The organism is Streptomyces sp. NPDC001056, from assembly GCF_053598955.1.
The window spans coordinates 84306-139973 of the sequence record NZ_JBSFLI010000016.1 but is presented as its reverse complement, the minus strand read 5'-3'; the positions used below and the strand labels follow the sequence as shown (position 1 = coordinate 139973).

General features: G+C 71.6%; 53 protein-coding genes and 2 tRNA genes (1 of these 55 cut by a window edge). 21 read left to right on the top strand and 34 right to left on the bottom strand.

Features of this window, described 5'->3' with window-relative positions; all coding sequences use genetic code 11:
* The 5 genes from ACWDD7_RS20445 to ACWDD7_RS20425 form a co-directional block, all read right to left on the bottom strand.
* Nucleotides 1-733, bottom strand: partial view of a Z1 domain-containing protein gene (locus ACWDD7_RS20445; protein ID WP_450458349.1) — the start only. 2237 nt of this gene lie to the left of the window's left edge; the window shows 733 of its 2970 coding nt (coding positions 1-733); the start codon lies at nt 731-733; its stop codon lies beyond the left edge, outside the window.
* A 48-nt stretch (nt 734-781) separates the two neighbouring features.
* Complete coding sequence (locus ACWDD7_RS20440) at nt 782-1561, bottom strand: PD-(D/E)XK motif protein (RefSeq protein WP_450458348.1); 780 nt, start codon at nt 1559-1561, stop codon at nt 782-784.
* Nucleotides 1562-1809: 248 nt separating this feature from the next.
* Nucleotides 1810-3336, bottom strand: a complete 1527-nt coding sequence (locus ACWDD7_RS20435) for an ATP-binding protein (RefSeq protein WP_450458347.1) — start codon at nt 3334-3336, stop codon at nt 1810-1812.
* 200 nt (nt 3337-3536) lie between these two features.
* Entirely contained in the window at nt 3537-3992 is a 456-nt protein-coding gene (locus ACWDD7_RS20430; RefSeq protein ID WP_450458346.1) for a DUF2267 domain-containing protein, read from the bottom strand.
* A gap of 165 nt (nt 3993-4157) precedes the next feature.
* A complete protein-coding gene (locus ACWDD7_RS20425) occupies nt 4158-4583 on the bottom strand; it encodes an Hsp20/alpha crystallin family protein (protein ID WP_351871343.1) in 426 nt (141 codons plus the stop codon).
* A 154-nt stretch (nt 4584-4737) separates the two neighbouring features.
* Here ACWDD7_RS20425 and ACWDD7_RS20420 point away from each other — a divergent pair, with 154 nt between their 5' ends.
* Complete coding sequence (locus tag ACWDD7_RS20420; protein WP_450458345.1) at nt 4738-5040, top strand: hypothetical protein; 303 nt, start codon at nt 4738-4740, stop codon at nt 5038-5040.
* Between the two features lie 25 nt (nt 5041-5065).
* On the opposite strand, the gene ACWDD7_RS20415 is transcribed toward ACWDD7_RS20420, so the two are convergent.
* Complete coding sequence (locus ACWDD7_RS20415; protein ID WP_450458344.1) at nt 5066-6640, bottom strand: MFS transporter; 1575 nt, start codon at nt 6638-6640, stop codon at nt 5066-5068.
* A gap of 96 nt (nt 6641-6736) precedes the next feature.
* Complete coding sequence (locus ACWDD7_RS20410) at nt 6737-8041, bottom strand: DUF445 domain-containing protein (protein ID WP_450458386.1); 1305 nt, start codon at nt 8039-8041, stop codon at nt 6737-6739.
* Between the two features lie 213 nt (nt 8042-8254).
* Between ACWDD7_RS20410 and ACWDD7_RS20405 the strand changes: the two genes are divergently transcribed.
* Nucleotides 8255-9631, top strand: coding sequence for an SGNH/GDSL hydrolase family protein (locus tag ACWDD7_RS20405; protein WP_450458342.1), 1377 nt, complete (start codon nt 8255-8257; stop codon nt 9629-9631).
* A 26-nt stretch (nt 9632-9657) separates the two neighbouring features.
* On the top strand, nt 9658-10260 hold the full coding sequence (locus ACWDD7_RS20400; RefSeq protein ID WP_450458341.1) for an XTP/dITP diphosphatase: 603 nt from the start codon (nt 9658-9660) through the stop codon (nt 10258-10260).
* A gap of 20 nt (nt 10261-10280) precedes the next feature.
* On the opposite strand, the gene ACWDD7_RS20395 is transcribed toward ACWDD7_RS20400, so the two are convergent.
* Both ACWDD7_RS20395 and bcp read right to left on the bottom strand, forming a co-directional pair.
* Nucleotides 10281-10367, bottom strand: a tRNA-Leu gene (locus ACWDD7_RS20395).
* 38 nt (nt 10368-10405) lie between these two features.
* Nucleotides 10406-10873 (bottom strand): thioredoxin-dependent thiol peroxidase, encoded by a 468-nt coding sequence (gene bcp / locus ACWDD7_RS20390; RefSeq protein ID WP_351871326.1) that lies wholly within the window; start codon nt 10871-10873, stop codon nt 10406-10408.
* A 104-nt stretch (nt 10874-10977) separates the two neighbouring features.
* Here bcp and ACWDD7_RS20385 point away from each other — a divergent pair, with 104 nt between their 5' ends.
* Together ACWDD7_RS20385 and ACWDD7_RS20380 are read left to right on the top strand one after the other, a co-directional pair.
* Nucleotides 10978-11304 carry a DUF3618 domain-containing protein gene (locus ACWDD7_RS20385; RefSeq protein WP_392217740.1) on the top strand — a complete coding sequence of 109 codons (327 nt, stop codon included), beginning with the start codon at nt 10978-10980 and terminating at the stop codon, nt 11302-11304.
* Between the two features lie 171 nt (nt 11305-11475).
* The gene (locus tag ACWDD7_RS20380; protein WP_143638545.1) at nt 11476-11778 is read left to right on the top strand and encodes a GroES family chaperonin; all 303 of its coding nucleotides are present in this window, start codon (nt 11476-11478) and stop codon (nt 11776-11778) included.
* A gap of 85 nt (nt 11779-11863) precedes the next feature.
* Here ACWDD7_RS20380 and ACWDD7_RS20375 read toward each other — a convergent pair whose 3' ends face one another.
* Nucleotides 11864-14779: a transglycosylase domain-containing protein gene (locus ACWDD7_RS20375; protein WP_450458385.1), complete on the bottom strand. Its 2916-nt coding sequence runs from the start codon at nt 14777-14779 to the stop codon at nt 11864-11866.
* Between the two features lie 814 nt (nt 14780-15593).
* On the opposite strand from ACWDD7_RS20375, the gene ACWDD7_RS20370 reads away from it, so the two are divergent.
* Genes ACWDD7_RS20370 through ACWDD7_RS20355 form a run of 4 tightly spaced genes read left to right on the top strand, consistent with a single transcriptional unit; the run spans nt 15594 to nt 18846 of the window.
* On the top strand, nt 15594-16394 hold the full coding sequence (locus ACWDD7_RS20370) for an ABC transporter permease (protein WP_450458340.1): 801 nt from the start codon (nt 15594-15596) through the stop codon (nt 16392-16394).
* 49 nt (nt 16395-16443) lie between these two features.
* Entirely contained in the window at nt 16444-17208 is a 765-nt protein-coding gene (locus ACWDD7_RS20365) for an ABC transporter permease (RefSeq protein ID WP_351868242.1), read from the top strand.
* A gap of 6 nt (nt 17209-17214) precedes the next feature.
* Nucleotides 17215-18177: an ABC transporter ATP-binding protein gene (locus tag ACWDD7_RS20360; protein WP_351868228.1), complete on the top strand. Its 963-nt coding sequence runs from the start codon at nt 17215-17217 to the stop codon at nt 18175-18177.
* Between the two features lie 9 nt (nt 18178-18186).
* The gene (locus ACWDD7_RS20355) at nt 18187-18846 is read left to right on the top strand and encodes a DUF1707 SHOCT-like domain-containing protein (RefSeq protein WP_450458338.1); all 660 of its coding nucleotides are present in this window, start codon (nt 18187-18189) and stop codon (nt 18844-18846) included.
* 22 nt (nt 18847-18868) lie between these two features.
* Here ACWDD7_RS20355 and ACWDD7_RS20350 read toward each other — a convergent pair whose 3' ends face one another.
* From ACWDD7_RS20350 to ACWDD7_RS20340, 3 genes are all read right to left on the bottom strand, one after another.
* A complete protein-coding gene (locus ACWDD7_RS20350; RefSeq protein WP_351868224.1) occupies nt 18869-19255 on the bottom strand; it encodes a hypothetical protein in 387 nt (128 codons plus the stop codon).
* Nucleotides 19256-19343: 88 nt separating this feature from the next.
* A complete protein-coding gene (rph, locus tag ACWDD7_RS20345; RefSeq protein WP_351868221.1) occupies nt 19344-20081 on the bottom strand; it encodes a ribonuclease PH in 738 nt (245 codons plus the stop codon).
* Between the two features lie 79 nt (nt 20082-20160).
* Nucleotides 20161-20394, bottom strand: coding sequence for a PTS glucose/sucrose transporter subunit IIB (locus ACWDD7_RS20340; protein ID WP_351868219.1), 234 nt, complete (start codon nt 20392-20394; stop codon nt 20161-20163).
* Nucleotides 20395-20580: 186 nt separating this feature from the next.
* Between ACWDD7_RS20340 and ACWDD7_RS20335 the strand changes: the two genes are divergently transcribed.
* Nucleotides 20581-21861 (top strand): PTS transporter subunit EIIC, encoded by a 1281-nt coding sequence (locus ACWDD7_RS20335; protein ID WP_450458337.1) that lies wholly within the window; start codon nt 20581-20583, stop codon nt 21859-21861.
* Nucleotides 21862-22085: 224 nt separating this feature from the next.
* The gene (locus ACWDD7_RS20330) at nt 22086-23351 is read left to right on the top strand and encodes a PTS transporter subunit EIIC (protein WP_351868213.1); all 1266 of its coding nucleotides are present in this window, start codon (nt 22086-22088) and stop codon (nt 23349-23351) included.
* 76 nt (nt 23352-23427) lie between these two features.
* Here ACWDD7_RS20330 and ACWDD7_RS20325 read toward each other — a convergent pair whose 3' ends face one another.
* Nucleotides 23428-24180, bottom strand: coding sequence for an MBL fold metallo-hydrolase (locus ACWDD7_RS20325; protein ID WP_450458336.1), 753 nt, complete (start codon nt 24178-24180; stop codon nt 23428-23430).
* 249 nt (nt 24181-24429) lie between these two features.
* On the opposite strand from ACWDD7_RS20325, the gene ACWDD7_RS20320 reads away from it, so the two are divergent.
* The gene (locus ACWDD7_RS20320; protein ID WP_450458335.1) at nt 24430-24894 is read left to right on the top strand and encodes a type II toxin-antitoxin system PemK/MazF family toxin; all 465 of its coding nucleotides are present in this window, start codon (nt 24430-24432) and stop codon (nt 24892-24894) included.
* Between the two features lie 131 nt (nt 24895-25025).
* Here ACWDD7_RS20320 and ACWDD7_RS20315 read toward each other — a convergent pair whose 3' ends face one another.
* The 7 genes from ACWDD7_RS20315 to clpS all read right to left on the bottom strand — a co-directional run bounded on the left by ACWDD7_RS20315 (nt 25026) and on the right by clpS (nt 30515).
* Nucleotides 25026-25463, bottom strand: coding sequence for a hypothetical protein (locus ACWDD7_RS20315; protein ID WP_450458334.1), 438 nt, complete (start codon nt 25461-25463; stop codon nt 25026-25028).
* Nucleotides 25464-25811: 348 nt separating this feature from the next.
* A complete protein-coding gene (locus ACWDD7_RS20310; RefSeq protein ID WP_450458332.1) occupies nt 25812-26762 on the bottom strand; it encodes a PLP-dependent cysteine synthase family protein in 951 nt (316 codons plus the stop codon).
* Between the two features lie 16 nt (nt 26763-26778).
* On the bottom strand, nt 26779-27057 hold the full coding sequence (locus ACWDD7_RS20305; RefSeq protein WP_285562329.1) for a MoaD/ThiS family protein: 279 nt from the start codon (nt 27055-27057) through the stop codon (nt 26779-26781).
* Nucleotides 27058-27244: 187 nt separating this feature from the next.
* On the bottom strand, nt 27245-27667 hold the full coding sequence (locus ACWDD7_RS20300) for a M67 family metallopeptidase (RefSeq protein WP_351868196.1): 423 nt from the start codon (nt 27665-27667) through the stop codon (nt 27245-27247).
* Nucleotides 27668-27816: 149 nt separating this feature from the next.
* Nucleotides 27817-29250, bottom strand: coding sequence for an amino acid permease (locus tag ACWDD7_RS20295; RefSeq protein WP_450458331.1), 1434 nt, complete (start codon nt 29248-29250; stop codon nt 27817-27819).
* A gap of 328 nt (nt 29251-29578) precedes the next feature.
* A complete protein-coding gene (locus ACWDD7_RS20290) occupies nt 29579-30184 on the bottom strand; it encodes a DUF2017 domain-containing protein (protein ID WP_450458330.1) in 606 nt (201 codons plus the stop codon).
* Between the two features lie 13 nt (nt 30185-30197).
* Nucleotides 30198-30515 (bottom strand): ATP-dependent Clp protease adapter ClpS, encoded by a 318-nt coding sequence (gene clpS / locus ACWDD7_RS20285; protein ID WP_351868189.1) that lies wholly within the window; start codon nt 30513-30515, stop codon nt 30198-30200.
* A gap of 56 nt (nt 30516-30571) precedes the next feature.
* Here clpS and ACWDD7_RS20280 point away from each other — a divergent pair, with 56 nt between their 5' ends.
* Together ACWDD7_RS20280 and ACWDD7_RS20275 are read left to right on the top strand one after the other, a co-directional pair.
* On the top strand, nt 30572-31924 hold the full coding sequence (locus ACWDD7_RS20280) for a nicotinate phosphoribosyltransferase (RefSeq protein WP_351868187.1): 1353 nt from the start codon (nt 30572-30574) through the stop codon (nt 31922-31924).
* An 82-nt stretch (nt 31925-32006) separates the two neighbouring features.
* Nucleotides 32007-32600, top strand: coding sequence for an isochorismatase family protein (locus ACWDD7_RS20275; RefSeq protein ID WP_351868185.1), 594 nt, complete (start codon nt 32007-32009; stop codon nt 32598-32600).
* Nucleotides 32601-32604: 4 nt separating this feature from the next.
* On the opposite strand, the gene ACWDD7_RS20270 is transcribed toward ACWDD7_RS20275, so the two are convergent.
* Both ACWDD7_RS20270 and ACWDD7_RS20265 read right to left on the bottom strand, forming a co-directional pair.
* The gene (locus ACWDD7_RS20270) at nt 32605-32925 is read right to left on the bottom strand and encodes a hypothetical protein (protein WP_351868183.1); all 321 of its coding nucleotides are present in this window, start codon (nt 32923-32925) and stop codon (nt 32605-32607) included.
* A gap of 121 nt (nt 32926-33046) precedes the next feature.
* On the bottom strand, nt 33047-35404 hold the full coding sequence (locus ACWDD7_RS20265) for an immune inhibitor A domain-containing protein (protein ID WP_351868180.1): 2358 nt from the start codon (nt 35402-35404) through the stop codon (nt 33047-33049).
* Nucleotides 35405-35722: 318 nt separating this feature from the next.
* Between ACWDD7_RS20265 and ACWDD7_RS20260 the strand changes: the two genes are divergently transcribed.
* Complete coding sequence (locus tag ACWDD7_RS20260; protein WP_351868177.1) at nt 35723-35962, top strand: hypothetical protein; 240 nt, start codon at nt 35723-35725, stop codon at nt 35960-35962.
* A gap of 28 nt (nt 35963-35990) precedes the next feature.
* On the opposite strand, the gene ACWDD7_RS20255 is transcribed toward ACWDD7_RS20260, so the two are convergent.
* Both ACWDD7_RS20255 and ACWDD7_RS20250 read right to left on the bottom strand, forming a co-directional pair.
* The gene (locus tag ACWDD7_RS20255; RefSeq protein WP_450458329.1) at nt 35991-36773 is read right to left on the bottom strand and encodes an RDD family protein; all 783 of its coding nucleotides are present in this window, start codon (nt 36771-36773) and stop codon (nt 35991-35993) included.
* A gap of 90 nt (nt 36774-36863) precedes the next feature.
* On the bottom strand, nt 36864-38411 hold the full coding sequence (locus tag ACWDD7_RS20250) for an RDD family protein (protein WP_450458327.1): 1548 nt from the start codon (nt 38409-38411) through the stop codon (nt 36864-36866).
* Between the two features lie 233 nt (nt 38412-38644).
* On the opposite strand from ACWDD7_RS20250, the gene ACWDD7_RS20245 reads away from it, so the two are divergent.
* Complete coding sequence (locus tag ACWDD7_RS20245; protein WP_450458326.1) at nt 38645-39058, top strand: SsgA family sporulation/cell division regulator; 414 nt, start codon at nt 38645-38647, stop codon at nt 39056-39058.
* A 38-nt stretch (nt 39059-39096) separates the two neighbouring features.
* On the opposite strand, the gene ACWDD7_RS20240 is transcribed toward ACWDD7_RS20245, so the two are convergent.
* A complete protein-coding gene (locus ACWDD7_RS20240) occupies nt 39097-40512 on the bottom strand; it encodes an FAD-binding oxidoreductase (RefSeq protein ID WP_450458325.1) in 1416 nt (471 codons plus the stop codon).
* A gap of 92 nt (nt 40513-40604) precedes the next feature.
* Between ACWDD7_RS20240 and ACWDD7_RS20235 the strand changes: the two genes are divergently transcribed.
* Nucleotides 40605-42095 (top strand): tetratricopeptide repeat protein, encoded by a 1491-nt coding sequence (locus ACWDD7_RS20235; protein ID WP_450458323.1) that lies wholly within the window; start codon nt 40605-40607, stop codon nt 42093-42095.
* Between the two features lie 138 nt (nt 42096-42233).
* Here the strand turns inward: ACWDD7_RS20235 and hppD are convergent, their stop codons facing one another.
* The gene (gene hppD, locus ACWDD7_RS20230; RefSeq protein WP_450458322.1) at nt 42234-43382 is read right to left on the bottom strand and encodes a 4-hydroxyphenylpyruvate dioxygenase; all 1149 of its coding nucleotides are present in this window, start codon (nt 43380-43382) and stop codon (nt 42234-42236) included.
* 122 nt (nt 43383-43504) lie between these two features.
* On the opposite strand from hppD, the gene ACWDD7_RS20225 reads away from it, so the two are divergent.
* The 3 genes from ACWDD7_RS20225 (at nt 43505) to ACWDD7_RS20215 (ending at nt 44938) form a co-directional block, all read left to right on the top strand.
* Complete coding sequence (locus ACWDD7_RS20225; RefSeq protein WP_351868239.1) at nt 43505-43972, top strand: Lrp/AsnC family transcriptional regulator; 468 nt, start codon at nt 43505-43507, stop codon at nt 43970-43972.
* A 115-nt stretch (nt 43973-44087) separates the two neighbouring features.
* Entirely contained in the window at nt 44088-44672 is a 585-nt protein-coding gene (locus ACWDD7_RS20220) for an ArsR/SmtB family transcription factor (protein WP_450458320.1), read from the top strand.
* 80 nt (nt 44673-44752) lie between these two features.
* Nucleotides 44753-44938: a hypothetical protein gene (locus ACWDD7_RS20215; RefSeq protein WP_450458319.1), complete on the top strand. Its 186-nt coding sequence runs from the start codon at nt 44753-44755 to the stop codon at nt 44936-44938.
* Here ACWDD7_RS20215 and ACWDD7_RS20210 read toward each other — a convergent pair.
* The 4 genes from ACWDD7_RS20210 to ACWDD7_RS20195 form a co-directional block, all read right to left on the bottom strand.
* Nucleotides 44935-45726, bottom strand: a complete 792-nt coding sequence (locus ACWDD7_RS20210) for a S16 family serine protease (RefSeq protein WP_450458317.1) — start codon at nt 45724-45726, stop codon at nt 44935-44937. The two genes, ACWDD7_RS20215 and ACWDD7_RS20210, sit on opposite strands and share 4 nt — an antisense overlap.
* A gap of 449 nt (nt 45727-46175) precedes the next feature.
* Complete coding sequence (locus ACWDD7_RS20205; protein WP_351868154.1) at nt 46176-46817, bottom strand: IclR family transcriptional regulator; 642 nt, start codon at nt 46815-46817, stop codon at nt 46176-46178.
* Between the two features lie 386 nt (nt 46818-47203).
* On the bottom strand, nt 47204-48991 hold the full coding sequence (locus ACWDD7_RS20200; RefSeq protein WP_450458384.1) for a DEAD/DEAH box helicase: 1788 nt from the start codon (nt 48989-48991) through the stop codon (nt 47204-47206).
* Between the two features lie 332 nt (nt 48992-49323).
* Nucleotides 49324-50784, bottom strand: a complete 1461-nt coding sequence (locus tag ACWDD7_RS20195; protein WP_450458316.1) for an MFS transporter — start codon at nt 50782-50784, stop codon at nt 49324-49326.
* Nucleotides 50785-50960: 176 nt separating this feature from the next.
* Here ACWDD7_RS20195 and ACWDD7_RS20190 point away from each other — a divergent pair.
* Nucleotides 50961-51035, top strand: a tRNA-Cys gene (locus ACWDD7_RS20190).
* A gap of 124 nt (nt 51036-51159) precedes the next feature.
* Here the strand turns inward: ACWDD7_RS20190 and ACWDD7_RS20185 are convergent.
* From ACWDD7_RS20185 to ACWDD7_RS20175, 3 genes are all read right to left on the bottom strand, one after another.
* Nucleotides 51160-52320, bottom strand: coding sequence for an SUKH-4 family immunity protein (locus ACWDD7_RS20185; protein ID WP_450458314.1), 1161 nt, complete (start codon nt 52318-52320; stop codon nt 51160-51162).
* A gap of 146 nt (nt 52321-52466) precedes the next feature.
* Nucleotides 52467-54776, bottom strand: a complete 2310-nt coding sequence (locus ACWDD7_RS20180) for a xanthine dehydrogenase family protein molybdopterin-binding subunit (protein WP_351868147.1) — start codon at nt 54774-54776, stop codon at nt 52467-52469.
* A partial coding sequence (locus tag ACWDD7_RS20175; protein WP_450458313.1) for a (2Fe-2S)-binding protein occupies nt 54773-55668 on the bottom strand: 896 nt, incomplete at its 5' end. The genes ACWDD7_RS20175 and ACWDD7_RS20180, both read right to left, overlap by 4 nt.

The following is a 55668-nucleotide window of genomic DNA, read 5'->3' as shown; positions in this document are numbered from 1 at the left end:
CGACGAGTTCCATGTCGAGGCGTCGCTGGGTCTGCGCGCGGAGCATGTTGATGGTGCCGCCGAGGACGATCACCAACCGGTAGCCGGCGTCGACGGCCTTGGCGATCACACCGGCGAAATTCGCGGTTTTGCCCGACTGCACGTAACCGACCACCATCCCCTTCGACTGGTAGGCCGCCGACTGCGTCGGGTCGGCGAGACGCTCGACCACCACGTCGGTGGCGACGTCCAGGCCTGCCACAGCCTCCGCGTCCCAGCCCTTGTTCTCCAGATACGACCGATACGCCGGCCAGTACCAGGAACGACCCTGCCGTGATTGAGGCGTGTACCAAGGGACGAACTCGTCGCTGATGATCACCGGGACCGCAGCCTGGGAGACCGGGACGAGACTGTCCAGTAGCTTGCGCGTCTCCTCCGAAAGAGCCAGCAGACCGTAGACATCGTCGCGTCGGGCCTGCGTGCGTTCCGGACTGGCCGACCAGGCGGGCTCCGAGAGGAAGTCCCAGTCGGTCAGCTTTCTGCGCCACACCTCGACCAGCGGGTCGGTCGGATGTGAGCGACCGAGCGCCTCTCGCAGCACCTCTTCGCTCGCCAGTTCCTCCGCCTCCGGGGACAGGCTCTCGGCCTGGTAGGCGAGCGCGCGCACCAGCGTCTTGGGACGGCTGGTATGCATGTCGGCAAGAGCCGCACTGAGCAACTGCAGGATGAGGTCGTCGGCCGGGCTGCTGGTCATGCTCTTCCTTCTGGTACCAGGGTACGAATGCCCTTGGGGAGGAGTTCGTCAGGGAAGACGGAGGTCGGATAGATCGACAGGCGGTGGGGCTGCCGCAGGCGGAAGTCCGGTGACGTCCACGATGTAGGTGACCCCGTCGATCCGGCCGTTCGCGGCGTTCGGCAGGTCGCCAGGCGTCAGGCGTGGCATGCCAGCCGCTCGTAGCACCAGGGGGTTGTCACGGGGTGTCCATCGTTCATCGTCCGGTTGGTCGGGGTCCCAACCCGTGGTGGACAGAAGTCGATCCAGGCGCGTCCTCGACGCGATGCTCTCGGCGGCCGCCGCGTCGCGAGCGGCCTTGACCGATTCCCCGAGTGTGCGGCCTCCGGTGCCTCCTCGTGTGACACGCAGAGACGCGAACCAAAGCGAGCGACCAGGGCTTTCCGCGAGTTGACCGAGACCGTGAACGGCGTGCCGCCGACGTTCCGAGGCCGTCGTCTTGATCTCCAGATCTGCGGATTCGAGGGCGAAGTCGTGTTCTTCCCCGGTCGGACCCACCCAGGCATCGAGCGCCGCTCGCCACCCCGCGGTTTCCGCCAGTCTGACCAAAACGGCGAGTTCGCCGTGAAGGCCGAGACGCCGTTCGAGTGAGAGACCGCGGGCTCTGCCGAGCAGCGCACTCCAACCATGCACCGTCTCCTCGAAGGCCCGCGCCAGGTCACGACCCCCGATGACGATACGGTCCGCCACCGACAGTGCCAGGTCGTGGAAGTCGCGGAGGAGTTCGGGTTCAGGGGTCCTGAGCCGCACCATCCTTCGTCCGGCGTGGAGAATAGTGTCGATGCGCACGACGGACAGCGGTGACCGGGGTACCTCGTAGCGGCCCGTCAGCTCGACGTGGAGTGCGATCCCTCGGCCGTCCCCCGCTATTTCGTACGAGACCAGGGGATCGTCGACCCTGGAAAGTCTGTAGCTCGCCCCTAGCCCTCGCCCCAGATAGTGCTCCACCGTAGTCCAGGACAACTCGATCGATTGTGCCTGAAAGCGGCGGCTCCGAATCGCAGCAGCACCCTCCGCCCCGCCTTCCTCCGCACCCATCAGTCGGCCATCCGATCGAGCTCGGCGCGAGCCGCGGCGACGAGAACCGCTTGCCACAGCTCGATGTTGTCCTTGAGGCGGCTTCCCATCCGCTCTCGTTGGAATGCGTCCTGCAGGAGCAGATACATGAGCGACTTGACCACGGGGGCATCGTTGAGCGTGCCACTGCGACCGCCGAGCAGGGCGGCCCGGTACCGCTGGTTGAGCAGGAGAACCCGGGCCTCCTGATCGACCTCAAAGAACTTGTCGTTGGGCAGTTTCTGCCAACGACACTGCAAGGGATCGTCGTACGTCAGCGGCAATTCTTCCTCGATCACCTGACGTACCTGCGGGTCCATACCCCGCCCCGGAGGAACCGCGGGCTTGCGTGCCACGCCGGCGCGCTTGCGTGCCTCACGGTACACACGCTCGGCATCCGCGAGGTATGCGGCGAAGGTACGCCCACGGCCGTCCTCGGCCTCCTCGAGCACTCCTGTGAACTCGGGAGACGCCTGAACGCCTTCCTTCTTCACCGTCAACCGGAAGACCTTGCCGTCCGGATCGTCCGGAAGCTCCACGGCAACGCGCGCGAGAGCGAGATGCTGCTCCGGCTGCCGGAAGTTATTCCAGCCACCGGCCTGGACAAGGCGCTCATGGCGATAGAAGTAGAAACCCGCCTTTTCGGATACCGCGCCGAAGGCCTTGTACTCGTCGAGAGAGGAACGCGGGGGCCATATATGGGCACGAAGCTCAAGCGGCCCCAGGGTGGGTACGTCGACGGTGAAGGTGCTCGGGTAGCCCGCGTCACCGGGCACGAGATAGCCGAACGGATCCAACGGCTCCACACCGTAGTTCGCGTACTCGACGCCGGTGCGAACGTCCTGCACCGAGATGGTGATGTGGAACCCCGTCTTCGCAAGGAAGCGATGCAGGTGCAGCCCCAGATGCAGTCCCAGTTTGTTGACCGTCCGATGCAGATAGCGGTCGGTCTGGCCACCACCGCCGTGCTGGGGAAAGTCCTTCACACCGTCCCAGCGGACGATCGTGCCCTGAAAGCCGATGGGGCGCCCCTGATAGAAGTCGATGAACTCCTGGGCGAAGTCCGGGTCGATGATGTCGCACTCGAAGCCCTGCTTGGCCTGCTTCATGAGCCAGCGGCGACCCGCGGGACGAGTCCGCTTCGTACGGCTGACCACGGTCACCGAATCGGCGTGACTGAGCGACGCGGCCTTCAGCCCGGTGCCGAACATGCCCAGCGACCTCTCGCCGTAGCCGCGACGTCCACCGACCGTCATGGCCACGTCGAGTTCGTCCTCGTCCATGCCCTTGCCGTCGTCGACGACCACCAGGCTGACGAGCTGATCCCCATCGCGCAGGAAGTGGACGATGACGTTTCCGGCTTCGGCGTCGATGGAGTTGTCGACCAAGTCGGCGATGGCGGCCTCGAAACCGTAACCCTGGCTGCTGAGCGCCTCCATGTAGCGTCCATCCGGGGGCAGTCGCTTACTGCCTGCCGTGGGGACTTCGAACTGCCACTGGCTGACCATGACCCGCCTTCTCCGCCGAACGCCCACTCGCTGAACACCAAACGTCCACATCATGCGCCGCCGGAGCGGCCCCAGTCGACTGTAGTGACAACGACGGTTGGCGGGGCGGTCGGCCATCGGAACAGGACAAGGACCGGACCGCCACCGGCCCGCCCGGGGACCCACGCGGCACAGGGGGCTGCGCACGGGTCCCGTACGAGTCAGGCCCTGGCCGACAGGTCCGCCCTCCCGAACAGCAGCGCATACCCCGGCGGCAGTTGGGCCAGGACGCGGGTCGTGAGGGGGGTGCCCAGCTGGGTCGCGAGGGCGCTGAGGACCGAGCTGACGTCCCAGCGGGCCGTGGCGGGGGTGGAGCCCTCGATGCGGGCGGAGACCGATTCGACGAATTCACGGGCCGTCAGGGGGTGGGTCGCGGGTATCTGGGAAGCGATGACGTGGCCGGCCTCGGGGGGCAGGGCCTGGGCGAGGGCCACTCGTTCGTCGCCGGTCACATGGCCGCCCAGGGCGGAGAGGACGATGCGGGTGATGCGTTCCGCCTCCGCGCTCGTCGGGTACTGACCCGCCTCGCGGACGGCCTCCGTCAGGTCCCTCCAGCGGGGCGACGGGGTGGAAGTCGGGGTGGTCGTCGGCTGCGGCTTGGTCACCGTCGTGGTCATCGTGGTGGCTCCTTCTCCAGGCGCTGGGCACCCATGGGGTACCCCGCCACGCGGAGGGCAGTTCGAGACATGTGGGCACTCGTTGGGGCCGAACGGCCTTGGCGGGGGCGGGACTTCGGGAGTGCCGGTCCCGCCCTCGCCTCTCGGTCCGGTGGGCCGGATCCGTCAGCTGCTCAGCTGCTTACGGGGCGCGGATCCGCCCGCGATCCGGATGCGGCGGGGCTTGGCCTGTTCGGCGACCGGGATGCGCAGGGTCAGGACGCCGGCCTCGTAGGAGGCGTCGATGCGGTCCGTGTCCAGGGTGTCGCCGAGGAAGAGCTGGCGGGTGAAGGTGCCCGTCGGCCGCTCGGCGACCAGCGTCTGCGCGTCCTCGGGGGCGGGGCTCCGGCGCTCGGCGCGGACGTTGAGGACGTTGCGCTCGACGTCCAGCTCGATCGTCTCCGGATCGATGCCGGGGAGGTCGAAGTGGACCAGGAAATCGTCACCGGCGCGGTAGGCGTCCATCGGCATGGCGGACGGACGAGCGGTGTTGCCGAGGACCTGCTGCGCGAGTCGGTCGAATTCGCGGAACGGGTCGGTACGCATGAGCATCACGGGTCACTCCCTTCTTCTGGCACTGGGTGCGATGCCCTACGGCTACTTATATAGCTCGAAGCCGGAAAGTTGACAACCTACGACTCAGGTTACGTAAGCCGACGCGCCTGCGCGTTAGCCTCGGCATCCTCTACGACATTCGGAGGCACTTATGGCCAAGGTTCCCAGCGCTGTCGTCGCCGCGAGCGGACTCGTCGGCGGGTACGGAGTCGCCCGGTGGACGAAGAAGCGGCCGCTCGGCGGGGTCGTGCTCGCCGTCGCCGGTGCCGCCGCGGCGCAGCAGTGGCGCAGGCAGGCCGGCGGTACGGCCGCGGGTGTGCTCGGCGCCGCCTACGTCGCCGCCTTCGCCGGGTCCCACCCGCTCGCCAAGAAGGTCGGCGCCTGGCCCTCCGTCCTCGGTGTCGCCGGCGCCGTCGCCCTCGCCTCGTGGGCCGTCGCCGACCGCAAGGCCTGAGCAAGCGGGGAATCCGGTAAGGGGTCTACGGCCTGCTCGCCGCCGGCGGGGGTGCCGAGGGCCCCTGGGTGCCGGGGGGCGCCCCCGAAGCACCCGTCCCCGGCCTGCCGGGCTCCGGGGCACCCGACGCCGCCCCCTCCCCCACCGCCGTGAGCGGCCGCGCCACATCCTCCAGCGACCGCCGTTCCGCCCGTACCGCCAGCGCCGCCGCCACCAGCCCCGCCGCGCACATCAGCGCCGCGCCGACGGAGAACGCCAGGACCGTGTCGCCGACCCGGCCCGTGCCGGTCAGATCGGCGAAGAGGAGGGGGCCGCTGACGCCGCCGGCGGCCGTGCCGAGGGCGTAGAAGAACGCGATGGACATCGCGCGCGTCTCCATCGGGAAGATCTCCGACACCGTCAGATACGCGCTGGACGCGCCCGCCGAGGCGAAGAAGAGGACCGCGCACCAGCACGCCGTCAGCGTCGCCGCACTCAGCACACCCCGGTCGAACAACCACGCCGTGCCGAACAGCAGCAGACCCGAGAGCAGGTACGTCGAGGAGATCATCACCCGCCGCCCGACCGTGTCGAAGAGCTTGCCGAGCAGCAGCGGGCCGCAGAAGTTCCCGACGGCGATGACCGCGAAGTAGTAGCCCGTACGGTCCGTCGGCACCGCGAAGAAACGCGTCAGGATCGCGCCGAAGCCGAAGGTGATCGCGTTGTACAGGAACGCCTGCCCGATGAACAGGGAGAACCCGAGCACCGCCCGCCTGCGGTAGTGGCCGAAGACCGTACGGGCGATCTCCCGGAAGGTGATGCTCCTGCGCTGGTGGATGGCGAGCCGGGCATCCGTCGCCGGCAGCCGGACGCCCTTCTCCGCCTCCACCCGCCGTTCGATGCCGGCGACGATCTCCTCCGCCTCCTCGTCCCGCCCGTGGATCAGCAGCCACCTCGGACTCTCCGGGACGTGCCGTCGTACGAGCAGAATGACCAGGGCGAGTACGGCACCCAGCGCGAAGGTCAGCCGCCAGCCCACGTTCATCGGCAGCAGGCCGGTGTTCAGGGCCACGATCGACAGCAGCGAGCCGCCCACCGCCCCCAGCCAGAAGCTGCCGTTGATGACCAGGTCCACCCGGCCGCGGTAGTGGGCCGGGATCAGCTCGTCGATCGCCGAGTTGATCGCCGCGTACTCGCCGCCGATGCCGAAGCCGGTCAGGAAGCGGAAGAGGAAGAACCACCAGGCCTCCCAGGAGACCGCGGTCAGCGCCGTCGCCACCAGATACACCGCCAGGGTGATCATGAACAGCTTCTTGCGGCCGTAACGGTCGGTCAGCCGGCCCCAGAACAGCGCGCCCGCACAGGCGCCCGCCACATACAGCGCGGCGGCCACGCCCGTGATCTGGCCGGACGTGATCGACAGGCCGCTGCCCGGCTCGGCCAGACGGCTGGCGATGTTGCCGACGACCGTGACCTCCAGGCCGTCCAGGATCCACACCGTGCCCAGACCGATCACGATCGTCCAGTGCCAGCGGGACCAGGGGAGGCGGTCGAGGCGGGCGGGGACGGCGGTGCTGATGGTCCTTCCGGCTTCCGGCGACGCCTTCTCGGCTCCTGTCATGGGCTCCCTCCTCGTCGAGAACGCCCCTCGGCGCGGAGGGACGGCAGGACGACGGGTGCCCTCGTCACCCCGTTCCAGGCGTCCGGTGACCCCGCGTCAGCCACCCACCGCCCGCGACACCGTGAAGATCAGCAGTCCCGCCAGTGATCCCACCACCGTGCCATTGATCCGGATGAACTGCAGATCGCGACCGATGTGCGCCTCGATCTTCCGGGTGGTGTGCTCGGCGTCCCAGCCCGCCACCGTGTCCGTGATCAGCGAGGTGATCTCGGCCCGGTACGTGGTCACCACGTGCACAGCCGCACCCTCCAGCCAGCTGTCCACCTTCTCCTGCATCTTCGGCTCGCCCGCCATCCGCGTGCCCAGGGACAGCAGCGCCGACCGCAGCCGCATCCGCAGCTCGCTGCGCTCGTCCTCCGCCGCCGCGACGATCATCGACCGTACGGCCGTCCAGGCGGACGCGATCAGGTCCTGCACCTCACCGCGGCCCAGCACCTCACCCTTCAGCCGCTCCACCCGCGCCCGGGTCTCGGTGTCGGACTGGAGGTCCGAGGCGAAGTCGGTGAGGAACCGGTCGATCGCGCCGCGCGCCGGATGGGACGGCATGTCCCGCATCTCCGCACAGAACCGCAGCAGCTCCCTGTACACACGCTCGCCGATCTTGCGGTCCACGAACCGCGGCGTCCAGCCGGGCGCGCCGCCCTGCACCGCGCCCATCACGTTGTCGCCGTGCAGCACCAGCCAGTCATGGGCTCGGGAGACCACCAGGTCCACGGCCCGTTTGTGACCGCCGTCGGCGACGACCTTCTCCAGCATCTTGCCGAGTCCGGGCGCGATCTCCCGCGCCCCCGCCCGACGGGTGATCGCCTCCCCCACCACCGCCTGCACATCGGAGTCCCGCAACACCGTCAGCGCCCCGCGCAACGCGGTCGCCAGCTCCGCCGTCACCCGGTCCGCGTGCTCCGGCCCCGCCAGCCAGGCACCCAGCCGCGCGCCGATGCCGACCGCGCGCAGCCGCTGCCGCACGACGTCCTGGGACAGGAAGTTCTCCCCCACGAACTCGCCCAGCGAGACGCCCAGCTGGTCCTTCTTGGTCGGGATGATCGCGGTGTGCGGGATGGGCAGACCCAGCGGGTGCCGGAAGAGCGCGGTGACCGCGAACCAGTCCGCCAGCGCACCCACCATGCCCGCCTCCGCCGCCGCGGCGACGTAGTCCGCCCACGCCCCCGCACCCGCGCTCCCGGCCAGCTTGGCCAGCACGTACACCACGGCCACGAACAGCAGCAGGCCCGTCGCGGTGAGTTTCATCCGCCGCACCCCGCGCCGGCGCTCCTCGTCGGCCGGCGTGAAGGCCGTCATGGTCCGGTACGACGCCGCCGCACCCGTCTCGGTAGGTTCCATCAGCTCCACCCGTTCGGTGATCCCGCGCACAATTGTCCCCTCCTGACCTACTCCCGGAACGGAACAGGAGTTCCCGGCGTCTGTTCCGGCGGGGGAATGGGCCTCCGGGCCCTCGGCCCAGGGCCCCACCGGTTCGTCCCGGCCCATGAAGGCATCATGGACTCATCAAGATCGGAGCCCGGGGCTCCCTCGCCCGAGGAGAACGGCACAAGCGTGGACAGGCGGCAGGACGGGGCCCCGGAGGCGCCCCGCGCACGGCACCGCGCGAAGTACCTCGCCCTGATCGGCGCGCTCGTCGCGCTGGTGCTGGCCGTGAGCGCGGGGATCTACGTCACCGCCGGGGGCGGCGACCACGCCACGGGCGGCGCCCTCGCCGACGGCCGCCCGCACCGCGACTCCTCCGCCGCACCCGTCTCCACCGGCACCTGGGTCGGCTCCTGGGCGAGCGCCCCCGTCGGCGGCGAGCCCGGCACCGAGGCGGCCGGCCTCGCGGACCGCTCGGTGCGCAACGTCGTCCACGCGGACGCCGGGGGTACGAGTGCCCGCGTCACGCTGTCCAACCTCTACGGCCAGACACCGCTGGACATCACCCACGCCACGATCGCGCTGTCCGCCGGCGACGCCACCGCCGCGGCCGACGCGGACACGATGCGGCGGCTCACCTTCGACGGCGCCACCGGCGTCGTCATACCCGCCGGCGAACAGGTCGTCAGCGACGCGGTGCACCTCCTCGTACCCCACGACACCGATGTCCTCGTCACCACCTACTCCCCCACCCCGTCCGGGCCGGTCACCTACCACCCGCACGCGCGGCAGATCTCCTACGTCGCCACCGGGGACCGCACCGCGGACGCCACCGGTGCCCCCTACACCCGGCAAACGCCCTACTGGCGCTACCTGACCGCACTGGACGTGCTGAGCAACGAGGCCGACGGCACCGTCGTCGTCTTCGGCGACTCCCTCACCGACGGCATCACCTCCACCGTCAACGCCAACCGCCGCTGGCCGGACGTCCTCGGCGACCGGCTGCGCTCCGCCCTTCGAAGCGGACAGCGACTGCCCCGCTACAGCGTCGTGAACGAGGGCGTCAGCGGCAACCAGGTCCTCACCGACGGGCTCGGCCGCCCCGCGGAGAACCAGAGCGGACTCGGCCGCTTCGGACGCGACGCGCTCGCCCGCACCGGCGTCAGGGTCGTCGTCGTCGACCTCGGCGTCAACGACATCCTGCGCGACCCGCACCTCGACGGCCCCGACCGCGTCCTCGCCGGACTGCGCACCCTCGTCCGCGAGGCACACGCGCGCGGGCTGAAGGTCGTGGGGGCGACCCTCATGCCGTTCCGGGGACACCGGGGCTGGACCCCCGCCCGGGAGGCGGTACGGCAGCAGATCAACGCGCAGATCCGCGCGGGCCGGGTGTACGACGCGGTGACCGACTTCGACACGGCCCTGCGCGACCCGTACGACCCCCGCCGCCTGCGCCCCGACTACGACTCCGGCGACCATCTGCACCCCAGCGACCTGGGCTTCGCCAGGATGGCCGGGGTGTTCGACCTGCACTCGCTGAGGGGTGCGGGGCAGGCGCAGCTGTGAATCCGGGGCGAGGAATACTGGGCGGCATGACCCGCTTGATCCTCGCCACCCGTAACGCCGGAAAGATCACCGAGCTGAGGGCCATCCTGGCCGACGCCGGGCTCCCCCACGAGCTGGTCGGCACCGACGCCTACCCCGAGATCCCCGACGTCAAGGAGACCGGCGTCACCTTCGCCGAGAACGCCCTGCTCAAGGCGCACGCCCTGGCCCAGGCCACCGGACTGCCCGCGATCGCCGACGACTCGGGCCTGTGCGTGGACGTCCTGAACGGCGCCCCCGGCATCTTCTCCGCCCGCTGGGCCGGCCGCCACGGCGACGACAAGGCCAACCTCGACCTGCTCCTCGCCCAGCTCTCCGACATCGCCGAGGAGCACCGCGCCGCGCACTTCGCCTGCGCCGCCGCCCTCGCCCTGCCGGACGGCACGGAACGCGTGGTCGAGGGCCGGCTCCAGGGCACCCTCCGCCACGCCCCCGCCGGCACGAACGGCTTCGGCTACGACCCGATCCTCCAGCCCGACGGCGACAGCCGGACGTGCGCCGAGCTGAGCCCCGAGGAGAAGAACGCGATCAGCCACCGGGGGAAGGCGTTCCGGGCGCTGGTGCCGGTGATGCGGGAGCTGCTCGGCTGAGCACGCGTGCGGCTGGACTCTGGTGCGGCCGGAGGGACTCGAACCCTCACGGGAGTTACCCCACTGGGACCTAAACCCAGCGTGACTGCCAATTCCACCACGGCCGCCTGGTGCTGCCCGGCCATGCTAGCGGCCGGGCAGCGGGTCAGATGCCCAGATCCTTGATGATCTTGGCTACATGGCCGGTGGCGCGGACGTTGTAGAAGGCGTGGGAGATCGTGCCGTCCTCGTCGACGACGAACGTGGAGCGGATGATGCCCATGTAGGTCTTGCCGTAGTTCTTCTTCTCGCCGTAGGCGGCGTAGGACTCGGCGACCTTCTTGTCGGGGTCGGCGACGAGGGTCACCTTGAGGGATTCCTTCTCGCGGAACCTGGCCAGTTTCTCCGGGGTGTCCGGGGAGATCCCGATGACGTCGTAGCCGGCGCCGGCCAGCAGGTCGAGGTTGTCGGTGAAGTCGCAGGCCTGCTTGGTGCAGCCGGGCGTGAGGGCCGCGGGGTAGAAGTAGACGATGACCTTGCGGCCCTTGTGGTCCGCGAGGGAGACCTCGTGGCCGTCGGCGTCCGGGAGGGTGAAGGCGGGGGCCACGTCCCCCGGCTGGAGTCGCTCGCTCATCGGACCAGCGTAACCGGGGGCCCTTGCGGTGCGGCGCGGACAGGAGCTGACAGACTGTCCGGAACAGCAGCAGCAGGATTTCGGCAGACTTCGGAGGCCGTACGGTGGCGGACACGGCGGACACCAGAACCCCGGCGCAGATCGAGGCGGACATCAGGCGCCGCCGCGAAGTGCTGGCCGAGACGCTCGACGAGATCGGGGTGCGGGTGCATCCGAAGACGATCGTCGGGGATGTGAAGGCCAAGGCCGTGGCCAATATCGACCACACCGTGGGACGTGCGTATGTGCAGGTCAACCGGGTGGTGAGTGACGTCAGGGCGCAGTTCACGGACGAGTACGGCCGACTGCGGATGGAGCGGGTCGTGCCGGCGGCGCTCGTCGTGGCCGGGGTCGTGGGCCTGGTCGCCCTGTCCCGGCGGCGCGGGCGCTGACACGGCGGCCCCCGGGCGGCTACGGACGTACGCCCCCGCGCCCCGGCGGGCACGGGGCGACGTGACGGCCACCCGGGGGACCACGGGCGCGGCGAAGGCAGGTAGGTTCGAGGCGTGAGCGCCAACAGAGACACGCAGAGCACCCCGCAGCACGACAAGCTGCCCATCCGGATGCTGCACGACCGGGTGCTGGTCAAGCAGGAGACCGGTGAGGGCGAGCGGCGGTCGGGGGGCGGCATCCTGATTCCCGCCACCGCGGCGGTCGGACGTCGGCTGGCCTGGGCCGAGGTCGTCGCGGTCGGGCAGAACGTACGGACCGTGGAGCCCGGCGACCGGGTCCTGTTCGACCCGGAGGACCGGGCCGAGGTCGAGGTGCGGGGCGTGGCGTACGTCCTCATGCGGGAACGCGACCTGCATGCCGTGGCCGCGGACCGCTTCGAGGGCTCGGAGGACTCGACCGGGCTCTACCTGTGAGGCCGTGAACCCCCGCGGTGGGTGAGCGAAGAGGGCTGGTGACCACGGTCACCAGCCCTCTTCGTCGTCATCTTCCGGGCGCGGCTCAGGTGCCGGGGCCACCTCCCGGGCCGCCGCTCGTGGTGGTGCCGGTGCTGCCGCCGGTCGTGGTCGTACCGCCGCCGGTCGTGGTCGTACCGCCGCCGCCGGGTGCGCCGCCCGCCGCGCCGCCGCTCGTGGTGGTGGCGCCGCCGGTCGTGCCGCCGACGGTGGCCGGGTCGGCGCCGGTCGTCCCGCCCGTGGTGGTGGCGCCGCCGGTGGTGTCACCGCCGGTCGTCACGCCGCCGTCGGTCGGGGTGCCGGTGGTGCCGTCGGTCGGGGTGCCGCTCGGGGTGCCGCCGGGCTGGGTGGCGCCGCCGGTGTTCTGACCGTCCGTGGTGGCGGACTGGCTCGGGTCGCCGGGGCCGGGCGGCTGCGGCTGGTCGGCGCCCGCCTGGAGCTGGAGGTCGAAGGAGGCCACCGGGGCGTTCTTCAGCGCGTCGTGGGTGTACTGGGCCCAGATCTGGGTGGGCGCGCCACCACCGTTCATACGGGCCTGGCCGAGCGCGCCGTACAGCGGCATGTGCTTGGCCGTCACCGGGTCCTGACCCATCACGGAGACCACCGTGGCGAGGTCCGGGGTGTAGCCGGCGAACCAGGCGGCGGTGTCGTTCTCCGCGGTACCGGTCTTGCCGGCCGCCGGACGGCCCGCGGCCTGCGCGGCGGTGGCGGTGCCGCCCTGGACCACGCTCTTCAGCATGGCGGTGGTGGTGTCGGCGGCGGCGCGGCTGACGGCCTGCTTGACCGGCGCGTCGGGCAGCTTGACCTCGTCGGTGCTGTTGCGGGTGATCTTCTGGACCAGGGTGTACGTGCCGTGCTTGCCGTGGTTGGCGAGCGTGGCGTACCCCTCCGCCATGTCCAGGACGCTGGCGGTGGCGGGGCCGAGCGCGATGGACGGGTACGGCTGGAGGTCCGGGGTGTCCGAGGGGATGCCGAGGTCGATCGCGGTCTGCTTGACCTTGGTCGGGCCGACGTCGACCGCCATCTGCGCGTACACCGCGTTCACCGAGAGGTCGGTGGCCTTGGTGACGGTGATCTGGCCGTACGACTTCTGGTCCTCGTTCTGCGGGGCGTACGCGCCGCCGTTCCAGCCCTGCACGGGGCGCTCGTTGGTGCCGTCGTACTGGGTGTTCGGGGTGATGCGGCGGCCGTCCTGGGTGGTGGAGCCGTTCTCCACGGCGGAGGTGAAGACGAACGGCTTGAAGGTGGAGCCGACCTGGAAGTCACCGCGGGTCGCGCCGTTGGTGTACTGCTTCACGTAGTCGATGCCGCCGTACATCGCGACGACCTCGCCGGTCTTCGGGTCGACGGAGGCGCCGCCCGCGCGGACGTAGCTGTCGACCTTGTTGTTCTTCTTGTCGAGCTTGGAGACCAGCTGGTCGTTGACCGCCTTGACGAAGGCGTTCTGCTTGTCCTTCTGGATGGTGGTCGTGATGCGGTAGCCGCCGGCTTCGAGCTGGTCGGAGTCGAGGATGTGGTTCGCGATCAGGTAGTGCTTGACGGCGTCCACGAGGTAACCGCGCTGGCCGGACATGCCGGTGGAGAGCGTCTGCTCCTTCGGCATCGGGAACTTCATCCCGGCGCGCTCGGACTGGCCGAGCCAGCCCTGCTTGACCATGCCGTCCAGGACGTAGTTCCAGCGGGCCACGGCCGCGGCCTTGTTCTCCGGGTGGGCCACGACGTCGTACTCGCTCGGCGCGTTGACGAGCGCGGCGAGGTAGGCGGCGCGGGCCGGGTCGAGGTTCTGGGCGTCGCGGCCGTAGTAGGCCTGGGAGGCGGCCTGGATGCCGTAGGCGTTGCGGCCGAAGTAGCTGGTGTTCAGGTAGCCCTCAAGGATCTCGTCCTTGGACTTGGTCCGGTCGAGCTTGATCGAGATGAAGAACTCCTTGGCCTTGCGGGTGACCGTCTGTTCCTGGCCGAGGTAGTAGTTCTTCACGTACTGCTGGGTGATCGTGGACCCGGACTGCTTGCCCTTGCCGGTCGCGGTGTTCCACGCGGCGCGGAGCATCGCCTTGGGGTCGATGGCCGACTCGGTGTAGAAGTCGCGGTCCTCGGCGGCCAGTACGGCGTGCTGGGCGTCCTTGGAGACCTCGGCGAGGCTGACCTTCTCCCGGTTGACCTGGCTGTCGCGGGTGTCGCGGGCGATCTGGGAGCCGTCGGCGTAGAGGTAGACGTTGGCCTGCTTGTTGGCGAGGGCGTTGGCCGGCGGGATGTTGACGAGCGAGTAGCCCACGAAGAAGAGCCCGATGACCGCGAGGACGAGGAAGACGAAGGTGCCGAGCACCATCTTCCAGGTCGGCAGCAGTCGCCTCCATCCGGTGCGCTTGGGCTTCTTGGCCTTGCCCTTGCCCTTGCCCTTGCCGGTGGGGGTGTCCTCCGAGGCGGCGGCGAGGGCGGTGGTCCCGGGTTCGGGGGTGGCGGGGGCCTCGGTCTGCCGGGGGTTCGGTCCGGTGCCGGGGCGGGACGCCTTCGGGCCGGAGCCGGTACGGGGACCGGGGGTGGCGGCGCCTGCCGCCGCACCGGCGATCCCCGCGGCACCGGCGGCACCGGCGGCACCGGCGGCACCGGCCGCAGCCGACGCCTTCGCCGCGCCGGCGGCACCGGCGGCACCTGCCGCGCTCGCCGGGGAGGACGCGGCGGCGCCCGCGGCACCTGCGGCGGCCGCGCCGGCCGCACGGGTGGCGGGGCGGGGGCCGCCCGGCCGGGAGCCGGTCGTGTGGGCGGTGGGGCCGGTCGCGTCCGGCCGGGCCGCGGGGGACCCGGGCTTCGCGGGGCCGCCGGGCTCGCCCTTGCGCGGGGCGTTGACCCGGCGGAGCACCTGGGTGGTCTCGGGTGCCGGTGCGTCCTGGCCGGGCTTGCCGGGTCCCTTCGCGGCGTCCGCGGGGTCCCGGGGCCCCCGGGGCGGCGTGATGCGGCGCAGCACCTGGGTGCTCTCGGCCGGCTTCTCGGGCGCGCGGGCGCCGGGTACCTGCGGCTTGGCTGCGCCGGCCGGCTTGCCGGACCCGCCGCGCTCCCCGGTGCCCTCGCCCTCGGCGGCCGTCGTCGCGCCCTTCTCCGTGCGGGCGTCCCGCGCCGCCTGCCGGGCGCGGGCGATGGAGGCCGTACGGTCCTGGGGCGCGGGAACGGAGCGGCGAGCCGTGTCGGCCGCCGCCGTACCGTCGGCGCCCTGCGCCTTCCCGGAGACCTCGCTCCTTGCGGTGCGCCCGGTCCCCCCGGCGACGCCGCTCCCGCGGGCACCCCCGGAGTCCTCGGCCCGCCCGGCGCGCTCGTCACGCTCGGCGCCCTCGGTCCTCCGCGCACCCTCGGCCCGGCCGGTCTCCCCGGCCCGCCCCTCGGACCTGTCGGCCCGCTCCGCCTTATCGGCCCTCTCGGCCCTCCCGGACCCCTCGGTGTCCTCGGTGTCCTTCACTCGGCCGGTCCCCTCCTCGGGGATGGCGGGGGATCCCGGCCCCGCGGTCCCGGGCCTCGCAGCCGGCAGCGGCTTTTCCGGCGCCACGCCTTCGTTCGGCTGCTGCGGCTGTGGCTCGTCGCTCATGTCGTGCACGGACTCCTGTTTCGCGTCGTACGTTCCCGTACGCCTCGTACGCCTTCTGCGCCCCCCGTTTGAAGACTCTCGCACCTGGCGTTCCGTTCCCGGATTACGGCACGCTTCGGCCACAAAATGCGTGGCCGGTCGCCGGGGCTCCGGACTAGGCTCCTGCGCTTCGGTGTCGAGCGGTCCGAGGAGGTCGACTGACGTGGGCGCGGGACGGTTGTACGCCACCGTCGCGTTAGGGGGATTCAGACGGTACGCGACGTATAAGGCCGCCACTGCGGCAGGGGTCTTCACCAACACGGTCTTCGGGCTGATCCTCGTCTACACCTACAAGGCCCTGTGGGATCTGAAACCGCATCTGGGGGGATACGACCAGGCGCAGGCCATCACCTATGTGTGGCTGGGCCAGGCCTTCCTGTCGACGCTCGCGATCAGCGGCGGGGGCGTCGAGGACGAGTTGATGGAACGCATCCGTACGGGGGACGTGGCGATCGATCTGTACCGGCCCGCCGACCTCCAGCTGTGGTGGCTGGCCGCGGACCTGGGCCGGGCGTTCTTCCAGCTGCTGGGGCGGGGCGTGCTGCCGTTCGTCTTCGGCGCGCTGGTCTTCCCGGCGTACCTGCCCACGGACGCCGGCACCTGGGCCGCGTTCCTCGTCGCCGTGCTGCTGGCGATGCTGGTCGGCTTCGGCATCCGGTACCTGGTGGCGCTGAGCACGTTCTGGATGCTGGACGGCACCGGGATGGGCCAGATGACGTGGCTGCTCGGCTACTTCTGCTCGGGGATGCTGCTGCCGCTGAACGTGTTCCCGGGCGGGCTCGGCACCGTCGTACGCGCCCTGCCCTGGTCCTCGCTGCTCCAGGCACCCGCGGGCATCCTGCTCGGGCACGGGCACCCGCTGCGCACGTACCTGTTCCAGGGCGCGTGGGCCGTGGTGCTGCTCGGGGCCGGGCGGCTGCTGCAGTCGGCGGCGACGCGGCGGGTGGTGGTGCAGGGTGGCTGAGCGCGGGCGGCTCGTGGAGGGCGCCCGGGTGTACGGGCTGATCGCCGGGATGTGGATCCGGTCGACCATGGCGTACCGGGCGTCGTTCGTCATGACCACGTTCGGGAGCTTCACGGCGACCTTCTTCGACTTCGTCGCGATCATGCTGATGTTCTCCCGGGTGCGCGCCCTCGGTGGCTGGTCGCTGCCCGAAGTGGCGTTCCTGTACGGCCTGTCGGCGGTCTCCTTCGGCCTGGCGGACCTGGTGATCGGTTCGATGGACCGGCTGGGGCGGCGGCTGCGGGACGGCACGCTGGACGCGCTGCTGGTGCGGCCCGCGCCGATACTGGCGCAGGTGGCGGCCGACCGGTTCGCGCTGCGGCGCCTCGGCCGGGTGACCCAGGGCTCGCTGGTGCTGGGCTGGGCACTGAGCCGGCTGGACGTCGAGTGGACGGCGGGCAGGCTGCTGCTGATGCCGCTCACGCTGCTCGGCGGCTGCGGGATCTTCTGCGCGGTGTTCGTGGCGGGCGCGGCCTTCCAGTTCGTGGCGCAGGACGCGGCCGAGGTGCAGAACGCGTTCACGTACGGCGGTACGACGCTGTTGCAGTACCCGCCGTCGGTGTTCGCGAAGGAGCTGGTGCGCGGGGTCACCTTCCTGTTGCCGCTGGCCTTCGTCAACTGGCTGCCCGCGAGCTACATCCTCGGGCGGCCCTATCCGCTGGACCTGCCGGGCCCGCTGGCCTGGGCGACCCCGCTGGTGGCGGCGGCCTGCTGCGCGCTGGCCGGGCTGGCCTGGCGGGCGGGACTTCGTTCGTACCGGAGCACAGGGAGCTAGGACCTCATGGACGACTTCATCGCGCTGGACAAGGTGGAGAAGGTCTTCTCGGTGCGCCGAAAGACCGGTTTCCTCAGGCGGGAGCGGCACGAGGTGCGGGCGGTCGACTCGCTGTCGTTCACCGTGGCGCGCGGGGAGATGGTGGGCTACATCGGGCCGAACGGCGCCGGGAAGTCGACCACGATCAAGATGCTGACCGGCATCCTGACACCGAGCGGCGGCCGGCTGCGGGTCGCGGGGATCGACCCCTCGCGGGAGCGCTCGCGGCTCGCGCGACGCATCGGGGTGGTGTTCGGGCAGCGCACCACCCTGTGGTGGGACCTGCCGCTGATCGACTCCTACCGGCTCGCCCACCGCATGTACCGCATCCCGGACGCCCGTTACCGGCAGAACCTGGACCGACTCGTCGAACTCCTCGAACTGCGCACCCTGTTGGACACCCCGGTGCGCCAGCTCTCCCTGGGCCAGCGGATGCGCGGGGACATCGCGGCGGCGCTGCTGCACGAACCGGAGGTGCTGTACCTGGACGAGCCGACGATCGGCCTGGACGTGGTGTCGAAGGCCAAGGTGCGGGGGTTCCTACGGGAGTTGAACACCGCGAGCGGCACGACCGTGCTGCTGACCACCCACGACCTCCAGGACATCGAGCAGCTGTGCTCGCGGGTGATGGTGATCGACCACGGGCGCCTGATGTACGACGGTCCGCTCACCGGGCTGCACGAGGCCGGGGAGAGCGAGCGGACCCTGGTGGTGGACCTGGAGCGGGAGTTGCCGCCGGTCCGGGTGCCGTCGGCGCGGGTGGTGCGGGTGGAGGGGCCCCGGCAGTGGCTGGCGTTCCCGGCCGGGCAGTCGGCGGCGCCGGTGGTCGCGCATCTCGCGGCGGAGTACCCGCTGGTGGACCTGTCGGTGCGGGAGCCGGACATCGAGGCCGTCATCGCGAAGATGTACGCGGAGAAGGCGGTCTCGTAGGCTGCTGCCATGACCGACGACGCACGTCCGGAACTGCGCGCCTCCGATGCCGACCGGGAACGGGTCGCCGAGGTGCTGCGGGACGCCCTCGCCGAGGGGCGTCTCGACATGGGCGAGTTCGAGGAGCGGCTGGAGGCGACGTACCGGGCGCGTACGTACGGCGAGCTGGCCCCGATCACCCGGGATCTGCCCACCGGCACCGCCCCGGCGTCGGTCTCCTTCACCAAGGAACCGGTACCGGACGGCAGTTGGTCCTCCCGCATCGTCGGCGGCGAGGGCTCCTCCGGCGGTGGCGTCGCCATCCTGTCCGGTTTCGAGCGCAAGGGCCGCTGGACCATGCCCAAGCGCTTCAACTGCCTCGCCCTGCTGGGCGGCGCCGACATCGACCTGCGCGACGCGGACTTCGCCGACCGCGAGGTGGAGATCAACGTCGTGGCCGTCATGGGCGGCGTGCAGGTGACCGTGCCGCCGGGCGTCGAGGTGGTCGTGCGCGGCGTCGGCGTCATGGGCGCGTTCGAGCACCCGAGGGACGAGGGTCTGTCCGAGCCGGGCGCCCCGAGGGTGGTCATCGGGGGGTTCGCGTTCTGGGGCGGCGTGGGCGTGAGCCGCAAGGCGGGCAGGCGCTCCCTGAAGCGCGCCCCGCAGGAGCGGGGGGAACTGCTCGACTAGCCGCCGGGAGGTCGCGGCCGCACTACGTGGTGCACACCTTCGTCAGCTCCCCCGCCGCGTCCGTCACCGGTCCGACGTCCGGCGTGCGATCGCCCTCGCGGATGGCCGTGCGAACGTTCCCCACGGCCTTGTCGAGATCGTCGACCGCCTTGTTGACGTCGGCGTCGTCCGTCCTGTCCCCGATCTTCTTCAGGTCGCCCTCGATGGCGTCGAGCGCGGAATCGGCCTGCCCCGGATCATGGGCGGCGTTCTCCACGGCCTGCTGGAGATCCGTGACGCTGTCGGCGATGGTGTCCGCGGTATGGACGCAGTCCATCGCCTTGTGCACGGTGCCGCAGCCCCCGACGAGGCCGGCGGTGAGCGCGGCGGTCGCCACGATGACGGCGAGACGGCCTCGGCTGGCGGCCATGGTGATGATCCCCTCCCCTGATGTCCCTCTGCTGCGTAGAGGTAGGACGCGGGGAGGGGCCACCGGGTTGCCCGCTCCCGCTCGGCCGCTACGACGCGAGCGCGGCCTCCAGGGCCGCCCGCTGGTGCGCGGCCAGCGCGTCGCAGCCGCTGACCGCCAGGTCGAGCAGCGCGTTCAGCTCGTCGCGGGCGAACGGCTCCGCCTCCGCCGTGCCCTGGACCTCGACGAAGCGGCCGTCGCCGGTGCAGACGACGTTCATGTCGGTCTCGGCGCGCACGTCCTCCTCGTAGCAGAGGTCGAGCAGCGGGACGCCGCCGACGATGCCGACGGAGACCGCGCTCACCGTGCCGGTCAGCGGCTGCCGGCCGGCCTTGATCAGCTTCTTGCCCTGCGCCCACGCGACGGCGTCGGCGAGGGCGACGTACGCGCCGGTGATGGCCGCCGTGCGGGTGCCGCCGTCGGCCTGGAGGACGTCGCAGTCGAGGACGATGGTGTTCTCGCCGAGCGCCTTGTAGTCGATGACGGCCCGCAGGGAGCGGCCGATGAGGCGGGAGATCTCGTGGGTACGGCCGCCGATGCGGCCCTTGACGGACTCGCGGTCGCCGCGGGTGTTGGTGGCGCGGGGCAGCATGGAGTACTCCGCGGTGACCCACCCTTCGCCGCTGCCCTTGCGCCAGCGCGGGACGCCCTCGGTGACGGAGGCGGTGCAGAAGACCTTGGTGTCGCCGAAGGAGACGAGGACGGAGCCCTCGGCGTGCTTGCTCCATCCGCGTTCGATGGTGACCGGGCGGAGCTGTTCGGGGGTACGGCCGTCGATGCGAGACATGGCATGGAGCCTAGCCGTAGACACGGAAGGGGCTCCTCCCGCCTCGGGAGGAGCCCCTGTTCGTGAGTCCGGGGGGACGTCACATCATGTCCTCGATCTCCGCGGCGATCGGGTCGGCGTCGGTGCCGATGACGACCTGGACGGCGGTGCCCATCTTGACGACGCCGTGGGCGCCGGCGGCCTTCAGGGCGGTCTCGTTCACCAGCGAGGGGTCGGACACCTCGGTGCGCAGGCGGGTGATGCAGCCCTCGATCTCCTCGATGTTGTCGATCCCGCCGAGGCCGGCGACGATCTTCTCAGCCTTGGTGGCCATGTTGCTTCTCCCCTGATCCGAACCGCTTTGTCGCAGTAACCCACAGTTGGCCCATCTTCGCGAGCGGTCATGCCGTCCGTGCCGAATGATGGCGATCACGACAGCGGAACCGTCCGGGCAACTGGTCTACACCAGCGGAGCGGCGGTCGCCAAACCGCGTCCGAGTCGAGTGGCCGGAGGACGCTCATGAGCGAGGGGAGCGTGGCGCGGGAGCGCTGGGGCCGGCTGTTCCAGGGGTTGCAGAAGATGGGGCGCAGCCTTCAGTTGCCGATCGCGGTGCTGCCCGCCGCGGGTCTGCTGATCGGGCTCGGGCAGCCGGGGGTCGTGGGCGCGGGCGGGCTCGGCTGGACGACGGTCGCGAAGGTGATGCGGGGTGCGGGCGGCGCGCTGCTGGACGGCTCGCTGGGGCTGCCGCTGCTGTTCTGCGTGGGCGTGGCGATCGGCATGGCGAAGAAGGCCGACGGCTCGACGGCGCTCGCGGCGGTGGCGGGGTTCCTCGTCTACTACGGGGTGCTGCACCAGTTCCCGCAGGACTGCCCGGGCGGTTCGACGGTGCTGCCGGGGGTGGGCTGCCGGGCGGGGGACGGCACGGTGGCGGCGTTCACCTTCCAGAACCCGGGGGTCTTCGGCGGGATCGTGATGGGTCTGCTGGCCGCGTTCCTGTGGGCGCGGTTCCACCGCACGAGGCTGGTGGACTGGCTGGGCTTCTTCAACGGCCGCCGGCTGGTGCCGATCCTCATGGCCTTCGTGGCCATCCTGTTCGCGGCGCTGTGCCTGTGGATCTGGCCGCCGATCGGTGCGGGGCTGGAGAGTTTCAGCGGCTGGCTGCACGCGGCGGGGGCGTGGGGGGCGGGGCTGTTCGGCGTCACGAACCGGGCGCTGCTGGTGGTGGGCCTGCACCAGTTCCTGAACGTGCCCCTCTGGTTCCAGTTCGGCAGTTACCGGCAGCCGGACGGGACCGTGGTGCACGGGGACATCAGCATGTTCCTGGCGGGGGACCCGCACGCGGGGCAGTTCACCTCGGGCTTCTTCCCGATCATGATGTTCGCGCTGCCCGCGGCGGCGCTGGCGATCACGCACTGCGCCAAGCCGCACCGGCGCAAGGAGGTCGGCGGGCTGATGCTGTCCGTCGCGCTGACGTCGTTCGTCACGGGAATCACCGAGCCGATCGAGTACTCGTTCCTCTTCATCGCGCCGGCCCTGTACGCGATCCACGCGGTGCTCACCGGCGTCTCCATGGCGGTGACCTGGACGCTCGGTGTGCACGACGGCTTCAGCTTCTCGGCGGGCCTGATCGACTACGTCATCAACTGGCACCTGGCCACCAGGCCCTGGCTGATCATCCCCATCGGCCTGTGCTTCGCCGCCGTCTACTACGCCGTCTTCCGCTTCGCCATCACCGCCTTCGACCTCAAGACCCCCGGCAGGGAACCGGAGGAGCAGGTCGAGGACGTGACCGAGGCCTGAGGACGGCCCGGGGCGGCGCGACGGCCCGAAGCGGCCGCGGTCGGTACGGTGCGTAGCCCCGCGGTAGCGGATCTCACGGTTCCTCGCGGCACGTTCATCGTGCTACAACAGGTCTACACCACTGCTGGTGTAGACCAGAGACGCCGCCGTCCCCTTCCATGGTTCCCGGGCGGCGCCTTGCCCCTTTCCCGGCCTTCGGCCGGGGGGACCCCCAGGAGGAACACGTGACCACGGCGACCGCCGCTCCCGCGGCCGAGAAGAAGAAGGGCGCCGGCGCGATGGCGGTGCTGCAGCGCATCGGCCGCAGCCTGATGCTGCCGGTGGCGGTGCTGCCGGCGGCCGCCCTCCTGGTCCGCCTCGGCAACGACGACATGCTGGGCCGCCCGGACTTCCCGGCGTTCCTGACGAAGATCGCGTCCTTCATGGCGGCGGGCGGCAACGCCATCCTCGACAACATGGCTCTGCTGTTCGCGGTGGGCATCGCGATCGGCTACGCGAAGAAGTCGGACGGCTCGACGGCGCTCGCCGCGGTGGTCGGCTACCTGGTCTTCAAGAACGTCCTGGGCACGTTCACCGACAAGAACCTGCCGAAGGTGGCCACCGCCGTCGACGGCAAGGTCGTCATGGTGGACGCCGCGGTGGACGCCAAGGTCCTCGGCGGCGTGGTGATGGGCATAGTCGTGGCGCTGCTGTACCAGCGCTTCCACCGCACCAAACTGCCCGACTGGGCGGGCTTCTTCGGCGGCCGCCGGCTGGTGCCGATCCTGTCCGCCTTCGCCGGTCTGCTGATCGGCATCGTCTTCGGCTACATCTGGCCGGTCCTCGGCACGGGTCTGCACAGCTTCGGCGAGTGGCTGGTCGGGTCGGGCGCGATCGGCGCGGGCATCTTCGGTGTCGCCAACCGTGCGCTGATCCCGATCGGCATGCACCACCTGCTGAACTCCTTCCCCTGGTTCCAGGCGGGCGAATACCACGGCAAGAGCGGCGACATCGCACGCTTCCTCGCCGGCGACCCGCACGCGGGCCAGTTCATGACCGGTTTCTTCCCGATCATGATGTTCGCCCTGCCTGCCGCCTGCCTCGCCATCGTGCACTGCGCCCGCCCCGAGCGCCGCAAGGCCGTCGGCGGCATGATGTTCTCCCTGGCCCTGACGTCCTTCGTCACCGGCGTCACGGAGCCCATCGAGTTCACGTTCATGTTCATCGCGCCGGCCCTGTACGCGATCCACGCGGTCCTCACCGGTGTCTCCATGGCGCTGACCTGGGCGCTGGGCATGAAGGACGGTTTCGGCTTCTCGGCCGGCGCGGTCGACTTCGGCCTGAACCTCGGTATCGCGACCAACCCCTGGGGCCTGGTCCTGGTCGGCCTGTGCTTCGCGGCGGTCTACTACGTCGTCTTCCGCTTCGCCATCACCAGGTTCGACCTGCCCACCCCGGGCCGCGAGTCCGACGAGGAACTCGCCGAGCTGCGGAAGGCGGAGGCCAAGTAGGGCCACTGCCTGCGCGAAGGCCCCGGAACCTCGATGGTTCCGGGGCCTTCGTCCGCGTTTCGAGCCGTGCCGGGCCTCAGATCTCGTACACCGCGCCCCGCGCCGCCAGCTCCACCGGCCCCCCGAACGCCTCACGGGCGTCGCGGAGGTTGACCTGGGGGTCGGTCCACGGGGCGATGTGGGTGAGGACGAGGCGGCGGGCGGCGGCGCGGGTGGCGGTTTCGCCGGCCTCGCGTCCGTTGAGGTGGAGATCGGGGATGTCTTCCTTGCCGTGCGTGAACGCGGCCTCGCACAGGAACAGATCGGCGTCCCGGGCCAGCTCGTCCAGCGCGGGGGTGACGCCCGTGTCCCCGGAGTACACGAGGGACCTGCCCTCGTGCTCCAGCCGGATGCCGTACGCCTCCACGGGGTGGCGGACCCGGTCGGTGTGCACCGTGAAGGGGCCGATCTCGAACGTGGCCGGCTTGACGGTGCGGAAGTCGAAGACCTCGCTCATCGAGGAGGCGGAGGGGGTGTCGCCGTGCGCCGTGGTCAGTCGGTGCTCGGTGTGCTCGGGGCCGTAGACCGGCAATGCCTCGCAGCGGCCGCCGTCGTGACGGTAGTAGCGCGCGACGAAATACCCGAGCATGTCGATGCAGTGATCGGCGTGCAGATGGCTGAGGAAGATCGCGTCGAGGTCGTAGAGACCGCAGTGGCGCTGCAGCTCGCCCAGGGCGCCGTTGCCCATGTCGAGAAGCAGCCGGAAGCCGTCGGCCTCGACGAGGTAGCTCGAACAGGCCGATTCCGCGGACGGGAACGACCCCGAGCAGCCGACGACGGTGAGCTTCATGAAGCAGAAACCTCCGTAGGCGAAGACGGGTGGGCGGAGGGTCCTCGAACGAGTAAGGACCCTCGGGAAAAGGGCTGACGGGGGTCGTGCGGTCTGTCGAGCCTACGGCGCCTTCGCGTGGGCCGCTCCTCTGCCAGGGGCCGTTGTGGGCGAACTCACCTGTGCTGTCACCGGTTCGGCTGGCCCTTGGGGCGTACGGGATCCGCCCAAGGGCGCGCGCCCCGCGCCGCGCGCCGGTAACGTCGTCGTATGGACACGTCCTGGTGGCTGGCGTTCGCGGCGGTGGTGCTGCTCGCACTGGTCGCCACGGTCATCGACGGCTGGGGGCGCGGCCGTCGGCCGGGCGGACGCCGGCTGCGGCCACCGGGCCGGGCGGGCACCCGGCAGACGCGGGCGCGCGGCGGGCGCCCGTCGCCGGGGGACATCTGGTGGGCGAACGTGTCCTATGAGGACCGTGCGGAGATGAAGGACCGGCCCTGTCTGGTGCTGGCCGTGCGGGGCGACCGGGCCACGGTCGCGAAGATCACCACGAAGTACCACGACGAGCGCGCCGGGGTGATCCCGCTGCCGCCCGGCGCGGTCGGTGACGCGCGGGGCCGCCCGAGCTTCCTGCGGACCGACGAGCTGCGCGAGGTGCCGGTGGGCGACTTCCACCGCCGGGTGGGGGTGGTCGACCCGGTCCTGTGGGACCAGGTGCGCCACCTCGCCCGCTAGCTCCGACAACCCCCCGTTCAACGGCAGTTGAGGCGGTTTCGCCGATTATGACGGCTTCGGTGTTTCCGGCGCTTTCGTCATTTCCGCCGTTCCCGCCGTTTCCGCCGTTTCCGCCGTTTCCGCCGTTTCCGTCAGCTCTTCACGGTCACGGTGACCGTCCACTCCTGGATGCCCTTGCAGGACATCTGCCCGGGGGCGGTGGCGCACAGGGGGCGGGAGGACGTGAGCTTCCCGGTGCCGACGGCCTTCGCGTGGAAGGCGGCCTCGGCGTTGCCCGGCCGGATGACGAAGCCGGAGTTGATCGCCTCAAGCGCGCCACCGGTGACGGTGACCGGCTTCCAGGGGCGGTCCTTCGTACCGCCGAGGCTGATCCGCACCTCTCCGCCCTTGGCCAGGCAGACGGTGCGACCGCTGTCGGCGGCCGTCAGCCGCACCTGGTTCATGCACACCGGGGCCCGACCCCCCGGGGCCGAAGAGACCTTCTGGCTCGCGGTGGAGCTGGTGTGGGTGCCGCAGCCCGCGAGGAGCAGGGGGGTGGCCGCGAGAGCGAGGAGTGTCGTACGGCGCATGGGGGGGACCGCCTTTCTGCGGGGCCGCCGGTTGGCCCGCCTGGTACGGATGGGACGTACCGCGGCCGCGAACGGATCCCGCCGGCCGGCGGGGGACCGGCCGGAGAACGGATCGATCCCGCACGCGACGGCTGCCGCGTGCGGGATCGCAGGAGGTTCGGGTGGTGCGGGTGATCAGCTGGTGGTCCAGCCCGTGTTGCCCGACTCGAAGCCCGGGTTGGCCAGCAGCTGCGACGAGGAGCAGCCGCCGCTGGTGCCCGCGGTCCAGGTGAAGGAGGTCCGCAGGAACGGCTTAGCCCCCTCGTGAGAGGGGGCTGGCGAGCGTTTGGAACGGGGCTCGGCCGAGAACTAGGCCCAGAGCTGGCCCTGGAGCGTGTCGATGGCCGCCTCCGTGGTGGGAGCCGTGTAGACGCCCGTGGAGAGGTACTTCCAGCCGCCGTCGGCCACGACGAAGGCGATGTCGGCGGTCTCCCCCGCCTTGACGGCCTTCCTGCCGACACCGATCGCGGCGTGGAGGGCGGCGCCGGTGGAGATGCCCGCGAAGATGCCCTCCTGCTGGAGGAGTTCGCGGGTGCGGGTGACCGCGTCCGCGGAGCCCACCGAGAAGCGGGTGGTGAGGACGGAGGCGTCGTACAGCTCGGGGACGAAGCCCTCGTCCAGGTTGCGCAGGCCGTAGACCAGGTCGTCGTAGCGCGGCTCGGCGGCCACGATCTTGACGTCCGGCTTGTGCTCGCGGAGGTAGCGGCCGACGCCCATCAGGGTGCCGGTGGTGCCGAGGCCCGCGACGAAGTGGGTGATCGAGGGCAGGTCCGCGAGGATCTCCGGGCCGGTGGTGGCGTAGTGCGCGCCCGCGTTGTCCGGGTTGCCGTACTGGTAGAGCATCACCCAGTCGGGGTGCTCGGCCGACAGCTCCTTGGCGACGCGCACCGCGGTGTTGGAGCCGCCCGCGGCGGGCGAGGAGATGATCTCCGCGCCCCACATGCCGAGCAGGTCCCGGCGCTCCTGGGAGGTGTTCTCCGGCATCACGCACACCATCCGGTAGCCCTTGAGCTTGGCCGCCATGGCGAGGGAGATGCCGGTGTTGCCGGAGGTCGGCTCCAGGATGGTGCAGCCCGGGGTGAGCCGGCCGTCCTTCTCCGCCTGCTCGATCATGTGCAGCGCGGGCCGGTCCTTGACCGAGCCGGTGGGGTTGCGGTCCTCCAGCTTGGCCCAGATGCGGACCTCGGGGGAGGGCGACAGCTGCGGCAGGCGCACCAGGGGCGTGTTGCCCACCGCGGCGAGGGGGGAGTCGTAGCGCATGCTGCTCAGCGACCGATCAGCGCATGCCGCCGGCGACGGCCGGCAGGATCGTGACGTTGTCCCCGTCGGACAGCTTGGTGTTGATGCCGTCCAGGAAGCGGACGTCCTCGTCGTTCAGGTAGACGTTGACGAAGCGGCGCAGCTGGTCGCCGTCCACGATGCGGGCCTGGATGCCCGCGTGCCGGCTCTCCAGGTCGGCGAACAGCTCGGCGAGGGTGTTCCCGCTGCCCTCCACGGCCTTCTGGCCGTCGGTGTACGTGCGGAGGATGGTCGGGATGCGGACCTCGATGGCCATGGTTGCGGGCTCCTGTCGGAAAGGGTCTTCGGGGGCTGCGGGCTCGGTACGTCAGCCGAGGGGCGCACCGCTTCAGAGGCCGAGGGCGCGCACCACAGTCGTAACCATGGACTCATCGTATCGATTCCCGGTCCACGGACCGGAAGGTGATCCCATCTGGCGGACGATTCCGGGCCGGATGCTGAGATCAGTAGGTTTCGACGACCCGGACCTCCTCCTCGGTGACCTCTCCGTCCACGATCCGGAAGGAGCGGAACTGGAAGTCGCCGAGGCCGTCGGTGTCGGCCGTGGAGACCAGGACGTAGTGCGCGCCCGGCTCGTTGGCGTAGGAGATGTCGGTGCGCGAGGGGTAGGCCTCGGTCGCGGTGTGCGAGTGGTAGATGACCACCGGCTCCTCGTCGCGGTCGTCCAGTTCGCGGTAGAGCTTGAGCAGATCGCCCGAGTCGAACTCGTAGAAGGTCGGCGACATGGCCGCGTTCAGCATCGCGACGAACCGCTCGGGGCGGTCCGAACCGGCCGGACCCGCGACGACGCCGCACGCCTCGTCGGGGTGGTCCTTGCGGGCGTGGTCGACGATCTGGTCGTACAGGGCCTGGGTGATGGTCAGCATGGTCGCCAGGATAAGCACAGGGCCGCCTCGTACCGAGGCGTGGTACGAGGCGGCCCACATGCTGGACGTCCTGAGCGGCGGTCGCCGGGGGCGCCACGAGTGCTCCCGACGGCCGGACGTCCCGGGAGGGATGGCCCGCGGTGGTGGCGTCAGCGCTTGGCGAAGGCCGCGGCCTCCGGGTTGCGGCGCCTGAGCACCGCGTAGGAGACGCCGAGGATCAGACCCCACAGCGGCGCGCAGTACAGCGAGACCCGGGCGTCCTTGTCGATGCCCATCAGCACGATCACCATGCCGATGAACAGCAGGGCGAGGACGCTGGCGTACGGGGCACCGGGGGCCCGGAACTCCGAGCTGGGCAGGTCGCCGCGGTCGGACGCCCTGCGGTAGCGGATGTGGCAGACCAGGATGACGATCCACGCCCACATGCCGGAGATGGTCGCGAAGGAGACGACGTAGTCGAACGCCTTGCCCGGCCACTGGTAGTTGATCCAGACACCGACGAGCATCAGCGCGGCGGAGAACGTGGTGCCGACGAGCGGGGTACCGCTGGGTGTCAGCTTGGTGAACAGCTTGGGGCCCTGGCTGTTGAGCGCCAGGTCACGCAGCATGCGGCCGGTGGAGTACATGCCGGAGTTGCAGGACGACAGCGCGGCCGTCAGGACCACGAAGTTGACGATGCCGGCGCCGACCGACAGGCCCATCTTCTGGAAGGCGGCCACGAAGGGGCTCACCCCCGCGTGGAACTCGGTCCACGGCACCACCGACAGGATCATGATCAGCGCGCCGACGTAGAAGACGGCGATCCGCCACGGCACGGTGTTGATCGCCTTGGGCAGCACCTTCCTGGGGTCCTTGGACTCGCCCGCGGTCACCCCGACCAGCTCGACGGCGAGGAAGGCGAACATGACCATCTGGAGCGTCATCAGGGTGCCGCCGACGCCGTGCGGGAAGAAGCCGCCCTCGTTCCACAGATGGCCGACCGAGGCGGTCTTGCCGGCGTCGGAGAAGCCGATCGTCAGGATGCCCGCGCAGATCAGGATCATGCCGATGATCGCGGTCACCTTGACCATGGAGAACCAGAACTCCAGCTCGCCGAAGAGCTTCACGGAGATCAGGTTCGCGGCGTAGAGCACGACCGTGAAGATCAGCGCCGACGCCCATTGCGGAATGTCGAACCAGTACGTCATGTACGCGGCCGCGGCGGTGACCTCGGTGATGCCGGTGACCACCCAGAACAGCCAGTACGTCCAGCCGGTGACGAAGCCCGCGAAGGGGCCGATGAACTCGCGCGCGTACTCCGAGAACGAGCCGGAGACCGGGCGGTACATCAGCAGCTCGCCGAGCGCGCGCATGATGAAGAAGATGACGAGGCCCGCGATGGCGTACGCCAGGATCAGGCTGGGGCCCGCCTTGGAGATGCCCTTGCCCGCGCCGAGGAACAGACCGGTGCCGATGGCACCGCCGATGGCGATCATCTGGATCTGGCGGGAGCCGAGCCCGCGCTGGTAACCCTCGCCCTCGCCGCCCTCCGCCGGCCGCGTCTCCGCGCCGTCGGAACGCTGGTCGACCTGCGCTGAGGTCATGGTGGTGCGCCTTTCTCCATTCCGATCCCGGCCTTTCGTCGGCCGCGGACCGGGTCTCGAATCCCCCCGGATTGATGGAGTTGATGCCTGGCCGACGGTCGTCGGCTCGGTGGCGCACCCGGCGGAACATGGGTGGTGTTCGCCGGGCGGTCGTGAAGATTTATCACGACCGCAATATCGATCGCGGGAAGAGATTGTGGCGCGCTTCACAGGGAAAAGCGGACAAAGAGCGAGTGAATGCGGCAAACCCGGCCGCAACGGTGACGGGATCGTTATCCGGATTTGAGCGTCCGCTGAGCGGACGCCGAACTCGCCGGATTCCCGGGAATTACGACATAAGGGTCGACACCAGTGTCTCCTGGAGGCCGCCCAGCCACAGGTACGCCATCACCATCGGCTTGCGCGGGTCCTCGTCCGGGAGCCCGTAGAGCAGCTCGGTGTCCTCGTCATGGGTGATCTCCAGGCGGGAGCCGATCGCGAGCCGCAGGTCGTTGAGCGTGCCGAGCCAGCGCCGGGACTCCTCCGGGGACAGCTTCAGCACCGCGCCGGCGGCGTCCACCGGGGCGAGGGCGTCGAGGCTGCGGATCACCGCGAGCGCGTTCTCCCGCTTCCCGGCCCTGAGGTCGTTCTCCGTGAAGCGGCGGAACTCGGCGGAGTGGGCGCGCCGCTCCTCGGCCTGGGCGGGCGAGTCCGGGGCCTTCCCCGGGTCGCTGTACGCGTCCGGGAACAGCCGGCGCAGCACCGGGTCCGCGGGCGGCTCGCTCGGCCCCTCCGCGAACAGCTCCGCGAGCGGGTCGCCGGAGGCGTCCCCGCCGGGGCCCGGCCCGATCAGCTCCAGGAGCTGGACGGCGAGCGAGCGGATGATGGAGATCTCGACGTCGTCGAGCGCGACGGCCGCGCCGCCGCCGGGGAGCGGTTCGAATTGTCCGGGCATGTAAGTGGGTTCGCTACTTCCGGTCCTGCTGCAGGGTGGCCCACAGACCGTAGCCGTGCATCGCCTGCACGTCGCGTTCCATCTCCTCGCGGGTCCCGCTGGAGACGACCGCCCGGCCCTTGTGGTGGACGTCGAGCATGAGCTTGGTGGCCTTGTCCTTCGGGTAGCCGAAGTACGTCTGGAAGACGTACGTCACATAGCTCATGAGGTTGACCGGGTCGTTGTGCACGATGGTGACCCAGGGGACGTCGGGTTCGGGTACGGCGAAGACCTCCTCCGCCGACTCGGTGCGTTCGATCTCTACGGGCGCGGGTGACGTCACAGTGCCCATGCTGCCACGCACCCCGGAAATCGTCACACTGACGAATAGGGGGTACCATCCTCGCCATGAACACAGCGGACCTTGGGCTGCCGGTGGACGTTCCCTCGACGGCGCTCTTCACGGACCAGTACGAGCTGACCATGCTGCAGGCCGCGCTGAAGGCCGGTACGGCCGAGCGCCGCAGCGTGTTCGAGGTCTTCACCCGGCGGCTGCCCGACGGGCGCCGCTACGGCGTGGTCGCGGGTACCGGACGCGTCCTGGACGCGGTGGAGAACTTCCGTTTCGACGAGAACCTCCTCCGTTTCCTGCGCGAGCAGCGGATCGTCGACGAGGAGACCCTCGCGTGGCTCGCCGACTACCGCTTCACCGGGGACATCTGGGGCTACCCCGAGGGCGAGGTGTACTTCCCCGGCTCCCCGATCCTGCGCGTGGAGGGCAGCTTCGCCGAGTGCGTGCTGCTGGAGACGGTGATCCTCTCCATCCTCAACCACGACTCGGCCATCGCGGCCGCCGCCTCCCGGATGGCCTCCGCCGCCGGTGACCGCCCGCTGATCGAGATGGGCGCCCGCCGCACGCACGAGCTGGCGGCCGTCGCCGCCGCCCGCGCCGCCTACGTCGGCGGCTTCGCCACCACCTCCGACCTCGCGGCCGGCTTCCGCTACGGCATCCCGACCGTCGGCACGTCCGCGCACGCCTTCACCCTGCTGCACGACCACGAGCGGGACGCCTTCCAGGCCCAGGTGGACACCCTGGGCCCCGGCACCACGCTGCTGGTGGACACCTACGACGTCGCCGAGGCGGTCCGTACGGCGGTGGAGGTGGCCGGGCCCGAGCTGGGCGCGGTGCGCATCGACTCCGGCGATCTGCTCCTGGTCGCGCACCGGGTCCGACAGCAGCTGGACGAGCTGGGCGCGACCCGCACCAAGATCGTGGTCACCTCCGACCTGGACGAGTACGCCATCGCCTCGCTGGCCGTCGCGCCGGTGGACGCCTACGGCGTCGGGACCCAGCTGGTCACCGGCTCCGGGCACCCGACCGCGTCCATGGTCTACAAGCTGGTCGCGCGCGCGGAGACCGCCGAGCCGGGGGCGCCCCTGGTGCCGGTGGCGAAGAAGTCCAGCGGCGGCAAGGCGTCCGTGGGCGGCCGCAAGTGGGCGGCGCGCCGGCTGGACGCGGACGGGGTGGCCGAGGCGGAGGTCGTGGGCACCGGTCCGGTGCCGGCGGAGCTGGCGGACCGGCAACTGCTGGTACGGCTGGTCGACGGCGGCCGGGTGGTGGCCCGCGAGCCGCTGGACGTGCCCCGGGACCGGCACATCGCCGCCCGGGCGAACCTCCCCCTCTCCGCGACGCAGCTGTCGCGGGGGGAACCGGTGCTTCCGACGGAGTACGTCCACGAGCGCTCGGGCAGCCGGAGCTGAACCGCCGTCCGCCGCCCCCTCCCCTACGGGCCGTCGAGTCTCTAGGCTCGGATACTTCACCACCAGTCGAAGGACAACCACCATGCGCCGCGCCTTGATCGTCGTCGATGTGCAGAACGACTTCTGCGAGGGGGGCAGCCTCGCGGTGGCCGGGGGCGCGGACGTCGCCGCCGCGATCACCGAGCTGGTCGGACAGGCGGCGGGTACCGGCTACCGCCATGTGGTGGCCACCCGTGACTGCCACATCGCGCCGGGCGGCCACTTCGCCGACGACCCCGACTACGTCCGCTCCTGGCCGGCGCACTGCGTGGCCGGCACGGAGGGCGTGGGCTTCCACCCCAACTTCGCCCCCGCGGTCGCCTCCGGCGCGATCGAGGCCGTCTTCGACAAGGGCGCCTACTCCGCCGCCTACAGCGGCTTCGAGGGCGCCGACGAGAACGGCACCCCGCTGGCCGACTGGCTGCGCGCCCGCGCCGTCGACGAGGTCGACGTGGTGGGCATCGCCACCGACCACTGCGTCCGCGCCACGGCCCTGGACGCCGCCCGGGAGGGCTTTCGCACCCAGGTCCTGCTGGACCTGACGGCGGGCGTCTCGGCGCAGACGACGGAACGGGCCCTGGAGGAGCTGCGGGCGGCGGGTGTGGAACTCACCGGCAAGCCGGTGGTGAGCGGCTGAACCTCTACCGGACGACCGCTGACCTGCGCAGAAGAGCGCGGATCGGGTGCCACAGCTCCGGGGGTACGACCCCGTTGCCCGTGGGCGCCGTGCGCCATATGAGGCCGTCCGGATGGTGCAGCACCGCCGTGATCTCGTCCGGCGTCGGAGGTGCGGTGTTGCCGCGCAGGTAGATCGCGCGGAAGCCCAGGTTGCGCAGCCGGGTCAGCGCGCGGGCGCGGTTGCCGGCGTGCACCAGCACCCGCACGCCGGCGGAGTCGTACGGCAGGTTCAGCGCGACGACGACCGAGCCGTTCGGCAGTTTGCAGAAGCCTCCAGCGGCCATGCGGTCACATCCCCGTTCCGGTCGGTGTCAATAAGCGAGCCACAGGACGCACCTAAACACGATCGGCGGCGACCCGCCAAGGGGTTGCCGCCGATACGCGTCTGACCTGCGAAGATGCGAGTTACTTCACCGCGGGTCCGACCTTGAGCGAGATCGTCGAGCCGTCCTTGGCCTCCTTGACGATCGAGATCTTGGTGTTGGTGTCAGTGACCTTCACACCGCCGGACGGGTTCGCCGGGTCGTAGTACGTGCCGGTGTGGTCGTTGAAGACCGGGACGCCCCTCGACGGCTCGATCGTCGTCGCGACGTCCTTCTTGTGCAGGGTGATGCCGTCCGTGCCGTACAGGCTGAACGGGGAGTCGTACGCCTGCATCCGGTTGCGCATCAGCGTGCCGTCGGACCAGCGCAGCGCGGTCGGGTGGGAGTCGATCGGCAGGATCTGGCCGACGCCCGGGTGGTCGTGGACGTTGGTGTTGTTGTCGACCTGGGAGGTGTCCCACTTCCAGATCAACAGGCCGTTCTGGTACGGGTAGTGCTCCACCCAGTCGGGCCGCGCCGCCGAACCGAAGTTGTACGGGCCGGTCTTGAGCGTGGTGTCGTACGACACGTACTGCCGGTTCTCGGCGATGTAGTACTGCGGGTAGTCCTTGGTGAAGGAGGCCCCGATGCGGGTGAAGCCGCTGGAGGTCCACGCGTCGTCCGCCGACTCGGCGTCGTCCGAGAAGACCGGCGTGCCGTCGGCCGTCACGGTGATCTCGTCGGCGGTGAAGCCGTTCTCCGCGACGCCGCCGTCCGTGAGGTAGCGGAAGCGCAGCTGGATCTTCTGGCCGGCGTAGGCGTCCAGGGAGTACGACAGCTTCTTGTTGGTCTCCGAGAAGCCGGTCAGCGCGGGCTTGTCGCTGGCGTCACGCGGGATGGCCTGGCCGTCCGCGGTGCCGTCCAGCGCGGTCCAGTTGGCGCCGCCGTCGGTGGACACCTCGGTGTAGAGGTAGTCGTAGTTGTCCTCGATGGCCCACCAGCCGTCCAGGCTCAGCGTGGCCGAGGACTTGCCGGTGAGGTCGACGGACCGGGTCAGCGTGTTCTTCAGGTCGTTGCCGCTGCCGCTCCACCACTGGGTGGCGCCCTGCGCGGGCTCGGTGACGGTGGTGGTGACCGCCTTGTCGGGCAGGCTGACCACCAGGGCCTGCTTGTTCCTGGTGTTGTACTCGGCGACGCCCAGCTTGTGCCAGGACGCGGTGCCGGCCTTGGCGGTGCCGTAGTTCAGCCAGCCCAGCTGGAGCTTGTCCCAGGCGTTCATGTCGCCGGGCAGGTCGCCGATGGCCTCCTTGCCGGTGCCCAGCCACGAGCCGGAGGACATGAGGGTCCAGAAGCCGGTGGAGTTGTCGCCGCCGTCGGTGTCGTACTCGTCCGGCAGGCCGAGGTCGTGGCCGTACTCGTGGGCGAAGACGCCGAGGCCGCCGTTCTCCGGCTGGATGGTGTAGTCGCCGACCCAGACACCGGTGTCGCCGATCTGCGCGCCGCCGAGCTTGTTGGCGTCGGGGCCGGTGGCGCCGGCGTCGGTGCCGAAGGCGTACCAGCGGTGGGCCCAGATCGCGTCCGTGCCCTGGGCGCCGCCGCCCGCCGACTCGTCCTCACCGGCGTGCACCAGCTGGAAGTGGTCGATGTAGCCGTCGGGCTCGTTGAAGTCGCCGTCGCCGTCGTAGTCGTAACGGTCCCACTGGTCGTACTTGGCCAGGTCCGTCTTGATGTCGGCGTCCGACTTGCCGGCCGCCTTCTGCTGGGCGACCCAGGCGTTCAGGCCGTCGCTGACCACGTTCCACACGCTGGTGCAGTTGGTGGAACCGCAGGCGTCGTTGCCGTAACGGGCCTCGTTGTAGGGGACCTTGACCCAGTCGGAGACCTCGCCGTCCACCGAGTAGCGGCCCGAGGACTGCTTCTCGTAGTACTTCTTCAGCGACTCGGTGTTCTTGCCGGTGCCGAAGTAGAGGTCCTGGAAGTGCTTCTGGTCGTAGTCCTGCTGCCAGGCCGTGGAGTTGTCCTTGGCGCGGTCCGGCGCGGCGATCTCGTTGTGCAGCGGCCCGGGGGTGCCGCCGTACTTGGGGTCGGTCTTGTCGCCGAACTCCACCAGGATGGTGAAGATCTTGTCGGTCTTCTCGCGGCTCAGCTCGACGTACTTGCTCTTGCCCTTGCCGCTCTTGAGCTTGACGACCTTGGAGCCGTCGCGCTCCTGCGGGCTCGCCTCGCCCGCGATGATCTGGTTGAGGGCCTCTTCGCGCTGGGCCTTGCGGGTCTTGCTCAGCGGGCCGTCGAGGTCGTGCGACTGCTGCGCCACCGGGGCCGGGTCGTGCCGGTTCACGGCTCCGGCCGCGCCCTGCCGGGTGCTCGCCTCGGCTACGGCGAAGGTGGCGAACGTGGCGGAGGCCGCCGCGAGCGTCACACCGACCGCGGCCGCTCTGAACGTCCAGGATCTGCTGGTCACTTGAGTTCCTCCCCCGCGCCCCGCGCGCGGACAGGGGGTTCCCGTGTTCGGAGGTCCGTGCGCGCATGACAAGCGCGTGTTCAAGTGACGTAATTTGACTAGAGGTTTAGGAGAAAAGACAGATCTTGACTCCGTAAGGTCTGGTGGACTATGCGGAGTTGACGTGTGTTTTAGACAGGCCGTGCTTCCTGTGCGCCCCCGCATGCATCGGCGCCGTGGGTTAGGTCACGCTTACCGCGGGGTCCGCTCGGGCATGCAGGCGAGGAGAGAGTCGAACGGCACCCCCGATACCCGAAGACCTCCGAGGACACGATTGCCATGCCTCGTCCGACCGTCGCCCAGCTCGCCTACGGCGCGAGCACCGTGATCTTCTCGACCGTCGCCATGCTGCTGCTGTCCCAGACGAGTTCGGGACTCGGGATCACCGTCATCGCCCTCGCGGCACTCGCGCTCGGACTGCTGGTCGCGATGACGGTGCCGTCACCGGGGTCCCGCGGCACACAGCGGGAGGCCGCCGGGACGGCCCCGGAGGGGGAGCGCGTCCCGACGGCCCTGTGACGCCGTCCGGTCGGTTCGGCCGTCGCGGTCAGCGCGGCCGTTCGGCGTCGGTGCTGACCACGACCGTCTTGGCCGCCTTGTCGTGCAGGCCCTGCTTGTAGGGCTTGTCGAAGAAGCTCCAGCCGCCGCAGATCACGGTCCAGACGCAGGCGCAGCAGAAGGCGAACGGCAGCCACAGCACGAGGGCCCGGACGAGGGAGGTCTGCGCGCCGGGCGTGGCGCCGTCGGAGAGGTTGGCCACCCGCATGTGCAGCCACTTCTTGCCGAGGGTCTGACCGGTCTTGTGAATGAGGAACGTGTCGTAGGCGATGTAGAGCACGGCGGCGATGACGGACTGGGCGAGTGAGCGGCCCGCGTCGATGTTGTTGCCGTTCACGTCGTACTCGCGGACGTTGAACGCCCAGGTCAGCAGCCATACGACGATGCCGACCAGGATCATGTCGATGATGCGCGCGAGGGTCCGCTTGGCGCTGTCGGCGAGCGGGGGCATGCCGGCGAGGGGGTCGGCGGGGTAGCCGCCGGCACCGTGCGGGCCGCCGCCGTAGGGGCCGCCCCCGTAGGGACCGCCGCCGTAGGGACCGCCGCCGGGCGGGGGCTGGCCACCGCCGTAGGGACCGCCGCCCGGGGGTGGCTGATGGCCGCCGTACGGCGGTGGCTCCTGGCCGCCTCCGTAGGGCGGGGGCTGCCGGCCCTCGCCGGGCGGCGGGGAGTCGTACGGTGAGCCCTGCCCCTGGTGCGGCGGGGGCGGCTTCCTGAACGGGTCGTCCTCGGGTGGCTGCTCTCCGGAGCCGGGGGGCGGTGCGCTGCTCATGGCCCGAGTGGATCGCGAACGCCCCGGCTCCGCATCCGGCGGACGGCCGTACGGGGTACCCGCTACGGCCGCCTCGGCCGGCTCCCCGGCTCAGCCCGCCACGAAGGTGTGGGCCGCCTTGTCGTGCCAGCACTGGTGCCAGGGCCGGTCGAACAGGCACCACAGCACGCCCACGATCCCGATGCCGAGCAGCCCGGGGACGCAGTACACCAGCCAGCGGCGCAGCGCCGGGGCGAACGCCGGGGGCTCGTGCCCCTCGATGTCCCGTACCTCGATGCCGCACAGCTTCTTGCCGAGGGTGCGGCCCCATCTGACGGTGGGCAGCACCTCGTAGAGGACGCCGAGGACGAGCAGGACGGCGAGGACGACGCCGAGGCTGGTGCCGGTGGTGCCGTCGAGCAGCCAGACGGTGACCTCGTGCCCGGACTGCTTGGCCGCGTCGACCTTCTGCTGGATGTGGTCGAGGGCCCGGGTGCCGAGGGGTACGGCCGCCGCGGCGGTCACGGCGCCCACGACCACGGTGTCGATCAGCCGGGCCGCGAGCCGCTTGCCGAGACCGGCGGGGCGGGCGGCGGCCTGCCTGCGCGCCGCCGCCTGGAACGGGTCCTCCACCGGCGGCTTCCACGGCGCCACCGGCTGCTCCTCCGCGCCGCCCCCGGCCAGCTGGTGCACCTGCTGTGCCCAGGACCCCTGCCCGGGGCCGCCCTGCTGCGGAACCTGCGGGTTCGCCGGTGCGGGCTGCGGGTTCCGCGGCGTCTGCACGGCGCCGAAGCCGGGCTGCGCGGAGGGGGTGGCGGGTGCGGCGGGCCCGGGAGGCGTCGCGGGGGTCGGCGCGGCGACCGGGCCCTGGGTACCGAAGCCGGGCACGTCGGTCCGCTTCGGCGGCACCGGACGCATCGTCATCGTGCCGTCGTCCGTACGGCCGGTGACCGGCCGCCGGAAGACGAAGGTGCCGGGATCGGGCGCGTCGCTCTCGGCCGGCGGGGTCGTCGCGGGACCGTCGGTCCGCGCGGAACCCCCGTCGGGCTGCCCCGGCTTCTCCGCCGCGAGCCGGGGATCGGCCCCCCAGGGCGCACCGCCCTGCGGGGGCACGGAGGCCTGCCGGGGGTCGGCGCCCTGCCCCGGCCGGCCCCACTCCCCCGCACCCGCCGGCCCGGACACGCCTGCCGCACCGGCCGGTCGACCGGACACGCCTGCCTGGCCCGCCGGTTGACCGGGTACGCCCGCTCCGCCCTGTTGACCGGGTACGCCCGCGCCCGCCTGTTGACCCGGGACACCCGCGCGGCCCCCGTGGCCGGGTACGCCCGTACGGCCCGGGGCGGCCGCCCCGTCCGCCGCGGGCCACTGCCCGGCCGTCCCCGAACTCCCCGCAACCGGAACGGAGTTGCCCGTGACCGCCGGGCCGGAGGCCGAGGGGGCGCCGGGTTCCTCGTCGAAGAAGTGCGGGCCGGTCTCCTCCACGGCCGGGGTGACGCCGGGTGGTGGGGCGAGCGATTCGCCGTCCTTCGGCGCCGGGCGGCTGGTGCCGGGCACCCAGGCGGCGCCGTTCCAGTACCGGACGTAGCCGGGGATGGACGGGTCCGGGTAGTAGCCCTCGCGGGGCCGGTCGTCACCGGGGGCCGGGGTTGGGGCGCTCATGTCCGTCGTCCCGTATCTGCTCGTGGGTGGGATGGGCCTCCCACATCTATCAGACGCGGGCACGCGCCACCGCCAGTCCCGCAGGACCCACTCCATCCGGGCAACGCCGTGCCCACTCCCCCGGCCGGGCCGAAAAAAATATCTCCGAACCCGCGTAATGCCCGCGCCGCCGCCCCCTCTCCCTGGTACGGGCCCGCGCCGAGCGGTCCCCGGCCAGAAAGGAAACCCAGATCATGCAGCACACCGTGGTGGAGCGGGAACTCGAACTCAGGCTGGTCCTGTCGCCCGAGCGGAGCATCCCGGTGCCGGCCCGGCTCACCTACCGCTCCGACGACCCGTACGCCGTCCACATCGTCTTCCACATCAACTCCGAGTTCCCGGTGCACTGGACGTTCGCCCGGGATCTGCTGGTGGAGGGGGTGTTCCGGCCGTGCGGGCACGGGGACGTACGGGTGTGGCCGACGAAGGCGGACGGGCGCAGCGTCGTCCTGATGGCGCTGAGTTCGCCCGAGGGGGACGCGCTCCTGGAGGCGCCGACCCCGCAGGTGTCGGCCTGGCTGGAGCGGACACTGCGGGCGGTCCCCCCGGGCACGGAGGGCGGGCAGCTCGGCATCGACGACGCCCTCGACCAGCTGCTCGCCCGGTGAGCCCGGTCAGCCCGGTCGGCCCGGTCGGCCCGGCGGCCTCAGAAGAGCTTGCCCGGGTTGAGGATGCCGAGCGGATCGAAGACCTGCTTCACCGCGCGCTGCATCTCCACCCCGACGGGCCCGATCTCCCGTGCCAGCCACTCCTTCTTCAGCACCCCGACGCCGTGTTCGCCGGTGATCGTGCCGCCCAGTTCCAGGCCGAGGGCCATGATCTCGTCGAAGGACTCGCGGGCCCGCCGGGACTCGTCCTCGTCCTGGGCGTCGAAGCAGACGGTGGGGTGGGTGTTGCCGTCGCCCGCGTGGGCGCAGACGCCGATCGTCAGGTCGTACTTGGCGGCGATCCGGTCGACGCCCTCCAGCATGGCGCCGAGCTTGGAGCGGGGGACGCACACGTCGTCGATCATCGTCGTGCCCTTGACCGCCTCCAGCGCGGTCAGCGACAGCCGCCGGGCCTGGAGAAGCATCTCGGACTCGGCCGCGTCCTCGGCCGGGACGACCTCGGTGGCGCCGGCGGCCTCGCACAGGGCGCCGACGGCGGCGAGGTCGGCGGCCGGGTCCGGGGTGTCGAAGGCGGCGAGCAGCAGCGCCTCGGTGGTCTCCGGCAGGCCCATGCGGGCCATGTCGTTGACCGCCTTGACGGTCGTACGGTCCATCAGTTCGAGCAGGGAGGGCAGGTGGCCGCCCTCCATGATCCGGCAGACGGCGTCGCAGGCCGTCGCGGCGGAGGGGAACTCGGCGGCCAGGACCAGTTGCCCGGGCGGCTTGGGCTTCAGGCCGAGGACCGCGCGCACGACGATGCCGAGGGAGCCCTCGGAACCGACGAACAGCCGGGTGAGGTCGTAGCCCGCGACGCCCTTGGCGGTGCGCCGGCCGGTGGACAGGAGACGGCCGTCGGCGAGTACGACGTCCAGGCCGAGGACGTACTCGGCGGTCACGCCGTACTTCACACAGCACAGGCCGCCGGAGCCGGTGCCGATGTTGCCGCCGATGGTGCACATCTCCCAGCTGGAGGGGTCCGGCGGGTAGGAGAGGCCGTGTTCCTCGACGGCCCGGGAGAGGACCGCGTTGATCACACCCGGTTCGACCACGGCGACCCGGTCGACGGGGTCGATCTCCAGGATCCGGTCCATCTTGGTGAGGGACAGCACGATGCAGCCGTCCGAGGCGTTGGCCGCGCCGGACAGGCCGCTGCGGGCACCCTGGGGGACGACGGGGACGCGCAGTTCGGTGGCGGTGCGCATGACGTGCTGCACCTGTTCCACGGTGCGCGGCAGGACCACGACGGCGGGAGCTCCGGCGGGGCAGAAGCTCGCCATGTCGTGGGCGTAGGCGGCCGTGACGTCGGGGTCGATCAGCACGGCCTCGGGGGGCAGACCGGCCAGGAGCCGGTCGGTGAGGCTGCTGGTCGTTGCGATGGCTTCATCGCGAGGTACTTCGATGCGGCTCATGATCACAGGTTCGCACTCACGGCCATCGGTGTGAACCCCGTCAGCCTCTCGCCATGCCCGACGCGATCTTCTTGTCGTATTGACGCACAGTGAGCGCCATGGACAACCGAGTGAGCGAGCCGGGTACGTCCCTGAGGAGCGGACCGCCCGCGCCGCGCCGAAACCGGCGGCTGCTGCGGCGGGTACTGGTCACCGCGCTGAGCGGCGGTGTGGTCGCGGGCGCGGTCCTTGCCGTGTGGCCGGGGCTCCGGCCCGGCGCGGCGAGTCCGCCCGCGCCGGGGCCGCGGGCGCACCGGGTGCAGCTGGGCGCCCCGGCGCGGGCGGCGCAGGCGCTGACCGCCGTGACCTCCGGGATGCCGGCCACGCTGCCCGCCCTGACGGCGCTGATCGGGCAGCAGGAGCAGCGGGTGCGGGCCCAGCCGCAGGACGCGCGGGCATGGGCGGTGCTGGGGACGGCGTACGTCGAACGGGGGCGCGCCACGGCAGCGGCGGCGGACTTCCCGCGGGCCGAGCGGGCGCTGGAGACCTCGCTCCAGGTGCTGGACGAGGAGAAGAACCTCCAGGCGCTGGACGGCATGACCGCGCTGTCGCTGGCCCGCCGGGACTTCACCCAGGCGAAACGTTACGCCGAGCAGGCCCAGGAGCTGGCGCCGCAGCGGTGGTCGTCGTACGCCCGGCTGATCGACGCCGACACCGGGCTCGGCGACCACGAGGCGGTCGACAAGTCCCTGGAGAAGCTGATGGCGCTGAAGCCGGGCGCGGCCGAGCGGCCCGCCGTGATGGCGCAGGCCGCGGCGGTCTACCGGGACCGCGGCTGGCGCGAGGACGCGGTGGCCCAGCTGACCGACGCGGCCGCCGCCGCCCGCACCCCCGCCGAGCAGGCCGTCTATCTGACCCGGCTGGGGCAGCTGGCCTTCGAGCGCGGGGACCTGCCGGACGCGCTGCGGCACTACGACGCGGCCCTGCGCCGGGACGCCGACCAGCCGGCGGCGCCCGCGGGGCGGGCCCGGGTGCTGGCGGCACTGGGCCGTACGACCGAGGCGGTGACCGCGTACCAGGCGGCCCTCGCCCGCCGGCCGAGCCCGCGCGACGCGCTCGACCTGGGCGAGCTGTACGAGTCGCTGGGCATGGCCCAGAAGGCCCGGGAGCAGTACGACCGGGTGCGGGAGCTGGCGCAGCGGGAGACGTCCGGCGGGGTGGACGACGCGCTGGTGCTCGGGCGGTACGAGGCCGACCACGGGGACGCGCAGCAGGCCGTGGAGCGGTTGCAGGACGAGTACGACCGCCAGCCCGGGATCGAGGTGGCCGACGCGCTCGGCTGGGCGCTGCACCGGGTGGGCCAGGACGACGAGGCGCTGGAGTACGCCACGAAGGCCACGGACGGCACGCAGGGCGGCGGGGTGCGCAGCGCGCTGTACGCCTATCACCGGGGCGCGATCGAGGCGGCGCTGGAGCTGGACGGACCCGCGCGGCGCAGCCTTGAGGAGGCGTTGCAGATCAGTCCGTCGTTCTCGCCGCTGTGGGCGCGGGAGGCGCGGTCGGCGCTGGCGGCGCTGGGGAACCCGCCGGACGTGCAGGTGCCCGGGTGAGACATCCGTACGGGTGCGCGACGGGGACCGGCCGGTGGGTGCGGCACCGGGCGGTCCCCGTCGTGGCGGCGGTGGTCCCCGTCGTGGCGGCGGTGGTCCCCGTCGTGGCGGCGGCCTCCGGAGGTGGCCGCCGCTCTCTCAGAGGTTGCCGCGCTTGGCCTGCTCGCGCTCGATCGCCTCGAACAGGGCCTTGAAGTTGCCCTTGCCGAAGCCCATCGAGCCGTGCCGCTCGATGAGTTCGAAGAACACGGTCGGGCGGTCCTGGACCGGCTTGGTGAAGATCTGAAGCAGGTAGCCGTCCTCGTCGCGGTCGGCGAGGATCTTCAGCTCGCGCAGGGTCTCCACGGGCACCCGGGTGTCGCCGACCCACTCACCGAGGGTCTCGTAGTACGAGTCCGGGGTGTTGAGGAACTCGACGCCGGCCGCGCGCATGTCGCGGACGGTCTGCACGATGTCGTTGGTGTTCAGCGCGATGTGCTGGACGCCGGGGCCGCCGTAGAACTCCAGGTACTCGTCGATCTGGGACTTCTTCTTGGCGATCGCGGGCTCGTTGAGCGGGAACTTCACCTTGAGGGTGCCGTCCGCGACGACCTTCGACATCAGCGCGCTGTACTCGGTGGCGATGTCGTCGCCCACGAACTCCTTCATGTTCGTGAAGCCCATGACCTTGTTGTAGAACCCGACCCACTCGTTCATCTTGCCGAGTTCGACGTTGCCGACGCAGTGGTCGATCGCCTGGAAGGTGCGGTGCTCGGGCTGCGGCACGATCGGCTGGGCGGCCACGTAGCCGGGGAGGTAGGGGCCGTCGTAGCCGGAGCGGTCGACCAGGGTGTGGCGGGTCTCGCCGTAGGTGGCGATGGCGGCGAGGACGACGGTGCCGTGCTCGTCCTTGACCTCGTACGGCTCGTCGATCGAGCGGGCGCCCTGCGCGATGGCGTACTCGTACGCGGCGCGGGCGTCCGGGACCTCGATCGCCAGGTCGATGACGCCGTCGCCGTGCTCGGCGACGTGCCGGTCGAGGAAGCGGCCCCAGTCGCTGGACTGCTTGATCACCGAGGTGAAGACGAACCGGGCCGAGCCGTTCTCCAGGACGTAACTGGCGGTCTCACGGCTGCCGTTCTCCGGTCCGGAGTAGGCGACCAGCTTCATGCCGAAGGCGGAGGAGTAGTAGTGCGCCGCCTGCTTGGCGTTGCCCACGGCGAAGACGACCGCGTCCATTCCCTTGACCGGGAAGGGGTCGGCCTGCCGGGCGGTCGTGTCGGGAGTGTGCTGTGTGGTCTGCGTCATAGCGGAAGGGTGACCGGGCTCTGCAAGGTGCGCAATAGTTTCCGTATTCACTGGGCAACTTGTTAGGCGAAACGGGCCAGACCTCGGGCTTTCTGTACATCATGACCACCTCAGGAGGGGCAGTGGCGATCGATCATCTGGACGGGCGGATCATCGTGCTGCTGGCACGGGAGCCGCGCGTCGGCGTGCTGGAGATGTCCCGGCGGCTCGGGGTCGCGCGGGGCACGGTGCAGGCCCGGCTCGACCGGCTCCAGGCGAACGGCGTGATCCGCGGGTTCGGCCCCCAGGTGGACCCGGCGGCACTCGGCTATCCGGTCACCGCGTTCGCCACGCTCCAGATCCGGCAGGGGCAGGGGGCGGACGTACGGGCGTACCTGGCGACGGTGCCGGAGGTCCTGGAACTGCTGACCACGACCGGCAGCGGGGACATGCTGTGCCGCCTCGTGGCGCGCTCGAACGCCGACCTGCAACGGGTGATCGACCGGGTCGTCGGCTTCGAGGGCATCGTGCGGGCGTCCACGGCGATCGTGATGGAGAACCCGGTGCCGCTGCGGATCATCCCGTTGGTGGAGCAGGCGGCGGCGGAGTAGGAGGCCGGGGCCGACGCGCCCGCGCGGCCCGGGGGTCGGCGCGACGAATCCATGCAAAGAAGTCGATGCAAAAGAGGTGTTGCAAAGAGACCTTTGCAAGGTTACCTTTGTCCGCATGACGGAGCACGAGACACCGGCGCCGCGTCGGCTGGACGCCCGCTCACTGCGCGGGCTCGCCCACCCCCTGCGGATGCAGCTGCTGGACGCCCTGCGGCTCCACGGACCCGCCACCGCGTCCCAACTGGCCGAGCGGCTCGGCGAGTCCAGCGGCGCAACCAGCTACCACCTGCGCCAGCTCGCGGACCACGGCTTCGTCGAGGACGCCCCGGGGCGCGGCAAGGGCCGGGAGCGGTGGTGGCAGGCCGTGGCCCAGGGGCTGGCGTACGACAGCGCGGACTTCGAGGACGCGAGTCCCGAGGTGCGGGGCCTGACGGAGGTCTTCCTCCAGGAGGGCGCGGCCCGGCACGCCCGTGAGCTGGCCACCTGGATCGGCTCCCGGGACCGGTTGTCGACGGCGTGGTCCCGGGCCACCGACATGAGCGACATGACGCTGCGGCTCACGCCGGAGATCGCGCTCGAACTCATCGAGCAGATGCACGAGTTGATCGACGGTTACCGGAACCGGGTGACCGACGCGGACGCCCCGGAGGCGCGGCAGGTACGCGTCCACACGCACCTGTTCCCGATCGATACGCACTGACCCGCCGCCGCCGAACCGACGTGAACCGAACCGAGCCGATCCGACTCGATCCGAGCCGATCCGATCCGAGAGGCCATGCCATGCACTTCACCGCCCAACTCGCCCGGCAACACCGTGCGGCACTCCACGCCGAGGCCGCTGACGACCGCCTCGCCGCCGGGGTGAGACCGGCGGCGGACCTGCGGACCCGCGTCGGCTGGACCCTGGTCGAACTGGGGCTGCGGCTCGTGTCCGCGCCCCACCCGGCCGCGGCGCTCGCGCACTAGCAGCTCGGTACCGAGCCGTTCCCGCTCTCCAGGGCGCGCAGGGAGTCGACCGCGCTCTTCAGGGTGGTGACCGGGACCAGGCGCAGGCCCTTGGGCAGCCGGCCGCGGGCATCGGCGCACTCGGCCTTCGGGACCAGGAAGACGGTGGCGCCGTCCCGGCGGGCGGCCTGCGTCTTCAGGCCCACGCCGCCGACCGCGCCGACGTTCCCGGCGGCGTCGATGGTGCCCGTACCGGCGATGGTGCGGCCGCCGGTGAGGTCGCCGCCGTGGCCGTCGCCGCGCAGCTTGTCGATGATCCCCAGGGTGAACAGCAGACCCGCGCTCGGGCCGCCCACGTCGGCGAGCTTCAGCGTGACCCTGACCTTGTCGGGGCTCAGGTCGAGGTACTTCAGCGCCGCGCTGGTCGCCGCGTCCTGGGACTGCCGCATCTGCGCCGTGTTGTGCTGCTCGATCTCCTTGAGCGTGTCGCCGCTCGGGTAGACCGCGTCGCGGGGCATCACGGCCCGGTCGGTGCGGAACCAGTTGTCGACGATGTGCGGCAGGGAGAGGCGGGTCTCGGGGCCGGTCGCCTCGATGGTGACCATCCTCAGCTGCCCGCTCGTCCTGCGGGTGTCGGCCCCCTTGACCGTGATCACCTGCGCACCCCGGTTCGCCCCCAGCACGTTCGCCGTCATCCCCGGCTGCGCCACGGAGAACGGCAACGGCGCGAACGCCGCGGCGGCGAGCAGCGCGACGACGGGAAGCGCGCACAGGGCGAGGGCCTGGGGGCGGGTGAGACGTGAGAGCACGGGTTCAATTTACGTGACGGGGATGTGCGGCGCGGCGCGGGCCGAGGCACGGGGTGGGTCTGCCGCGCCGGGGAGGCCCGAGCGCGGTGCGCGCCTGCCGCGCCGCGAGGGCCGAGCACGGTCGGCTGCGGCCCGAGGGCCGAGCGTCGTCTTCGTCGAGCGAGGACCGGCCCCGGTCGGTCGCGGCGCAGGACGCCGAGGAGAAGCCGTCCGCGAGCGCAGCGGATGCGCGTCGTCTTCGTCCGCGGCCGCACGCGTGCCGGTCGCGGAGTTCCCCGCGCCCTCCACGCGGCGCTGCGACGCCACCGCAGCCGCGAGCAGACGTACCGCTGGGGCGACGAAGAGGGAGGCGCCGGGGTACCCCCGCCAGGGGGAGGCGCCCGGTCGACGCCGTGAGCGGGGCCCGCCCGGTCGGTCGCGGGGCGGGGCAGGACGCCGAGGAGGGGCCGTCAGCGCAGCGCCTCCGCCACCTCCCGTGCCGCCTCCACCACCCGGGGGCCCACCCTCTCCGGGACGGAGTCCGCGAGCATCACCACGCCCACGCTGCCTTCCACCCCGGTCACGCCCACCAGCGGGGCCGCCGCGCCGCACGCGCCGGTCTCCAGTTCGCCCTGGGTCAGGGTGTACGCCGGCTCCGCCGAGGGGTATCGCCGCGCGGCGAGGATCGCCCGGCCCGCAGCACCCCGGTCCAGGGGGTGGCGGAAGCCCGCGCGGTACGCCACGTGGTAGTCCGTCCACGTCGGCTCGACCACCGCCACCGCCAGCGCCTCCGTGCCGTCGACCAGCGTGAGATGCGCCGTGGCCCCTATCTCCTCCGCCAGCGACCGCAGCGCGGGCAACGCGGCCTCGCGGACCAGCGGATGCACCTGGCGCCCGAGCCGCAGCACCCCCAGCCCGACCCGGGCCCGGCCGCCCAGGTCCCGTCGTACCAGAGCGTGCTGCTCCAGCGTGGCGAGCAGCCGGTACACGACGGTCCGGTTCACGCCCAGTTTGTTGGACAGCTCGGTGACGGTGAGCCCGTGGTCGGTGTCGGCGAGCAGCTTGAGGACACGCAGTCCCCGGTCGAGCGTCTGAGAGGTCTCCGCGGTCACGACCCCCACTCCTTCGGCGGGTAGGTCGGCGAGCCCCCGAGCGGACAATGCGTCACCGAGTCCCGTCGGCGACGCGCTCCAGAGGCCGCCGATCGGCAGGACGGCCCGGCGGCTCCGGACCCTGTCGCTTTCACGGCTGCGCTCCGCGGCGGCGCTGCCACGGGGCGTTGCGTAGCGGGACAGTAGCGAAGGGGGTTCGCTGAGCGAAAGCCTTCGTCCAGAATCCGGGCAGAGACGGAGGCGAACTGACGGTATTGGTCCGGATACGTACGGCAGCGTAACTCCGGCCCTCAGCACCCGTGCGTACCCGTCGGCACTCCCGTCCGCTCCGTCCGCTCCATCCGCTCCGTCCGCCCCGGCCGCCCCGGCCGCCCCGGCCGCGCGCGTCACCGCATCCGCGTGGCCCACTCCTGCACCTTGGCGATCCGCTGCTTCAGCTGTCCCGCCGTCGCCTCCGCGCTCGGCGGGCCGCCGCACACCCGCCGCAGCTCGGTGTGGATCACCCCGTGCGGCTTGCCGCTCTGGTGCACGTACGCGCTGACGAGCGTGTTGAGCCGCTTGCGCAACTCCATCATCTCCTTGTGGGAGACGACGGGCCGCCGCTCGGCGGGCAGTTCGAGCAGGTCGGCCTCGGCGTCCGGCTTCTTCCTGCTGTGCGCGATCTGCCGGGCCTGCCGCTTCTGCAGCAGCATCTGCACCTGCTCGGGCTCCAGCAGTCCCGGGATGCCGAGGTAGTCCTGTTCCTCCTCGCTGCCCGGGTGCGCCTGCATGCCGAACTCGGCGCCGTCGTAGAGCACCCGGTCGAAGACGGCCTCGGACTCCAGCGCCTCGAAGGAGAACTGCTCCTGCTCGCCGGTGTCCTCGTCCTGCTCCTTGTTCGCCTCCTCCATCTCCTTCTCGGATTCGGCGTACGGGTCCTCCTCGCCCTCCTTCTTCGGCTTGTCGAGGGCGTGGTCCCGCTCCTTCTCCATCTCGTTGGCGAAGGTCAGCAGGTCGGGAACCGTCGGCAGGAAGACGGAGGCCGTCTCGCCGCGCCGCCGGGACCGCACGAAACGGCCGACGGCCTGCGCGAAGAACAGCGGCGTGGAGATCGTGGTGGCGTACACGCCGACCGCGAGGCGGGGCACGTCGACGCCCTCGGACACCATGCGCACCGCGACCATCCAGCGGTCGTCGCTCGCGCTGAAGTCGTCGATGCGCTGGGAGGCGCCGGCGTCGTCGGACAGGACGAGCGTGGCCTTCGTACCGGTGATCTCGCGGATCAGCTTGGCGTAGGCGCGGGCGGAGTCCTGGTCGGAGGCGATGACCAGGGCACCGGCGTCCGGGATCGCCTTCCGGACCTCGGTGAGCCGCTGGTCGGCGGCACGCAGCACGCTGGGCATCCAGTCGCCGCGCGGATCGAGCGCGGTACGCCAGGCCTGGCTGACCGCGTCCTTGGTCATCGGCTCGCCGAGCCGCGCGGCGATCTCGTCGCCGGCCTTGGTGCGCCAGCGCATCTGGCCGCTGTACGAGAGGAATATGACCGGCCGCACGACGCCGTCGGAGAGCGCGGAGCCGTACCCGTAGGTGTAGTCGGCGGAGGAGCGGCGGATGCCCGCGTTGTCCTCCTCGTACGTCACGAACGGGATGGGGTTGGTGTCGGACCGGAACGGCGTACCGGTCAGCGCGAGCCGCCGGGTCGCCGGTTCGAACGCCTCCAGGCACGCCTCGCCCCAGGACTTGGAGTCGCCGGCGTGGTGGATCTCGTCCAGGATCACCAGGGTCTTGCGCTGCTCGGCGCGGTTGCGGTGCAGCATGGGCCGCACACCGACACCGGCGTACGTGACCGCGACGCCGTCGTACTCGCGGCCGAGCGGCCCGGCGCTGTACCCGGGGTCGAGCTTGATCCCGACCCGCGCCGCCGCCTCGGCCCACTGCTTCTTCAGGTGCTCGGTGGGCGCGACCACGGTCACCTGCTGCACCACGTGGTGGTGGAGCAGCCACGAGGCCAGCGTCAGCGCGAAGGTGGTCTTGCCGGCGCCGGGTGTGGCGACGGCGAGGAAGTCACGCGGCTGTTCCTGGATGTACTTCTCCATCGCCCCCTGCTGCCAGGCACGCAGCTTGCTGGCGGTACCCCACGGCGCGCGGCCGGGGAAGGCGGGGGACAGATGGTGGGAGTGCGCGGAGGAGGAGATGGGGGCGGGCCCGGAGGACCCTCCCTTGAGGGCGGTGGGTGACGGGCGGGCGGTGGTAGTCACGGTCTCCGTGGTCAGGTTCAGTCGGCTACGTATGACAACCGGGCCACCCTACCGGCGCCGCCCTCCCCTCCAGCCCCGAACGCCCCCGCGTCACCTCAGGGTGGGATTCACGTCACAACCGCCGCGGCCGCCCCGCGATCGGGCCCACGTCGCTCCGCGTCCCGGCCGCCACATCGATGACCAGCGCGAACGCCGCGTCCTGGTCGACTCCGGCGGGATCGACCCCGTTGGATACCGGCGTGCGGCCTCCCCCACCGCCGGCCACGGGCTTACGAGCCCTCCGCCGCCGCCCTCTTCACCCGCTCGCCGCTCCCGCAGCGCCTCGTCACCCACACGCCCGCCAGCGCCACCACCGCCATCGACAGGAACACCACGGCGAAGGCGGCGGGGTGGGCGGAGGTGGCCGTCGAGGTCGCGGAGGTGCCCCCGCCGAGGGCCGCGAAGGCGGCGCCCGCGGCGGCGAGGAGGAGGGCGTTGGAGAGGGCGTCGGAGATCTGGAGCGCGGCGGAGTTGGCGCCGGCCTCCTCCGGGGCGGACAGACGCAGCAGCAGGACGCTGGTGGACGAGATCACCAGGCCCATGCCGAGGCAGCCGAAGGCCCAGACGACGGCGACGATCCAGGCCGGCACGGAGCGCAGCAGCACGCTCGGCGCGGTCAGCAGCGCGACGACGACCAGGACCATGCCGGCGGTCATCAGCCGTTCCCGGTACGGCGCGAGGCGCGGGCGGGACTGCAGCCAGGAGCCCAGCGCCCAGGTGCCCCCGCCCGCGGCGAGCGAGAGGCCGGCGAGCGTCGGCGACAGGCCGCGCTGGGTGACCAGCATCAGCGGCACGAAGGACTCCGCGGCCACGAAGGAACCGGCGCACACGCCGCGCAGCAGCACGACGGAGGGCAGGCCGCGGGCGGCGCGGTAGGTGCCGCGGGGCAGCAGGCCGAGGACGGCGGGCACGAGCAGGGCGGCGCCGGCCGCGCCGGGGATCAGGGAGAGGGGACGCGGGTCCTGCGCGGCGTACTGGACGAGACCCGCGCCGAGCGCGATGCCGAGGGCGAGCCGGACGCGCCGGCGGTCGAGGGGCGCGGCGGCGGCGTCCGCGTCGACCGGTCCGGACGCCCGGCGGCGTATCTGGGGCAGGGCGAGGGCCAGCGGGAACACGACGAGAATCGGGATGCCGAGAAACACCCAGCGCCAGCCGAGCTGTTCGGTGACGGCGCCGGAGGCGAGGGGGCCGACGACGGAGGGTACGACCCAGCCGGCCGCGAACGCCGCCATGATCGCGGGGCGCAGGCGCTCGGGGTAGGCGCGGCCGACGACCACGTACAGCGCGACGATGACCAGCCCGCCGCCGAGTCCCTGCACGGCCCGGCCGAGGATGAACACCCACATCGTCCCCGCGGTCCCGGCTATCACCAGGCCCGCGGCGAAGGCGCCGATGCCGGTGGTCAGCGCGGCGAGCGGGCCGCGCCGGTCGGCCCACTGGCCGGCGAGGACCATGCCGAAGAGGCTGGTGGTGAAGAACCCGGAGAACGCGAAGGCGTACTGCGCGATGCCGTCCAGCTCACGCGCCGCGACGGGCATCGCGGTGCCGACGGCGGTCGCCTCGAAGGCGATCAGGAACACGACGGACACGATGCCGACACTCAGCGCCCGGAACGACCGCCCCAGCACCCCGCCGTCCTGCTCGACGGCACCCTCCACCACGTCCTCGACACGGGACCCCAGCACACTCATGTCCGCCAGAGTAAGGCCCACAACCCCGGATGACCCCTGTCCGAAGCCTCCCTCCCCCTGCGACCTTGGACCTACGCCGCCCCCCTCCGATGAACGCCGTATGGCAGTCACATTGCGGCTGCGCCGGTTTCCTTGAGTCCCCCTTCCGCTCCGTCCTACGGTCTTCTCATCGACACGGCCGTGTGCCCGAGTGGTTGAGGGGCTCGCCTGCAAAGCGAGTTACGTGGGTTCGAATCCCGCCACGGCCTCCAGAAAGCGACCGGACGCACCCGAGCGGCCGAAGGGCCCGCCCGCGCGGCATCCGGCAGCGGGCTCCGCCCGCGGGGAGTCGCGCGGGTTCGGATCCCGCCACGGCGTCATGTCCGGCGGGGGTTCTCAGAGCACCCCGCCCGCCTCGTCCCGGAAGGACTCCGTCCAGTAGTGCCAGGTGGCGCCCGGCAGGGTGGACGTGGGGTCGATCGTGGTCAGGGTGTGGAGCATGGCGGCGGCCAGCTGGTCGTAGGCGTCCGTGGTCAGCTCGTGGGAGAGGTGGTGGTCGATGGTGCGTTCGTGGTGGAGGAGCCAGAGGGTGAAGGCGAGGGTGGAGACGTCGGTGTTGAGGGGGCAGAGGGCGCCTTCGGGTTCGGAGAAGGTGAGGACCGCGCCGGTGCGGCCGTCGACCACCAGGCTGTTGTCCTCGACCAGGTAGCCCAGACGGATCAAGTGGTCGCAGTGGGCCGGGAGTTCGGCGAGGGGGTACTCGCCGTGGTCCTGGGTGAAGTGTTCGCGCAGGGTCGGCAGCGGGACGTCCGGATCGGTGAAGAAGAGGACCGCCTCCTCGGGCAGCCCGGTCTCGCGCAGGAAGCGGCGGGTCGGTTCGTGGGTGAGCGCCGCCGGGAAGTCGACGTCCTCGAAGCGCGCCACCCGGCCGTGCCCGAACTCCTGGTCGAGGACGCGCGCGGGGATGTCCAGGGTGAGTCCGGACGCCGTGCCCGGCCCCGCGACCAGCGCGAGCGGGCGGATCAGCGCCGCCGCCTTCCAGTACGGCGGCACCCGGCCGTCCGTGCCCTCCTCGAACAGCGCGAGCAGGCGGCGGGACGCCTCGGCGACCGTGTCCGGGCCGTACTGACCGGCCAGGGAGGCGAACCGGCCGCGCAGGCCCGCCAGTTCCTCGGTGACCGCGGCGAAGCGCAGCAGCGTGGCCAGGGAGGGCGCGAAGGGGCGCCACTCGGACGGGGCGCGCAGGTACGCCGTCGTGACCTCGCCCGTGTCGCCGTCGAGCAGGATCGACTCCCGCTCCATGCCGACCGGGTTGAGCAGCTCGCCTATCACCAGGCGGTCCCGCAGCTCCTCGGCCAGGCGGAGGGGGCCGTCCGCCGCGTCCGCGAGGGTGCGCAGGCCGTGCGCGCGCAGCGGGGAGAACGTCAGCACATCGGTGACGGCGGGCAGCCCCGGGCCCGCGAGCAGGCCGCGCGTCGCGGCATGCGTGACATGGCGGTCCAGCTCGGCCTCGGTCAGCGTGATCGCCGCTGTCCCGGCATCCGTCGTCGTACCCATCGCTCCCCCGCGGACGTGCCCGTGCGTGACAAAGTACGGGCGCCCGTGCGCGGCTCCCCCACCGCTGAGCACACTACGCCGCCCCACTGACAACGCCCCTCGCCCGAAAGGACGTCAGGCGCGGCGGACGCGTTGCCCGCCGGTGGTCACTGGGCGGTGACCACGGCCGCCTGGGGGCGGATCGGGAGCCGGTTGACCGGACGGCCGGTGGCCGCGCGGACGGCGGAGGCGATGGCCGCCGGGGACGTCACCACCGGGACCGCGCTGACCGACTTGGCGCCGAAGGGCGCGACCACGTCCCGCTCCTCCACCAGCTTGACGATCCGGATGTCCGGCGCGTCCAGCGCGGTCGGCAGGGCGTAGCCGGTCAGGTCGGGGTGGCGGATCAGCCCGCGCGGGGTGCGCAGGTTCTCGGTGAGCGCGATGCCCACGCCCTGGGTGACGCCCGCCTCGATCCGTGCCGCCAGCTGGGCGGGGTTGAGCACCCGGCCCACGTCCTGGGCGACGGCCAGCTCCACCACCCGGACCGAGCCCAGCTCGATGTCCACGTCCACCACCGCGCGGATCGCGCAGAACGCGAGGCCCACGAACGCGTCGCCCTGCCCGGCCGCGTCCAGCGGCTCGGTGGGGTGCGGGCGGCACTGCGCGGTGGCCCACAGCTCCTTGCCGTCCAGCGCCTCGGTGACGGTGGTCGACAGCACGCCGTCGTACGACGTGATCTTGCCGTCGTTGATCTGGAGCAGCTCGGTCGACATGCCGAACGTGTGGGCCAGCGGCTGGAGGAGCTGGGTGCGGACCATCTTCGCCGCCCGCTCCACCGCGCCGCCCGACACCCAGGTGTGCCGGCCCCGGCAGCCCGCGCCGGACGGCGGCTGGTCGGTGTCGACCGGGGCGACGCGCACCTCCTCCACGCCGAGGGTCTCCTGCACGATCTGCCGGGCCAGCGTGGTGAATCCCTGGCCGGTCTCCACCGCCGCGCACAGCACGGTCGCGACGCCGTCGTGGACCTTGACCGTCGCCGTGGACACCTCGTCGGCGCCCTCCGCGCCGAGCATGTGCACCATGCCGAGGCCGTAGCCGACGCCCCGGCGCACCGCGCCCGGCTCCCCCGCGCCCTCCGGTCCGCCGGGCAGCAGCCAGTCGTCCTCGGGGGTGTCCTTGGGCAGCGGCGGGAGCGGGAAGTCCCTTACCGCCTGGAGGAGTTCGGCGACCGGGGCCGGGCAGGTCACGGTCTGGCCGATGGGAAGCACGTCACCCGTCGACAGGACGTTGCGCAGCCGCAGTTCGGCCGGGTCCACGTCCAGCTTCCGGGCGAGTTTGTCCATCTGGGCCTCGTACGCGGCGCACACCTGCATCGCGCCCTCGCCGCGCACATGGCCGGAGGGCGGGTTGTTGGTGCGTACGGCCCAGCCCTCGATGAACGCGTTCGGGACGACGTACGGCCCGCACGCGAAGGAGACGGCGGCCGCCAGCGCCTGCGCGGAGGTGTCGGCGTACGCGCCCGCGTCCAGCAGGATCTGCGCCTCCACCTTCACCAACCTGCCCTCGGCGTCGGCGTGATGGCGGTAGCGCAGCAGGGTGGGGTGGCGGTGGGGGTGGCCGAGGAAGGACTCCTCGCGGCTCGCGGTGAGCTTCACCGGGAGGCCGGTGCGCAACGCCAGGAGGCCGAGCGGGAGTTGGAAACTCTGGTCCTCGCGGTCGGCGGTGGCGCCGGGCACCCCGGTGACCACGATCTTCACCCGATCCGGGGACAGCCCGAAGCACGCGGCGGCGGTGTCGCGGTCGTGGTGCGGGTCGGTGGAGGCCAGGTACAGCTCCACGCCGCCGTCGGGACGCGGCACCGCGAGACCGGCCTCGGCGCCGATCGGGGCCGGGTCCTGGCGGCCGATGCGGTACAGCCCCTCGACCACGACCTCGCCGACCGCCTCCGCGTCGCCGTGGCGCAGCGGGATGTGCCGGATCAGGTTGCCGTCCGGGTGCAGGGGTTCGGCCTCGAACGCCTGCTCGGGATCGGTGACCGGGTCGAGGATCTCGTACTCGACGATGATCGCGGCCGCGGCCATCCGCGCGGTGTCCGGGTGGTCGGCGGCGACGGCGGCGATGGGCTCGCCGTGGTGCCGTACGACCTCGGCGGCGAACACCGGCCGGTCGGGGGTGCCCCGGCCGTGGCGGGGGGTGCCGGGCACGTCCTCGTGGGTGATGACGGCGCGCACCCCGGGCATCTCGCGGGCGTGCGAGGTGTCGACGGACACGATCCGCGCGTGCGCGTGCGGGGAGCGCAGGACGGCCGCCCAGAGCAGGCCCTCGGCCCACAGGTCGGCGGCGTACGGGAAGGTGCCCTCGGTCTTGGCGCGGGCGTCCGCGTGCGGCAGCGAGACGCCGAGGCCGTGCGGTGCCGCCTCGGGCTCGGGAGCGGACTCCGTGGCGGTGGTCGCGGTGGCGGCTTCGTTGCTCACGCCTGGCCTCCGTCCTGGCCGTAGTGCTGGTCGTACGGGCCGGGCGTGTCGCCGTAGCCGTCAGGGGTGGGTGGCGGCGTGTCGAACGCGCCCGGCGCCTCGAACAGCGACGGGCCGACGCCGCCGTGGCCCGCCTGGTGCGGCACGTGCGCGTCCTCGGCGTCCGCGTCCGCCTCGGTGGCGTGCGCGGCCTCGCGTTCGGCGACGACCTCCTGGACGGCCTGTACGACGCCCCGGTAGCCGGAGCAGCGGCACAGGTTGCCGCACAGGGCCTGCCGGGTCTCCAGCTCGGTCGGCGCCGGGTTGCCCTCCAGCAGGTCGTGCACGGTCATCGCCATGCCGGGCACGCAGAAGCCGCACTGCACGGCGCCGCAACGGGCCAGCGCCCGCTGCACGTCCGAGGGCTGCCCGTCCTGGGCCAGCCCCTCCACCGTGCGCACCTCGGTACCGGCCGCGGTGACCGCCGGGACCAGGCAGGAGGCCACGAGCCGTCCGTCGACCTGCACGTTGCAGGCCCCGCACTCGCCCTGCGAGCAGCCGTCCTTGGCCCCCGCGAGCCCGAGCCGCTCCCGCAGCACGTACAGCAGCGACTCCCCGATCCAGGCGTCGGTGACGGGCCGGTCGGTGCCGTTGACGCGCAGGACGTAGGAGGCGAGGGGGTGGTCGTCGTGGGGCGGGAGAGGGGCGGTCTCCTCGGGCTGTCCGGCCTCCGTGTCGTCCGCGGCGTCGGCGTGTTCGGCCGCGTCCGACGGCGGGGCCGGCGTGTCGCCGCTGGGCGCCGGCGCGGGGACCGTGGGCGCGGCGGCCGGGGGCGCGGGCGTGTCGGACCGCTGCTCCGGAACAGCGGGCACGGGCGCGCCGGACCGCTGTTCGGGTACGACGGGTGCGGCCG

Bases quoted from the DNA above. Each gene is read 5' to 3' on its own strand.
- ACWDD7_RS20410 (WP_450458386.1), bottom strand. From the start codon at position 8,041: ATGGAACCTACCGAGACGGGTGCGGCGGCGTCGTACCGGACCATGACG.
- ACWDD7_RS20320 (WP_450458335.1), top strand. From the start codon at position 24,430: ATGGACACGTCCTGGTGGCTGGCGTTCGCGGCGGTGGTGCTGCTCGCA.
- ACWDD7_RS20430 (WP_450458346.1), bottom strand. From the start codon at position 3,992: ATGACCACGACGGTGACCAAGCCGCAGCCGACGACCACCCCGACTTCC.
- ACWDD7_RS20305 (WP_285562329.1), bottom strand. From the start codon at position 27,057: ATGGCCATCGAGGTCCGCATCCCGACCATCCTCCGCACGTACACCGAC.
- ACWDD7_RS20255 (WP_450458329.1), bottom strand. From the start codon at position 36,773: ATGAGCAGCGCACCGCCCCCCGGCTCCGGAGAGCAGCCACCCGAGGAC.
- ACWDD7_RS20400 (WP_450458341.1), top strand. From the start codon at position 9,658: ATGACCCGCTTGATCCTCGCCACCCGTAACGCCGGAAAGATCACCGAG.
- ACWDD7_RS20315 (WP_450458334.1), bottom strand. From the start codon at position 25,463: ATGCGCCGTACGACACTCCTCGCTCTCGCGGCCACCCCCCTGCTCCTC.
- ACWDD7_RS20260 (WP_351868177.1), top strand. From the start codon at position 35,723: ATGCCTCGTCCGACCGTCGCCCAGCTCGCCTACGGCGCGAGCACCGTG.
- ACWDD7_RS20290 (WP_450458330.1), bottom strand. From the start codon at position 30,184: ATGCCCGGACAATTCGAACCGCTCCCCGGCGGCGGCGCGGCCGTCGCG.
- ACWDD7_RS20360 (WP_351868228.1), top strand. From the start codon at position 17,215: ATGGACGACTTCATCGCGCTGGACAAGGTGGAGAAGGTCTTCTCGGTG.
- ACWDD7_RS20340 (WP_351868219.1), bottom strand. From the start codon at position 20,394: ATGGCCACCAAGGCTGAGAAGATCGTCGCCGGCCTCGGCGGGATCGAC.
- ACWDD7_RS20275 (WP_351868185.1), top strand. From the start codon at position 32,007: ATGCGCCGCGCCTTGATCGTCGTCGATGTGCAGAACGACTTCTGCGAG.
- ACWDD7_RS20220 (WP_450458320.1), top strand. From the start codon at position 44,088: ATGACGGAGCACGAGACACCGGCGCCGCGTCGGCTGGACGCCCGCTCA.
- ACWDD7_RS20185 (WP_450458314.1), bottom strand. From the start codon at position 52,320: ATGGGTACGACGACGGATGCCGGGACAGCGGCGATCACGCTGACCGAG.
- ACWDD7_RS20270 (WP_351868183.1), bottom strand. From the start codon at position 32,925: ATGGCCGCTGGAGGCTTCTGCAAACTGCCGAACGGCTCGGTCGTCGTC.
- ACWDD7_RS20245 (WP_450458326.1), top strand. From the start codon at position 38,645: ATGCAGCACACCGTGGTGGAGCGGGAACTCGAACTCAGGCTGGTCCTG.
- ACWDD7_RS20195 (WP_450458316.1), bottom strand. From the start codon at position 50,784: ATGAGTGTGCTGGGGTCCCGTGTCGAGGACGTGGTGGAGGGTGCCGTC.
- ACWDD7_RS20280 (WP_351868187.1), top strand. From the start codon at position 30,572: ATGAACACAGCGGACCTTGGGCTGCCGGTGGACGTTCCCTCGACGGCG.
- ACWDD7_RS20325 (WP_450458336.1), bottom strand. From the start codon at position 24,180: ATGAAGCTCACCGTCGTCGGCTGCTCGGGGTCGTTCCCGTCCGCGGAA.
- ACWDD7_RS20365 (WP_351868242.1), top strand. From the start codon at position 16,444: ATGTGGATCCGGTCGACCATGGCGTACCGGGCGTCGTTCGTCATGACC.
- ACWDD7_RS20235 (WP_450458323.1), top strand. From the start codon at position 40,605: ATGGACAACCGAGTGAGCGAGCCGGGTACGTCCCTGAGGAGCGGACCG.
- ACWDD7_RS20355 (WP_450458338.1), top strand. From the start codon at position 18,187: ATGACCGACGACGCACGTCCGGAACTGCGCGCCTCCGATGCCGACCGG.
- bcp (WP_351871326.1), bottom strand. From the start codon at position 10,873: ATGAGCGAGCGACTCCAGCCGGGGGACGTGGCCCCCGCCTTCACCCTC.
- hppD (WP_450458322.1), bottom strand. From the start codon at position 43,382: ATGACGCAGACCACACAGCACACTCCCGACACGACCGCCCGGCAGGCC.
- ACWDD7_RS20415 (WP_450458344.1), bottom strand. From the start codon at position 6,640: ATGACAGGAGCCGAGAAGGCGTCGCCGGAAGCCGGAAGGACCATCAGC.
- ACWDD7_RS20420 (WP_450458345.1), top strand. From the start codon at position 4,738: ATGGCCAAGGTTCCCAGCGCTGTCGTCGCCGCGAGCGGACTCGTCGGC.
- ACWDD7_RS20310 (WP_450458332.1), bottom strand. From the start codon at position 26,762: ATGCGCTACGACTCCCCCCTCGCCGCGGTGGGCAACACGCCCCTGGTG.
- ACWDD7_RS20350 (WP_351868224.1), bottom strand. From the start codon at position 19,255: ATGGCCGCCAGCCGAGGCCGTCTCGCCGTCATCGTGGCGACCGCCGCG.
- rph (WP_351868221.1), bottom strand. From the start codon at position 20,081: ATGTCTCGCATCGACGGCCGTACCCCCGAACAGCTCCGCCCGGTCACC.
- ACWDD7_RS20300 (WP_351868196.1), bottom strand. From the start codon at position 27,667: ATGCTGACCATCACCCAGGCCCTGTACGACCAGATCGTCGACCACGCC.
- ACWDD7_RS20250 (WP_450458327.1), bottom strand. From the start codon at position 38,411: ATGAGCGCCCCAACCCCGGCCCCCGGTGACGACCGGCCCCGCGAGGGC.
- ACWDD7_RS20295 (WP_450458331.1), bottom strand. From the start codon at position 29,250: ATGACCTCAGCGCAGGTCGACCAGCGTTCCGACGGCGCGGAGACGCGG.
- clpS (WP_351868189.1), bottom strand. From the start codon at position 30,515: ATGGGCACTGTGACGTCACCCGCGCCCGTAGAGATCGAACGCACCGAG.
- ACWDD7_RS20435 (WP_450458347.1), bottom strand. From the start codon at position 3,336: ATGGTCAGCCAGTGGCAGTTCGAAGTCCCCACGGCAGGCAGTAAGCGA.
- ACWDD7_RS20215 (WP_450458319.1), top strand. From the start codon at position 44,753: ATGCACTTCACCGCCCAACTCGCCCGGCAACACCGTGCGGCACTCCAC.
- ACWDD7_RS20425 (WP_351871343.1), bottom strand. From the start codon at position 4,583: ATGCTCATGCGTACCGACCCGTTCCGCGAATTCGACCGACTCGCGCAG.
- ACWDD7_RS20335 (WP_450458337.1), top strand. From the start codon at position 20,581: ATGAGCGAGGGGAGCGTGGCGCGGGAGCGCTGGGGCCGGCTGTTCCAG.
- ACWDD7_RS20380 (WP_143638545.1), top strand. From the start codon at position 11,476: ATGCTGCACGACCGGGTGCTGGTCAAGCAGGAGACCGGTGAGGGCGAG.